The sequence below is a fragment of the Undibacterium sp. GW821-FHT07F11 genome, from assembly GCF_059418665.1.
This window is the reverse complement of the sequence record NZ_JBWKQH010000016.1, coordinates 1-42,784: the sequence shown is the minus strand read 5'-3', so window position 1 is coordinate 42,784 and position 42,784 is coordinate 1. Positions and strand designations below refer to the sequence as shown.

Here is a 42,784-nt window from a genome sequence, read left to right as displayed (position 1 = left end):
ACCTAAGTTAGTTGGTGCGCTTCACCAAGTGCCCACATTTATTGACTGTTAATTGTTAAAGAACTGAAATCTTTTCTACCCAACCGGACTACTTATTCATCCAGTCTTGCGTCGCAGCGTTGTGTGCATCAGCAGCAGAGAAACGAGATTATGAAGCACTTATTCGCTACTGTCAACACCCTGTTTTTATTTCGTTTAGATTAAATCTTTTAGAATCAATCTCTACTACTTCAGGATATTTTCAGACCTTGGCTTTCCGCGTCATTTCTTTCGCTCAAACCAAGAATTACTTCACTTTCTGCACCCGCTCTTCAGCGGGAGGCGAACTATAGCAAATCCACCACCTGTTTTGCAAGAGAAATTTTCTTTATGCGCCAAACTTTCAAAAAATGAATTACGCTTATGTATGTATATGACATGAGGACATGAGCAAACAGAAGCAGGCCTATGAACTATTCACTCTTTGATGACGCCAGCGATATGCAACCCTGGACAGAAAGTATCTGCGAAGGTGCGGTGATACTCAGGCATTTTTCAGTGAGTCACGAAATTGCATTGCTGGATGATATACAGCAAATATTGAGCAGGCACCCTTTCCGGCAAATGCGCACTCCCAATGGTCACCGTATGTCGGTCGCCATGACTTGTTGCGGCGAGGTGGGCTGGGTATCAGACAGTGATGGCTATCGCTACAGCGCATATGATCCTGAAAATGGTGAGCACTGGCCTACCATGCCAGACAATTTTTATTCACTAGCCGTGCAAGCGGCGCAAGAAGCTGGCTTTCCCGGCTTCAAGCCAGATAGCTGCCTGATCAATCAATATCAGCCGGGGTCACGCCTTAGCCTTCATCAGGATAAAGATGAAAAGAAATTTGGCGCACCCATCGTATCCTTCTCACTGGGCATACCAGCGACATTTCTTTTTGGTGGTATGCAACGCAGTGATGCTGTCCAGCGCTATCATCTGGCACATGGTGATGTCGTAATCTGGGGTGGCGCAGCCAGATTGCGTTACCATGGTGTAGCACCAATCAAGGAAGCAGCGCATCCACTACTGGGGGCACAAAGAATCAATCTGACGTTTCGTCAGGCTATGTGAACAGAAGACCGCTTAGCTTCTCATCACCAAATTCATCAGCAAATAACAAGACAAATAATCCCATATGCCATTTTCGCTAGATAATCTTTTAGTCATAGGAATCTCTTCCCGCGCCCTGTTTGACCTGGAAGCGGAAGAATCGATTTTTCAGGAGCAAGGCCTGGACGCCTATCGCCAGCACCAGATCAAGGAAGAAAGCAGCATATTGAAACCAGGAGCAGCTTTTGCCCTGGTCAAGGCCTTACTGAAACTCAATGAGCTGACACCTGGCCACAGGCTGGTTGAAGTTGTCATCATGTCGCGCAATTCGTCCGAAACTTCTTTGCGCATATTTAATTCCATCGCCCACTATGGCCTGGACATCACACGCGCCGCCCTATCGGGCGGATCACCACTGGCACCCTACTTGCTGGCTTTTAATGTCAGCCTGTTTTTATCCCTGCATGAAGATGATGTGCAAGCGGCCATCAATTCAGGCGTAGCGTCGGCCATGTTATATCGCCTGCCAGAAAATGCTGCAGACCCTGAGCAAATTCGCATTGCCTTTGACGGTGACGCCGTCATTTTCTCAGATGAATCTGAGCGCATCTATCAGGAACAGGGTGTGGAAGCCTTTGAACTGCATGAAAGAGAAAATGCCCTGAAGCCTTTGCCAGAAGGGCCCTTCGCCAGATTGCTGCTGGCCTTGTCGTATCTGCAGAATAATTTCAAGGCGCCTGATGGCCGTGCCTTCCCGCTACGCACTGCTCTGGTGACAGCGCGCGCCTCACCCGCACATGAAAGGGTGATACGCACATTGCGCGCCTGGAACATCGCTATTGATGAAACCTTCTTCATGGGCGGCGTCAACAAGTCTGCAGTATTAGCAGCCTTCAAGCCGCATATGTTTTTTGATGATCAACATGGCCATTGCCTGCATGCGTCGAATGTTGTGCCAACTGGCCGGGTGCCGGTTAAACAAGCCAAATAAGCAAGCTAAATAAGCAGGCCAAAATAAGAGCACTGAAAAACAAAAAGCCAGCCCCATACATCAAGGCTGGCTTTTTTACATCTTAAAGATGATTAGCGTTGTGCTACCGCATCTACCACACACAAGGCTGTCATATTGACGATACGGCGTACTGTTGCAGATGGCGTCAAAATATGCACGGGTTTGGCACAGCCCAGCAAGATAGGACCAATCGCGACATTATTGCCTGCAGTTGTCTTCAGCAGGTTATAGGCGATATTTGCTGCATCGATATTTGGCATGACGAGCAAATTCGCATCGCTCTTCAAGGTCGAATCCGGCATCATTTTCTTGCGATAGCTAGTATCAAGCGCAGTATCGCCATGCATTTCGCCGTCAACTTCCAGATCAGGTGCATCGCGCTGGATAATTGCCAGAGCAGCGCGCATTTTTTGCGCTGATTCACTATTGCTGGAACCAAAATTTGAATGCGACAGCAAGGCTGCTTTAGGCATCAGGCCAAAGCGGCGCATCTCTTCTGCTGCCAGAATCGTGATCTCGGCAATTTGTTCTGCCGTCGGATTTTCATTGACATGCGTATCGACCAGCACGACCTGGCGATCAGGTAAGACCAGGCCATTCATGGCAGCATAAACATTCACACCTTCGCGCTTGCCCAATACCTGATTGATGTAATTCAGATGCAGGCCTGTGGTACCAAAGGTGCCGCAGATCATGCCATCTGCATCGCCCTTATGGATCATCATGGCACCAATCAATGAATGGCGGCGGCGCATTTCCAGTTTGGCATACTGCTCAGTCACACCTTTACGGGCAGTCATCTGGTGATAGGTCTGCCAGTAATCGCGATAGCGGTCGTCTTGCTCCGGATTGATGACCTCGAAGTCTTCACCAGCTTTCAGACGCAAGCCAAATTTTTCTATGCGCTGATCAAGAATGTGCGGACGGCCCACCAGGATAGGCGTCGCCAGTTTCTCATCAACAATGACCTGCACTGCCCGCAAGACTTTTTCTTCTTCACCTTCGGCATAGACAATGCGCTTGCGGTCAGCGGGTGCTTTTTTGGCGATCTGGAACAGTGGCTTCATGAAAGTACCACTGTGGTAGACGAACTGCTGCAACTTCTCAACATAAGCCTGCATGTCCTGGATAGGACGCGCAGCCACGCCACATATTTCTGCTGCACGCGCTACTGCTGGCGCTATCTTGATCATCAGGCGAGGATCAAAAGGTTTGGGTATCAGGTATTCAGGGCCAAAGGACAAATTACTGATGCCATATGCAGATGCAACTACGTCTGATTGCTCCGCTTGCGCAAGTTCTGCAATCGCATGAACAACCGCGATTTCCATTTCACGTGTAATGGTAGTTGCACCACAATCCAGCGCACCACGGAAAATGTAAGGGAAGCACAAGACATTATTAACTTGATTCGGGAAGTCAGAACGTCCTGTCGCCATGATGGCATCATCACGCACAGCCTTGACTTCATCAGGCAGGATTTCTGGCGTAGGGTTGGCCAAAGCCAGGATCAGAGGATTTGGTGCCATCAGCCTGACCATATCCTGCTTCAACACGCCAGCAGCTGACAAACCCAGGAAAATATCTGCGTCAGGCATGACATCACGCAGGCTACGGGCAGAGGTCTCCTGGGCGAAGCGTTCTTTGTCCGGATCCATCAACTCAACGCGGCCTTTATAAACCACGCCAGCCAGATCAGTGACAAATATATTTTCCAGCGGGAAGCCGAGATCGACGATCAAGTCCAGGCAAGCCAAAGCAGCTGCACCAGCACCAGAGACAACCAGCTTGGTATTTTTAATCGTTTTACCAACCACTTTCAAACCATTCAGGATTGCTGCACCAACGATAATCGCTGTGCCATGCTGGTCATCGTGGAAGACCGGTATCTTCATGCGCTCGCGCAGTTTGCGTTCTATATAGAAGCATTCTGGCGCTTTGATATCCTCCAGATTGATGCCGCCAAATGTAGGCTCAAGTGAGGCAATGATATCTACCAGTTTGTCAGGGTCAGATTCACTAATTTCGATATCAAATACATCAATACCGGCAAATTTCTTGAACAGTACGCCCTTGCCTTCCATCACCGGCTTGGATGCCAGCGGGCCGATATTACCCAGGCCAAGTACTGCAGTACCGTTGGTGATGACACCTACCAGGTTGCCACGGGCCGTGTATTTGAAAGCTGCCGTTGGATCCGCGACGATTTCTTCACATGGCGCAGCAACACCAGGGGAATACGCTAGGGCCAGATCACGTTGATTCGTCAATTGCTTGGTAGCAGTGACACTGATTTTGCCAGGAGTTGGAAATTCATGATATTCCAGCGCTGCCTGACGCAATTGTTGACGTATTTGCTCTTTTTGATCTGACGAATCCATGTGCTTGACCTTCTTTCTATTTTTTTGCTTACGGAAATCTTACTGGTAGAGATTCTAGCAGAGGGAACCCTCTAACTTTATACGTATTTGTACGACTCTTATGCTTTTCAAGCATAACCAAATGCAATTTATTCTGTTAAACAAAAATGCATAGTCTTTAACTATTGAATTAATAAGATAAATTGCCTTTTCAAATCAATTATTAAAATCTATGATCTATCTCACGTTGATAGCAAATGCAAACAACATCCACAGATAACCAAGGAGAGCATCATGAGCACCCAGGCAAACCCATCCGTCACTATCCAGAACCTTGAATCCGCTTTTGCCGGCGAATCCATGGCCCATATCAAATACCGTTATTTCGCCAAACTGGCTCGTGAAGCGGGAGCAATCGACATTGCAGAAGCATTTGAAGCAACCGCTGATCAAGAAGTCATGCATGCCTTCGGCCATCTGGATTTGTTATACCCCAAAACCCAACTGACACCGCAACGTGCACTGGAAATTGCCATCGAAGGTGAGACTTATGAATACACAGAAATGTACCCAAAATTCCGCCACCTCGCTGTGGAAGAAGGCAACCATGCTGCTGTCGCTGAATACGATGAGCAAATCGCAGAATCTAAGGAACACGCTGAAAACTTTAGGCGGACTTTAGAAATCGCCGCCAAACGCTTTGCTGCGCTGGCCAAAGTAGAGGAACGCCACGCCAATCACTACCGTGCTGTGCTGGAAGCCAATCAGGCCTGAGCCCCGAAAAACATTCAATTAAAAAATACAGAGGACACCATGAAAACTTATCAATGCATCGTATGCGGCTTTATCTATGAAGAATCCAAAGGTTTGCCAGAAGAAGGCATCGCCGCTGGCACACGCTGGGATGATATTCCAGCCGACTGGGAATGCCCCGATTGCGGCGTCGCCAAAGCCGATTTTGACATGATAGAAATCTGAGGTAGCCATGAAACCCATCGCCATCATCGGTTCCGGCCTGGCTGGTTATACAGTCGCCAGAGAATTCCGCAAGCTCGATAAGACCACACCCTTGATGATCGTCACTGGCGATGATGGCGGCTTTTATTCCAAGCCCATGCTGTCAAATGCTTTTGCAATGGGCAAGCAGCCGCAACAATTGCAAAGCAAAACGGTAGATCAGATGGCAGCCGAACTGACTGCCACTATCCTGACCAAAACTCTGGTAAGCGGCATTAATACAGAGGCGCAGGCCATACAAACCAAAGTGGGTAGTTTTGATTATGCCCAGTTGGTGCTGGCGCTTGGTGCGCAAGCCATACGACTGCCTATCGCCGGCAATGCGGCAGACCAGGTTTTGTCTGTCAATAACCTGGCTGACTATACCGTCTTTCGCGAGAAGCTGGCGCAAGCTGGTGATAAAGCCAGGGTCACCATACTCGGTGCAGGTTTGATAGGTTGTGAATTCAGTGATGACCTGGCCAGTGCAGGGCATGAAGTCACCTTGATAGATCCAAACGCCCTGCCGCTGGCAGCCCTGGCGCCGACATCTATTTCGCAAGGCTTGCATACCGCACTGAATGCAAAAGGTGTACAACTCAAACTGGGCACCACAGCCAGCCAGATTGATATGCTGAATAATGCTCTACAGGTGACGCTGTCCAATGGAGAGAGTTTTAACACTGATGTCGTCTTGTCGGCGGTCGGCTTGCATGCCGATATACGCCTGGCACAGGCAGCACAATTGCAGACAGATCGCGGCATCATTATCAATGAGTATGGTCAGACCAGTGCGCCCGACATCTTCGCACTTGGTGATTGTGCACAGTACAAGCAAGCAGACGGCAGCCAAAGCCTGATGCCCTACGTTGCCCCAATCATGACTGCAGCGCGGGCGATTGCGCTGAGTCTGACGGGTCAGTTGACTACGATAGATATGAAACCGGCGGCCGTGCTGGTCAAGACACCAAGTTACCCAGTTGCACTGATCCCCCCCGCGCTTGCTGCCAGCAAATCAGGCACCTGGGAATCAGATCATGCGGATGGTGTCACAACTAGCCGCTACTTTGATGAGAACAAAAGATTGCATGGCTTTGCAGTTGCCCCGCAAGATGCCAAATCGAGAAATGCATTGATTGCAGAATTAACAGAAGCACAAGCAATGCGCCCGCGTTGATTTGCTTAAGCGCCTTGGAAGAAAGGCTCAGGGGATTATCTTGAATCCTGAGTCAGCTTAGGTACAATGCGCGCATGCTTTCCGAATTCGATCTCATCAAGCGCTACTTTGCGCAGCACAGTATTCAAGACAGCCGCGTCGCCCTCGGCATAGGGGATGATTGCGCCCTGCTCAACCCCAGCCCCGGCATGCAGATGGCCATTTCCAGCGACATGCTGGTGTCTGGCCGTCACTTTTTCCCGAATGCTGACCCGTACAAGCTGGGCCATAAATGCCTGGCCGTGAACTTGTCTGACCTGGCTGCCATGGGCGCTGAGCCACTGGGTTTTACCCTGGCACTGTCACTTCCTGAAGCAAACCAGGATTGGCTGGCAGAATTTTCACGCGGCTTATTGGCATTAGCAGATGAGCATCATTGCCACCTGATAGGCGGTGACACCACCAAAGGCCCACTGAACATCTGCATCACAATTTTTGGTGAACTGCCACCCGGTACCGCCCTGCGTCGCGATGCCGCCAAAGTTGGTGACGACATCTGGGTATCCGGCACCTTGGGCGATGCTCGTCTGGCCCTAGCGGGCTACTGGAAAGAAATCGCACTCAGTGAATCTGATCACCAATTGGCTGCAACACGCATGCACCAACCCAGCCCGCGTATTGCACTGGGCATGGCATTGCGTGGCATTGCCCATGCGGCGCTGGATATTTCTGATGGTCTCGCTGGTGATCTGGGTCATATCCTGGAAAAATCACAAGTTGGTGCCAGCCTGTTTATCGACCAGTTGCCTGCTGGCCCAGTACTGAAAATGCAGCCACAAGAATTGCGCAGACAATTTACCCTGAATGGTGGCGATGATTATGAACTGTGCTTTACGGCTCCCGCCAGCAACAGAGAACAAGTCATCGCAGTTGCGGAAAAATCGCACACTGCTGTTACACGCATAGGCCAGATAGAAGCACATGCCGGTTTGCGCCTGGTTGATAACGATGGCAAGCCAGTGCATCTGCAATATAAATCCTTCGATCACTTCGTTAATCCATGAGCACTTTAGAACACGGCCAGACAGCCATCGTCACCAATCCTGGCTGGCGTTTCATGATGCGGCATCCAGCCCATATTCTGGCCCAAGGGTTTGGCAGCGGCTTGTCACCCATTATGCCCGGTACATCGGGCACCCTGTTTGCATGGTTGAGTTTTTATGTATTCTCTAGCCGTTGGCCCGACGTATTTACCACGATTAACTGGCTCATCATCATCGTCATTGGTTTTGGTGTCGGTGTCTGGGCCTGCCATGTCACCGGCAAAAACATGGGTATTGCCGATCATGGCAGCATGGTCTGGGACGAGATCATTGCCTTCTGGCTGGTATTGCTATTCATCGTACCTGCGGATTGGCAAACCCAGCTCTGGGCTTTTATCGGCTTCCGTTTTTTTGACATGGTCAAACCGCCACCGATAGGCTATTTTGACCGCCGCTTCAAAGGTGGCTTTGGTGTCATGTGGGATGATATTGTGGCGGCTTTCTTCTGCCTGCTGAGCTTCGCACTCTGGCGCAATTTCTAACAATAATGGCTGCAAATTGCAGCCATTATTCTTTATTCATTTAAATCTAAAACTACTCGTCCTTCACCCCATCTATCCCCAACTCCTGAATCTTGCGGGTGATGGTATTCCTGCCTATGCCCAGGCGTATTGCCGCATCATTCTTGCGGCCATGGGTATGACGCAATGCAGCCTTGATGACGACAGATTCAAAGCAACGACCCAGCTTGTCAATGACTTCTGACTGCCCTTCTGCCAGCATGGCTGTTGCTTCGGCCTCCAGCAAAGAAACCCAGCTTTCACCGCTCCGGTACACCGGCTTTTCCGGGTACGCGCTGCCATTGACCTGTGCCGGCTGGCCTGGCAGATGCTCACTACTCCTGCCATATGCTTCATTAACACTACTGCTAACTGGCGTCTGAACTGCACTTGCCGCATTTGTTGCAATCGGCACCAGATCTTGTGGCAGATCAGGCACTTCCACCGTCTGGCCCGGTGCCATGACGGTGATCCAGTTGCACAGATTTTCCAGTTGCCGAACATTACCTGGAAAATCCAGGCTGGACAAAAATTGCAATGCTGGCTCGGACATGCGCTTGACATCCACCCCCAGTTGCTTGGCACTCTGATTCAGGAAGTATTTAGTCAGTAGCGGGATATCTTCACGGCGCTCGCGCAAGCTGGGCAGACGCAGACGGATGACGTTCAGGCGGTGATACAAGTCTTCGCGGAACAGGCCATCTTTGACGCGGGTTTCCAAGTTTTGGTGAGTCGCTGCTATCACCCGCACATTCGCCTTCATGGGCTGGTGTCCACCAACGCGATAAAAATGGCCGTCTGACAAAACCCGCAACAAGCGTGTTTGCAAATCAAAAGGCATGTCGCCAATTTCATCCAGGAACAGCGTGCCACCCTCGGCCTGCTCAAAGCGACCACGGCGCGTGGTTTGTGCGCCAGTAAAGGCACCGCGCTCGTGACCAAATAATTCTGACTCCAGCAAATCCTTAGGGATCGCTGCAGTATTCAAAGCGATAAAAGGCTGTGAAGAACGTGGGCTGTGCTTATGCAAGGCACGCGCCACCAATTCCTTACCACTACCTGACTCACCTGTAATCAGTACCGTCACATTCGATTGCGACAACCTGCCTATGGCGCGAAATACGTCTTGCATGGCAGGTGCCTGACCAAGTATCTCAGGTGTCTCTGAAATGTTTTGCTCTACACTGGATTCACGCAGGCTTTCATCCATGGCGCGACGTATCAGCTCAACTGCCTTGTCCAGATCAAAAGGCTTGGCCAGGTATTCAAAAGCCCCACCCTGAAAAGCCGCCACTGCCGATTCAAGATCAGAAAACGCCGTCATGATAATCACAGGCAAACCGGGATATTTGGCTTTGACGGTTTGCAAGAGTTCAAGGCCGGATGCGCCGTGCATCCGTATATCAGACACCAGCACTTGCGGCGTATCGCTTTGCAAGGCATTCATCGCATCTCTTGCGTTGGTGAAGCTGCGGGTTGCCAGATTCTCTCTCGCCAGCGCCTTTTCCAGCACCCAGCGAATTGAATCGTCGTCGTCCACTATCCAGATTGGTTTCATATTGTCGTTTTGCAGTCTGTGTTAAGCATGTCGATAGAAGGAGCACTTTTGGTGCCGCCACTTTGCCACACCCTTATTTAAGGTAGTGGTATCAGTATCCGGAAATCCGTACATCCTGGCCGGCTCTCACATTCGATGACACCCATATGTTGTTCAACGAAAGTCTGTGCCAGCGTCAACCCCAAACCGCTACCGCCTTCCTTGCCTGATACCAGGGGGTAGAAAATACGATTGCGAATCTCAGGTGGGATGCCCGGACCGTTATCTATGATATGCAAGTCTAATGCCAGCCTGTAACGAACCTTGGCCAAGGTGATCTGGCGCACCACGCGCGACTTGAAAGTCAGCACGGCGTCACCCTGTTTGATTCTGTCATTCAGGGCTTGCGCCGCATTGTGGGCGATGTTCAGGACGGTTTGTATCAGTTGTTCTTTGTCACCACGAAATTCAGGTATCGATAAGTCATAGTCGCGCCCTATCGTCAGCCCCTGCGGGAATTCTGCGACTATCAGGCTGCGCACCCGCTCACACACTTCATGGATATTCACGTCACCAACGATATGTGGCAAACGATGCGGTGCCAACAGGCGATCCACCAGGGTCTGCAACCTGTCCGCTTCCTTGATGATGACCTGGGTATATTCACGCAATTCACGCAGGTGGCGCTCGGGCAATTCCAGCTCCAGCAGTTGCGCTGCCCCGCGTATGCCACCGAGAGGATTCTTGATTTCGTGCGCCAGATTGCGGATCAATTCTTTGTTGGCCTTGCTCTGGTCGAGCATGCGCTCTTCCCTGTCGAGCTTGAGTTGCTGCACGTTTTCACGCAGCTCTATCAGTACCGGCGTCTCGGGATTATCGAGTGCAGTGACTATGCTGTGCACATGCAAAGCATCCCGCCCCGCCCGCTCCAGCGTCAAGTCCTGGCGCTTGTCAGCGAACTGATGGGCAACTGCCTGATGGAAGACTGCAGTCAATTCCTGGCCGTTCAGGAACAGGTCGGTCAGCTTCAAATGCGTCAGTGATTTGAAGGATGAGTCGAGCAGGTTTTCAGCAGCAGCATTGGCAAATAAAATGCATCCTTCGGCATCCAGCACAATCACGGCTGAAGTCAGCAAGTCCAGGCCAGCAAATGAGGTAAGTGGAGTTTTCACAACTTGTCCATAAAAAAAGGCCGCACAGAGCGACCTTTACGCAAGCATCATGCCCGAACAGCATATTTGCCGTTCACACTGGCAACTTATTTTGCATTAGCAATTTCACGTTTCAGTGCTTCTATGTTTTTTTCGGTGCGGCTGATGTCTTCTTTCATCAAATTGGTGCGTTCCTGATATTTGGCGAAATTTCTTTCATCACCACGGCGCTCCGGCTCACCATTATTGTATTCCTTCTTGATGTTCGCCAGTTTTTGTTCTTCTGTCTTCAATTCATCCTGCAAAATCTGTTTGCGGTCAGAATCCCTTGCTTTTTGCGTGCTGTCATCTACTTTGGGGAAATCGCTGGGGCTACTGGCTGGCTTGCCCTGGGGCTTTTTGCCAGCAGCGGGTGCTGTCGGAGTGGGAATAACTGTAATGCCTTGCAAATCGACTTTCTTGCAACCTTTGACGGCACCAGTGTTCTTGTATTCTTTTTTGCCATTATCGTCGACGCACAGATACACCTCAGCCTGTGCATGCGCATAGGCTTGCACGCCAATAAAGAGAAGTAATCCTGACAAGAGTCGGTTCATAAATAAGCAATATTCATTGATAGACTGTAAGTGTATGTCATGCAGCCGTGCAACACAATTACGAACAAATTAGCATTTGTAACAAAAAAAGCGGGGTTGCCCCCGCTTTTTCGTGTTTTACCCTGATTACAGAGAGTAATTACAGAGAATAATACATGTCGAATTCAACTGGATGAGTTGTCATGCGGAAGCGTTGTACTTCTTGCATTTTCAAATCAATGTAGGCATCGATCATGCTGTCGCTGAATACACCGCCACGTGTCAGGAACTCGCGGTCTTTGTTCAGCGCGTCCAGTGCTTCTTCCAAAGATGCGCACACTGTAGGGATCAATGCATCTTCTTCTGGTGGCAAATGGTACAGATCTTTGCTGGCAGCTTCACCAGGATGGATCTTGTTCTGTACGCCGTCCAGACCCGCCATCATCAGTGCAGAAAAGCACAGGTATGGGTTAGCCAGTGGATCAGGGAAACGTGTTTCAATACGGCGGCCTTTTGGATTGGCAACATAAGGAATACGGATGGAAGCAGAACGGTTACGTGCAGAGTAAGCCAGTTTTACTGGAGCTTCATAGCCTGGAACCAGACGCTTGTATGAGTTGGTACCTGGGTTAGTAATCGCATTCAATGCTTTAGCATGCTTGATGATACCGCCGATGTAGTACAGGGCGAAATCAGACAAACCAGCATAGCCGTCGCCAGCAAACAGGTTTTTGCCATCTTTCCAGATGGATTGATGCACGTGCATGCCAGAACCGTTGTCGCCAACGATAGGTTTAGGCATGAAAGTCGCTGTCTTGCCATATGTATGGGCAACGTTCCAAACCACGTACTTCAGGTTTTGTGTCCAGTCAGCGCGTTCGACCAGAGTAGAGAACTTGGTGCCGATCTCATTTTGACCAGCGCCAGCCACTTCATGGTGATGCACTTCAACCGGGATACCCAGGGATTCCAGGATCAGGCACATTTCAGAACGCATGTCCTGGAAGCTGTCGACCGGAGGAACCGGGAAGTAACCGCCTTTAACCGTTGGACGGTGACCGGTATTGCCACCTTCCAGTTTTTCGCCTGTAGTCCAGGAAGCTTCGTCAGAATCAATCTTGACGAAACAGCCAGACATATCCACTTTCCAGCGCACGCTGTCAAAAATGAAAAATTCTGGTTCCGGGCCAAAGTAAGCTGTATCACCAATGCCTGAGGATTTCAAATAAGCTTCAGCACGTTTCGCGATGGAACGTGGGTCACGGTCGTAACCTTTGCCATCAGATGGCTCGATCACGTCACATTGCATGAACAATGTGGTTTCTTCAAAAAATGGATCAATGTTGGCAGTAGATGGATCAGGCATCAACAACATGTCGGATGCTTCAATGCCTTTCCAGCCAGCGATGGACGAGCCGTCGAATGCGTGGCCAGATTCGAATTTATCGATGTCGAACTGGGAAATTGGAACAGTTACGTGCTGTTCTTTGCCTCGGGTATCAGCAAAGCGAAAATCAACGAATTTGACTTCGTTATCTTTCGCCATTTTCAAGACTTCTGCGGCTGTCATTGCCATGTGAAACTCCTCTGAGAGCTAAAAATAAATTCGGAAATTGCTGAGTGTTGCACCTGCCAGTTTTGTGCAATATTGACCAACAAACAAACCTTGCATTATTGATCTTATTAATGACCTTATTAACATCGACATTAAGCTGGCGGCTCAACTCACCGGGGATAATAGCAGAAACCATGCCATCGTCCAGATCAGTCACATATAAATTCGAATTTTGTTAAATGCTTGTTTTTGTGGCGTTTTCTCTGCCAAAAACACAGTACCTTGGCATTATATAAACTCCATGCGCGCACCAAAATAACGCAAAACAATTTTAAATTACTATTTTGGTGCGTTTTTTAATTTTTAGAATCAATTTGCATTATTTTGGTGCGCGCAAAGTGTCGATTGCATCGCGCCTATTGAGTACATGCAATTGAAGCAATTAAGCTAAATACTCAATTGGCAATATTGACCAAAATCAACATTCTTTGGTATTTCTCTATATGCGACTCACTCTCATTTAGACTGTGATGGTATTTCAGGTGGCGATGCCCCCGCCTGCATCTTAAACAGTTATGGACCAGTGCACGGGCGTTCGCTCCCATACCCAAATCTCATTATGTCGCCTCACCCTTACCTGCGCAAACCCATGCTGTTTGCCCTGCTCACCTTCGCGCTGACAATATTGGCAAGCGCCGCCATCATCGTCAAACTGGACGAAGGTGCAAAGCAGGAAGAACGCCAGCTTGCTTACGATCTGGCACGCTCACAAGCGGTCAACCTGCAAAACAATATGTATAGCGCGTTATCAGCAAGCTATGCACTGGCTGCCATGGTTGCTGACAGCAATGGCCGGGTACGGCACTTTGGACGTTTTGCAGACAATATTCTGCAGTATCATCCGCAAATTGCCGCTTTGTATCTTGCTCCAGACGGCATCACCAGTGAAGTCGCACCAATAGAATGGCGCAATGACGGTCTGGGAATAGACCTGCTGGCCGATCCCATACGCAAAGCTGAGGCGCAACTCGCCAAGGACAGCCACCATCTGACACTTGCGGGGCCACTCCCCCTTACTAATGGCAGCACTGGCATCATAGCCCGCCTGCCCGTCTATCTTGAAGACCCCATCGACGCAAACAAAGCGCCTCAATTCTGGGGCCTGATCTCGGCTGCCATTGATCTGAAAACCCTGCTTGCCGACACCGGGTTGTCAAAACTAAACGAACGGGGTTATGACTATGAATTGTCGCGCGTTCATCCGGGTACACGGCTCAGGCAAGTTATAGAAAAGTCAGATGGATTTACAACAACAAATTACCTCCGCTATGCAATCAAATTGCCAAATGCAGAATGGACACTAGAGCTATCACCAAAAAACTCTGTCATCCAGAACAAACCACTACTACTTTACAACAGCGTAGGGCTTTTGTTCAGTTTCATGCTGGCCTGCCTGGTAAAACTCTTGCTTGATGCACGTGAGCAAAGAAAGAACCTGAAAAAAATCGTCAGCAAAAGAACTGCAGAATTGGCACAGCGCGAAACAGACTTGCGCCATGCCCAGATCATTTCAAAAACAGGCAACTGGAGCATAGGCAATAATGCAGAAGAGTGGCGCTATTCAGACGAGGCGCGCCGCATACTTGGTTATGCCAATGGCAGCAATATCGATTGCGCCGGCCTCATGCAACGCACCCATCCTGACGACATCCAGGCAGTCAAGATTTTTTGGAGCCAGGTACAAGCAGGCAAAGATGCAAGCATAGAGCACCGTATTATTCTCGAAGGTGAAGTGCGCTGGCTACATTCACAGTATGACGCACAGAGCGCCAGGCACATGGGCACGGTGCAAGACATCACCGAACGCAAACACATAGAAGAAGACTTGCGCATCGCTGCCATTGCCTTTGAAGCGCAAGAAGGTATGGTCATCACTGACGAGCGCCGCACTATCGTGCGCATCAACCAGGCCTTTACGCGCATCACAGGCTATAGCCGTGAAGAAGCGCTTGGCAAACAGACCAGCCTGCTCAAGTCGGGCCTGCATGGGGCCAGCTATTATGAAGAAATGGGCAAGCAGCTTGACGCCAATGCCTATTGGCAAGGCGAAATCTGGAACCGCCGGAAAAATGGCGAAGTCTATCCAGAATGGCTGACCATCACTGCAGTCAAAAACGCCAGCGGCAAAGTGGTTAACTATGTCGCCACCATGCTAGACATCACCCAAAGAAAAGCCACCGAAGCCAAACTTGAACACCTGGCCTACCATGATCCTTTAACCGGTCTGGCCAACCGCCGCCTGCTGATAGACCGGCTACAACACAGCCTCCTCGCAAAAAGCCGCAGCAATCTGTATGGCGCAGTGCTATTCCTTGACCTTGATAATTTCAAGACCATCAATGACAGCAGTGGCCACGGCAAGGGCGACATGCTCTTGCAAGTTGCCGCAAAACGTCTGGCCCACAGCATACGCAAGGGCGATACCCTGGCACGCTATGGCGGTGATGAATTTGTCTTGCTGCTCGAAGAACTGAGCGACAACGTCAGGGAAACCGCCATAGAAGTACAAATGATCGTCACCAAAATCCTGGCGGACCTGCGCGCCCCTTATGATTTAGAGCACAGTGAATATCACAGCAGCGCCAGCATAGGCATCACCCTGTTTGATAAACAAAGCACCTCAGCCGAAGAACTGCTCAAACAAGTTGAAGTCGCCATGTATGAAGCAAAATCCAGTGGCGGCAATAACTTCCGCTTCTTTGACAAAGACATGCTGGATATCGTCAACACCCGCGCAATATTAGAAGCAGACATGCGCCAGGGTCTGCAACAAGAACAATTCGTTTTATATTATCAGCCACAAGTCAGCAGCACCGGGCAAGTCACAGGCGCAGAAGCCCTGGTGCGCTGGCAGCATCCGCAAAAAGGTCTGGTTCCACCATCTGACTTTATCCCCTTGGCAGAAGAATCAGGTCTCATCCTCAGCCTTGGCGCATGGATATTAAAAACTGCCTGCGCCAAACTGGCGGAATGGCAAAACAACGATGACACAACAAACCGCACTCTGGCCGTCAATGTCAGTGCACGTCAATTCAGGCAAAACGACTTTGTCACACTAGTGCTCGACAACATCAGGCACTACCAGATCGACGCCAGCAAACTCAAACTCGAGCTGACAGAAAGCCTGCTCGTCGATAATGTAGAAGAAACCATAGACAAGATGAATCAACTCAAAGCCAGAGGTGTAGGCTTCTCACTCGATGACTTTGGCACCGGTTACTCATCCCTCTCCTATCTCAAGCGCCTGCCGCTGGACCAGCTCAAGATAGACCAGTCCTTTGTGCGCGACATCCTCAGCAACAACAATGATGCAGTCATCACCAGGACCATTATCGCCCTAGGCCAGAGCCTGGGCCTGGCTGTGATTGCCGAAGGCGTAGAGACCGCAGCCCAGCGCGACTTCCTGCAGCAGCAAGGCTGCCTTTCCTATCAGGGTTATCTGTACGGCAAACCCAGTGCCGATTTAATATAGGACTTACGCAAAACCGCCCCAGCTACGTTGCAGCTCCTGTATTTAGCAAATTCGGTACTAAAGTACTGTCTTCGTCGCCGCGGTGTAGTCGGGGTTTCAGACAACATGTTGACTGCCGACGTAACGAGCCTCCCTTGTAAGGGAGGCTTCCTAAAGCGGCAGCCTTGCTGGGACAATTTTGCGCAAGTCCTGATATAAACTAGCGGACACATCAGAAGTACTTTTTTTGCAATCGCTATTTTCAATAAGGGAACCACCATGTCCACAGAACTAACCCTGCAAACAGCACGCCAGCGCGGCCAGGAACAAGCCTTGCCATACGCAGGTGCAGTCACGCCAAAAGAAGCCTTTGCGCTGCTGCAAAATGACAGCAAAATATTACTCGTCGATGTACGCACCAATGCAGAACGCGACTGGGTAGGCAGAGTCAACATCAGCGAAGCCCAACACCTGGCCGTGCAATGGAGCCTCTATCCGGGCGGCACACCCAACCCCGACTTTCTCGCACAACTGCAAGCCAGCGTGCCCGACAAGGACAGCGTCATCCTCTTCCTCTGCCGCTCAGGCGTACGCTCACGCCACGGCGCCAAGCTGGCAACAGAGAACGGCTACGCCAATTGCTTTGACATCCTGCAAGGCTTTGAAGGCGACAAGGACGAACAAGGCCACAGAAAAACCGTAGGCGGCTGGTGCCAAAACGGCCTGCCATGGCTGGGTGCCTGACTTAACATTGACTTAGCGCATAGCAAGATTTACAAAAAACAAGAAAAAAGCTTCCATAATGAAGTTTGCTTTGCTAGAATAGCGGACTTCGCTGTTACGGCAAGTTTTAGCGAATGCAGGAGAGGTGGATGAGTGGTTTAAGTCACACGCCTGGAAAGCGTGCGTAGGTTTATCCCTACCGGGGGTTCGAATCCCCCCTTCTCCGCCATGAATATGAAAAGCCCTTGATGAATAATCAAGGGCTTTTTCTTTTTGTACAAAATTAATCTTTATCGACAAATAATATCCAGCTCAATTTACCTTGGGCAAGATTGTTTAGCTGATCAAGTCCAATTACCTTACACCTGCTTATATCGCATCATTATTTTTTGCGATCCCATACCCTAGATTAAAAGAATCTCCATAATTTCTATCTTCTGCGATTGCACAGTAGCTTATTGTCAGAATACCGATGAAGCCACTAATTTTTTCATATTAAATTTAACGCAAAATTGAGCGGCACGCTTGCGCGTCTGGCGGAACGAAGTGGCGCAAACTCGAATGTCATGTTAGAGCCTAATTCCATTTCAAAGACGCCAATATTTTCGCAAACGATAGCTTTGCGACCGGTCTGGGCGAATCAGATGAAAGCGAAACATGAACTTGGCCTTTACTGTTGCACGACAACGCAACGAAAGTTGAAACCACGACGGGAGAAGCTAGTTCTGAGCTGTATTCAGTCACACCGTTCTTTTTTTCGTTTTTCTTCACAGGAGAAAACTGCACATCTTTCTGTGGAAAGCCAGATATCAAATTGTTTGCTTCTTCGGAGCACGGTAAATTGCAGCGAGGGTACGATGAATTTTCTTTTGGAACATCGTTTTGACAATACTGAACAGATAAAAATGGTAACGGTGCTCTATCCACTACATTGCTGCCGAAGGCAAGAAAAATACTTGTCCTGTTGTCCTCTATTTCCCACTCATCAGGTACATCAATGGAGAATAATTTTGTTTTGACTGTTGTAGCACTTGCTGAAAAGGCTGTGCTTATCAGAATGAATAATGCACAAATGATGAATTTCATCGTAATGGGCCCTAACTAGATATATCCGCCACCGCACCGTGATGGGCGAATCGAACGAGTGTCGCATAACATTTCAAGAGAAACTCTCAAAACCCGCTTGCACCTTTGCTTTCAAGAAAATGTCCTGCTTTTTTAAGGCATAAAATAAATCGTGAAAAGCGTAATTGCAATTTGATTTCATTTCGCCAACAAAATTAATTAGATTGAAATGAAATTCGAAGGCCAACTTCTCTATCTGTATTGCCCTTATTCACATTTTATCTGCCTCCAATTATTGGAAGCCGGGTCGATGATTTTATTTCGCGCATTGCCAGGCTGGAGTGGATCATGCTGATCCCGGGGATGACGCGCAGGACATTCTCTACAAAATCGCTGTAAGCATCGAGGTTCTCTGCTACTACCTGTAGCAGGTAATCTGCCTCACCCGTCACCTTATGGCAGGACAAGACTTGTGGGTGAGTCAGGATCAATTCCTCGAAATGCTTGATAGATACATCGGTGACGATCGCAAAACTCACTTGGACAAAAGCCAGAACATCGAGGCCCAATTTGCGGCGATCCAGATTGGCCTGATAGCTGGTGATAAAGCCTTCCTGCTCCAAGCGCTTCAGCCTGCGCCAGCAGGGTGTCACGCTTAGCGAGACATGTTCTGCCAGCTTGGGATTGGATAGGGTGCCGTCCTGCTGCAAAAGACTCAGGATGGTTCGGTCTGTATCGTCCAGTTCCAGATACTGTTTTTTTCCATTCATTTTAAATTTCCCTTAGTCCTTTCGCTCAAATCATACTTGCCGTTAGCGTGGCAGACAAAGGTAATTCACTTAAACAAAGATAAATTGAGTCTATTAATCCTTTATTTCATCGATTTTTAGTCTGTTATTCTAATTATATGTCGCTCCACATGCTAATAAAGCACAGCAATTCCATCTACCGAGCGCGATAATAATTTCTACTTCCAACGCTCAGGCAAACCAACATGCTCACTATTTACAGCGATAAGCACCGTCTCCACCATGGCACCGAACTGAAAGATGGGATTTTAAAACCTTGTGTGGAAATGCCTGACCGTGCCGACACCGTGCTGGCGCGCGTGCGTAGTGTCGGCCTGGGTGAGATCATGGCGCCGCACGACTATGCATCGTCCTCGTATAGCACTGTGCACAGCACCCGCTATGTCAGTTTTCTTGAAAGTGCGTGGGCCAAATGGGTAGCCGCCGGACGCTCGCACGACGCTTTGCCGCTGATCTGGCCGGTGCGTGATTTGCGTAGCGATATCGAGCCTGATCATATTGACGGCAAACTGGGCTTTTATGCGATGGATGCTGGCGTGCCTATCACTGCGGGCACATGGGAAGCGGTGCGCACCAGCGCCAACCTCGCCTTGACGGGCATTGAGGAGATCGCAGGCGGCGCGTCCAGCGCTTTTGCCTTGTGTCGTCCTCCTGGACACCACGCTGCAACGGAATATATGGGTGGCTATTGTTATCTGAATAATGCCGCCATCGCTGCACAGGGATTTATCGCCAAAGGCGCTAAACGGGTCGCTGTGCTTGATGTGGATTACCACCACGGCAATGGTACTCAAAGTATCTTTTATGACCGTGACGACGTACTGTTTATTTCGCTGCATGGTGATCCGAAAAATTCTTACCCTTATTTTCTGGGGCATCGTGACGAACAGGGCCGGGGCGCTGGCATGGGCTTTAATCACAACTATCCGCTACCGCACGGCACCGCCTGGAGCACCTATAGTATTGCGCTGGCTGATGCCTGCAGCAAGCTCGCTGCCTATGCGCCGGATGCAATCGTGGTTTCGCTTGGCGTCGATACTTTCAAAGATGATCCTATCAGCCAGTTCAAGCTGGAAAACCACGACTACCTGCGCATGGGCGAAGCCATTGCGGGTATAGGGAAGCCCACTTTGTTTGTGATGGAAGGTGGCTATATGGTGGATGACATCGGCGTCAATGTGGTCAACGTATTGCTGGGGTTTGAAGGGCATCGCTGATTCCTTAGCCACCCAAACATAGTACGAAGCCTTTATGACTCAGCTACAATCCCACTAGCACCTGACCGGAAAATTTACTTATGTTCTGACTATCGTGAATGGTCAATTTGAGTATACATGCCGAGGATGACCCTGTGAATGCAAGCAGCAAATAAGTTAATGCATGATCTGGTTCAAGCCCGCTGCTGGCGATTTTTCAGGCCCTAGCTGCTGACACATATTCTTGACCATCAGCAATATTAGCTCTAGTATTTTCCACTGCACCAACAAAGCCAAGTATGCTCTGCTTCAAATAGCTTGAAGTGTTTGATACCAGGCTACCTGAAATACAGCAATACCCGCCGCAAGCCACACACAAATGGTGGCGTCCGAATACTCAAATCACTTCAACTACTATCACATGCTATGAAGCGGGTGATTTAATTCAAGGAGCCGAATGGACCACAGCATTTCTTTAATCACCACTGTCGCTGCCGCTTTTGCGGGGGCGCTTGTTCTTGGTTTTATTGCTGAGAAGATCAAGGTACCGGCCTTGGTCGGCTATTTGCTCGCGGGTATCGTGATTGGCCCTACCACGCCTGGCTTTGTGGCAGATGTGCATATTGCGTCGCAGCTGTCAGAGATAGGTGTGATGTTGCTGATGTTTGGGGTGGGCTTGCATTTCTCACCTGCTGATCTGTTGGCGGTGCGGCGGATTGCTATTCCAGGTGCGGTATTGCAAATGGGGATCACCACGGCTGTGGGTATGGCAATTGCGTCGTGGTGGACCTGGAGTGTGGGTGGTTCATTGATTTTTGGTTTGTCGCTGGCCTGCGCCAGTACGGTGGTGCTGCTGAAGTCACTGGAAGCACGTAATCTGCTTAACACCATGAATGGCCGCATTGCAGTTGGCTGGCTGGTGGTGCAGGATTTGGTGACTGTGCTGGTACTGGTTTTGCTGCCACCACTGGCGGGTGTGTTGGGGAGTACGACTGCGGTGGTCGAGAATGCTGCGCCGCTATGGATCACGATAGGTAAAACACTGCTGCAGGTATCCGCATTTATTGCACTGATGCTGGTGGTTGGTCGTCGTGCTTTGCCGTGGTTGTTGTGGCAGGTGGCGCGTACGGGTTCGCGCGAATTATTCACGCTGTCGGTGGTGGCGTCTGCGATTGGTATTGCTTATGGCGCTTCACTTGTATTTAGCGTGTCATTTGCACTGGGTGCCTTCTTTGCTGGTACGGTGATGCGTGAATCAGAGTTTAGCCATCGTGCGGCGGAAGAATCACTGCCTTTGCGAGATGCGTTTTCAGTTTTGTTTTTTGTGTCAGTGGGTATGGTATTTGACCCTGCCATTTTAATGGCGCAACCATTGCGTGTGCTGTGCGTGGTGGCAATCGTCATACTGGGTAATTTCTTTACCTCATCAGCGCTGGTGATCTTGCTGCGTTATCCGCTCAATACTGCGCTGGCTATAGGGGCAAGCCTGGGGCAGATTGGTGAGTTCTCCATCATCCTGGCTGGTTTGGGATTATCGCTGGGTTTGTTACCGCAAGACGGCATGAGTTTGATACTGGCGGGTGTGCTGATTTCCATAGGATTAAATTCTTTCCTGTTCACCCTGATCGGGCCTCTCAGGAAATGGGCCTTGTCCCATTCTGACCTGGCGAGGGAACTCGATCAAAGGCAAGACCCTTACGCTGAATTGCCAATGACGACAGAACGCAAATTCCTCGAAGGCCAGGTGGTTCTGGTGGGCTATGGCAGGGTTGGCCGCCGCATTGCACAGGCAATGGATGAACGCGGTATCCCTTATGTGGTGGCAGAACAGAATCGTGAAATAGTGGAAGACTTGCGCAAGAAAGGCATTGCTGCCGTCTCTGGCAATGCCGCTGACCCGGCAGTGCTGATACAAGCGCACATCACCAATGCCGCGATGCTGGTGGTGGCTACACCGGATACGCTGCATGTACGGCAGATGGCAAAAACTGCCCGCACCCTGAACCCGGGCATAGAAGTTCTGTTGCGCACGCATAGTGAAGATGAATCAATCATGCTGCGCAAAGAAGAAATAGGCGACGTATTCTATGGCGAAGAAGAATTGGCCAAGGGTATGGCCCTGCACATATCAAATCGTTTTAAACCTGGCGATGCCGATCAGACAATTGCGCACGCATAAATAGCTGAGTGATGAGCTATAGACTACGCATGAATAATGCTATGCCCTGCCCAATTAAACTGGTCTTGCTTGTCCGCAGGCACGACCAGGGCACGCACCTCTTGCATGAGTTGCACGAGCCTGGCTCGTTTGCGAGGCGTCTTTAAAGTAGCGGGCAGGCGGCTCAACCAGTGCCCATTGGGCCCGACTGATGCATTGCGCAATGCAGATAGTTGCCTGGATGTAGGCAGGGGTTTGGTCGACAGCACGGAAATGAAATGATCCAGTTGTGCAGGTGAACTGAAGACCAGATCAAATTGCTCAAACTCGACGTGCAGGATGAGATAGCCACGGTGCGGTATGCAAGGCGGCGCGGCTGGCTGCCAGCTATCTGGCTGGTTTGCTACGGGTATGTGTACCCAATAAGCCAGAGGTGCACTATACCAGTGTGCCGCAAAGCTGAAATGGAATGCAGGGGTCATATGGTGAAATTCATTTTAACAGATTGTACGATGCCTGGCCTTTTGAAACCAGCTTGGCCAAGTATCTGCGATGAGCCCAGGTTCAAGAAATTAACGCAACTTATCCTCAAAAAATTTCCAGGCATCTGCAGCCACTTGCTGATGCACGGCTGCACGGTCTAACCCTGCGGGATCTACACAAACCTGGCGTGCAGCCATTTTACCGAGCATAGTGCACTCAGCCAAAAAAGCATAATGAGTTACCGCAGGTAGCGTCAGCAGACTGCTGCCAGCAATATTTGCTGCATAGACCTGGGCATTAAATGCGGGAATAGCCTGGTCATCAGCAGCCCCAACCACAATCCTTACAGGTACTTTAATGGCTGCCATACTATCTTTTGTCACGACCCTGCCCATGACAGGTGCCATGGCATAGGCAGCCTTGATCCTGCTGTCGCTGTAGTCTGCGCCAGACCTGGCGATCTCAGTCTTGACGCGCAGATTTTCTTTAAGCAGTGTCTGTAATTCTTCCTGACTGAATTTGGCTTCTGGTGGCAATGTGCAATTTGGGTTACTTGCAAATTTGCCGCAAAATTCTTCCCACTGTGCATAACTGATCCGGCCTCCGACGCTGGCCAATGCGGTATAACCACCAATCGAAAAACCTGCCACGGCAATGCGCTGGGTATCAATACATGGGCCAATAGCGGGGTCTGCCAGCAACTTGTCTATGAGCACCGACACATCATGCGGCCTGTCCCACCAGACGACAAAGCCTTCCAGCCGGGTATTGTCTTCATAGCCGGTGTTGCCGTGGTGATTGACGGCGGCGACTATATAACCATGCGCGGCCAGGCTCTCGGCAAACCAGGCGATGGAAGCTGCCGAACCGCCAGTACCATGCGAGAGCAGGATCAACGGTAATTTTTTAGGCGCATTCAGCATGGGTGCATCGATCGAATTGCTGCCTGCCTTGAAGATGGCAACGTCCCAGTTTTTTTCTACCGTACCTGCCTGGGCCGGATACCAGATTGCTGTTGCCAGTGGGCGTGCTTTGTTGCCAGTCCAGGCCAGGCGGCTGACATCTTCATATTGCACCAGCTTCAGGCCTACAGGATAGGGTTTGTGCCCGGCCCCGGTGGCCATGACAGAGAGGCTGCTTGCAGCAAGTAAAATCAAGGATGTTATGCTGTAGGGAAGAAGTGACTTCATATACGTGAACTCCAAAAAATGGATGCAGAAATGCAGCGGCAACAATGTGCCGTTGAGCATACAAAGAATTGTCGCGACCTGACTCAGGTCATAAGGCTGCCTCAGAGAGGCATGTCAAAGGGGAATAACCGGAATGCAGATATCACAGTCAAAGATACCGGTTTCCGGGTCAAAACAGGCATCGGGTGAATAATATTCAAAGCAGGGTCTGGCGTCGATCTGATAGCCACTGGCGGGTAACCAGTCACGCAGGATGGCAGCCCAAGTTTCACCGATTTCAGTGCTTCTGCCTTCAAAGTGCAGTGAGGCATATTCTCCACCGGGTATGCTGGTCAGCAAGGCATTTCCGGGTACGGGGGCATTTTCTGGCAGCTCAACTGCTGCGTCATAACGGCAAAGTGCCGGATCAGTAATGCTGGGGTCATCATGGCTGATGCCATAGCGCGCCCGTGTGAACAGATTATGTGTTGCCATCCACGGTGACACAACCTCTGCCCAGAACCGGCCTACCTCTGCACCGTAAGGCCCTATGTGGCGCAGGTAAGCGATGTTAACTGGTTCTCTGTGTATTAATTTGACGTCCATGCTGGCCACCTGTTTTAAACTGGAAGAGACTCCATTATGAAAGGACGCATAAGACTGGACCTGATCATTATTGCTTACCGCTTGATTATTCTTGCTATTTGCGCGCTGCAAGTCAATTTGATATTGACGCCACGCGGCTGGCGTATAAGCAAAACGATCTTTAAAGGCACGAGTAAATGCTTCGGCTGAACCAAAGCCTACCGACAAGGCAATCTCCAGCACTGGTGTACCAGCTTGTGCAAACAGGCGAAATGCCGCGACTTCCAGGCGTCGGCGACGCACGTAATCACCCAGACGCTCCCCCATCCAGGCGGCAAACAATCGATGAAAGTGATAGGGTGAAAAATACGCAACCCCGGCCAGCACCTCGAGATCAAGTGGCTGATCGAGATGGCGGTCTATATGTTCCAGCACCCTGTGCATGCGCGCCTGGTAATGTGACTGATGCTGGGATGCCTGTGCATTTTTCCCCGACGGAAGCTGGCTCAAGTTTATACTCCCGCCCCGACTTCCCATTCCATATATTTGGCCGATGGTTCAAAACCTTCAGAAGCATATAAAGCCTGGCCATCTTCAGTGGCGTGCAGCCAGATTGTTGCAAAGCCCTGTTCACGGGCATACTGCATGGCCTGCTGCAAAATCTTTCTGGCCAGGCCCTGCTTGCGATACTCAGCCATGGTGTACATATTGAGCAGATAGGCATCCTTGCCTGCCGCGTTACCCGGATAAGGTGGGCGGATGAAGATGGCGAGTGAGCCGCAGGCGACGAGATGCCCATCTGCCTCGGCTACCCAGGTTTTGCAAGCCCCGCTTTGCAAAGCATCGCTGAAGTAGGTGCGCGTTGACTGCAGCAGATCCTCATCAACACCTTTGCCATTATTGAAATCAACCAGTTTGTCAAACAGACGCATGCGCAGTTGCAAGACTCCGTCAAGATCATCAGGCCCTGCTTCACGAATTACGATAGTCATCAATACTGCTCCCTAATAATGCAGAGTTATGGAATGCAGGCTTTTACCATGCCTGCTCAAATGACTATTTTAAAACATCTGTGTGGGGCTCACTTAAGTATGTACCTACCACTAGGTTGAACGCCGCAAAGTGATTGCCTTTTCAGGGCAAGCCGTCACGCATAAACCGCAGGCGCGGCAGGCATCGGCATTTGGTGTATAAGCTACCTTCATGCCATGCACCTTTTGCTTGAGTTGTGCCAGAAAACCCAGCTGTTTATAGTCTTCGCTGGCAATGCGGCGAATTTCAAAAACGTTTTCCGGACAAACTGGCACGCAATCAGCCTTGCCTTCACATTTGCTGAAATTGACAATGGGGATGATTACGCCGGGCTCCTGTTTGCAGGCAGCTTCATTCACCGCCCGCATTTCAGACTTGCTCCGGCTTGTTGTCGTGTGCATTTTCTGGTCTATGGTATTCGTTGTGGTCTTGCTTATTGTCTTGCTTGTGGTCTTGCTTATTCCTGCAAGCCTGAGCATAGGCTTCATCCCTGTGCCTTCTGCGGCCAAACATGCCATGCTGGAATTTTTCCCTTTCTTCAGGCGTCAGTTTTTCCCAGCGACGATGCCAGTGGTGTTCGCCATGTTTATGCCAGCCACCATGTCCACGCATGCCGCCAAACAGGATTTTACTGAGCACCAGCAAACCCAGTGCCTGTAAAAAATCTATGCTGCGTGCGCCTGCAAACAAAACTGGCATGAGCCAGTTCCACAGCATCATGACTACCCAGCTCAGGGCGCTGATACCAGCCACCACCACAATCATGATTTTCAATACTCTAAATCTCATTAACATATCAAACTCCTGTCTTAATTAAATTCTTCCAATACGTCTTGCAAGCGCATGCGCAGGTGCAAGACAGCGTAGCGCTTGCGCGCCAGCAAAGTGTTTACGCCCAAACCAGTAGCGGCGGACATTTCTTTAAAACTCAGGCCTTCGATTTCATGGCCTATGAAGGCATCGCGCTGCTCTTCCGGCAATTCATCCAGTGCTTCATATAACTCTGCCAGCATGACATTGCGTGCATAGGCGGCTTCTGGCCCCTCATCGCCGGACGGCAAAACTTGATCCAGCCATGCTTCGTCTTCACTGCCCTCCTCCAGATCAGGCAGGGCAACTTCCTTTTTCTTGCGGAAGCGGTCAATGATACGGTTACGCGCCACTCTGAACAGCCATGCGCCAACCTGCTCTATAGGTTCAGGCAGACGATAGGCTTCGACCAGTTCATAGAACACATCTTGCAAGATGTCCTCAGCCTCGCTGGCATCTGCGACGCGCTTGCGTATGAAACTACCCAGCCGCCCGCGTTCGCGCCTGACCGTTTCAGTGATGTCATTGTTCTGATCAGCCATCAGCTCAGGTGGGTTATGTGTCGTCTCCATACCTGTGTAGACGCACAATAATGGCGAATATTGCAGATACCGGAAAAATAATTGGCAGACGTTACCATATCAGTTCGTCAAATAAAGAACCAATATTGCCATAAAATCATCTTTTATCAGGCTTAACTTATAGAAAAGACATTCAAGCTGACAATTTGGTGCATGCTATTGGAAACTGAAGTAATGGCCAAACCAGGCGGCAATCTGGTCACAGCACCTTTTTTGCGTTCTCAGCACTCAATTGCGGGGCAACCAGAGGGATGATCAAAATGAAACGCGTCCCTTCATTTGGCTTGCTCTCCAGTTGTATTTCACCACCCAACACACCGGTCACCAGGTTATAGGCGATATTCATACCCAGGCCTGATCCGCCCTGCCCCAATTTGGTCGTAAAAAAGGGATCAAATACGCGTTTTTGTATTTGCTCTGTCATGCCTATGCCATTGTCGGCAAAAATGATTTTCACCTGTTGACCGGGCAGCAGTTGGGTAGTTAGGTGCATATTGCCGGTGTCACGATGTTCAAATGCATGCGTCAGCGCATTGGTCATGAAATTGGTGATAATTTGCCCAAGAGGTCCAGGGTAACTGTCCATGACAATACCTGATTCCAGCATGGTCGCCAGGTGGTAAGGCGTGTTCTTATACATGGGCGCCAAAGTGACGATGAGTTCATCCAGTGCCACCTGCAAATCAAATTGCCGCCTTTGGCTGCTGGACTGATCGACAGCAACTTGCTTGAAGCTGCGTATCAGTTCACGCGCCATGCCCAGTGTACGCATGAGCAAGGCGGTTCCCGTCGTCGCATTGTCCAGATATTGATCAAGTACTGAACGCCTTAGCCGCCCTTCACTGATATCGCGCACCAGGTCTCTGGTCTTGTCCTGCAATGTACTGGCAACGGTCACGCTATTGCCTATGGGGGTATTCAGCTCATGTGCCACGCCTGCCACCAGCGAACCCAGGGCAGCCATTTTTTCTGAACGCACCAATTCATCCTGAGTGTGTCGCAATGACTCCATTGCAGCAGCAAGCTCGGCATTGGCCTGCTGCAAATTAAGCGTACGCAATCTCACACGTTCTTCAAGCTGCGTCGTCATTTCACGAATTTCCTGCTCTATCTGCACCTGCCTGGTCACGTTAAGCAAAGAGAAAATACACATGGACTTGCCATGCATCTTGATCAACCTGGCCGACAACAGGAAAATCATCTCCTGCCCAGCCTGATCCTTGATGCGGACATCGAGCTGATCTACTTTCTTGTCGCGTCCCAGGTCTTCATTAAATTTTGACCGTACTTCAGCTTGCTGGATAAAGCCCATTTCCAAAGTAGTCCGGCCCACGATGTCCTGCCTTTGGTAGCCTAACTCCTTGAGCCAGACATCATTGACTTCGACTATACAATCGGTTTGCACATCCACCAAACCCAGGGGAATCGGCGATAACTGAAAGAGCGTAGAATATTTTTGCTCATTCTCGCGCAGCAGAGATTCAACCTGGAGGCGTGCAGCCTCTGCGCTCAGCTCCTGATCGATATTGCGCGATGAGAGTAGCAGATAAGTCTCATTCCCAGCCTCAAATTTCGAGCCTGAAACGCGGCAATTGCTGATGAAACCCCGCTTGTGGCGAAATGCGATCTGCATATTCCTGACTTCGCCATGCAAGCGTATTTGATTGATCAGTTCATCTCTTTGCCCCGGTTGGTCCCACAGATGTATTTCATTCGATGTATGCCCAAGAACTTCTTCGCGGGTGTAACCAGACATGGGTTCCCAGTTGCGATTGACATCAACATATTCACCTGTCGCCATCCGGGTGATCGTCAGAGTATCGGGCACCAGTTGAAACACTGTTGACAGCAATTTCTCTCGCTCCTGCAATTCGCGCTCTGCCTGCTCCTGCAATTGTTCCACCTTGCGCAGGGCTGAAATATCTTGCAAGGCATAGGCAATATAAGGTTCACCACCAACATCAAAACGCGTACCCGAGATCAGTACATGGTAAGGATGCCCCAGTTTATGTCGGTACATACCTTCAAAATTGTTGATTTCGCCGTCACGCCTTAAAGCGGCCAACATCTCAGCTCGGCGGCTGACATCCATCCATAGATTTAATTCCAGTGAATAGCGTCCTAAAGTTTCATCTCTGGAGTACCCAGTGATTGTTTCCCAATGACGATTCACGTCCAGGTAACGACCATCTTTTTCGCGGCAGATAGCCAGCACATCAGGCACCATCTGGAAAACTTTTTCAAACAGGGTCTCTCGGTCTTTGGAAAGACGCTCTATGTTTTTGCGCTCCTCCATCTCTTGCTTCAAATTGTCATTGATGCGTTCGACATCGTCTTGCTGACGCAATAAGGCAGCCACCAAAAAAAACATGCCGATAGCCAGATCCAGCAAGGCGGCTGCTTCCAGTCCAAGCGCTGCATACTCAGGGTGCTGATGCAAAATTGATGAGACAATCAGGTACAGGCCTTTGATGAAAATCAGTACGCCCAGCAGAATAAAACCAAATATATGTTTTTCGCTGCGTGCGCGCCAAAAAGTCATGGCGGCTGCCAGCATGACCAGGCCAGAGGCCAGGTAAACCGGCAGCATGCGCCAAAGAGGAATAACTGCTGTCAGGAAGGCCATCAGTAACCACAGAACGGCAACTGCAAAGCTCAGCATGACAGGCATGACGAAAACCGTGACGCCGTGGAAAATGCGCGTTCCCGCCCACAAGTAACAGATATAGCCAGACAAAAATACATCAGCAACCAGATTGAAAACCGGCATCTGCGCATTGCCCAGGAAATAGCACAACTGCTGCACGACCAGGCATGCATAGGCCAGAGCCCAACATCTGGTTGCCCTGGCATGCACATGTAAATGCTGGACATAAAACAGTATCAGCATGGTCAGAAATGAAGTGACCAGTGACGTTAAGATGGCTACGGGGAGATAAATGGAAGGCATAAGTAGACTATCCAGACAGCCTTTGCAAAAACACTTCGAACCCCATAGCCATTCTCGATTCAGGTGTGCTGCTTTTTGACGATTTGAATAATGAATTAAATCTATACAATCAAGCTGAATTTGCCTGATGTTGCGCTATATTTGACTCTGATATCAGCGAATTTAATTTTATGAATTAAATAGTAGCACTGAAAATCAGCACAGTTGGCGACGAATATCAATTTATGTTACAGGCTAGTGTTGTAATAATCATTATTTAACATTTTCCATTTCTTTGGTCTTGATTATGCAGTCTGCTTCACATAAGATTGAATTGGAACTTATTCAAGCAACAGGGAGCAAACTGATGAAGAATCAACACAGTAGAACACCCGGCTTGTTACAAAATGATCTTTTTCTGGCACAAATGAATTGTGACATTTTGGCAAAGAATGAAAGATCGCCGGCTCTTGGCATGTATTCATATCTGGGTAGTGATTTAGTCTCTGATGGCGTACTGGGTGCGAACCAGGATGATGATGTCATTGATTTTATTGAAGAAGACGAAGAGTCTTTACAACCCAAACTGGAACTTCATCCCTGGAAAATCCTGATCGCAGACGATGACAGCAATGTGCATGACACGACATTACTGGCATTAAGTGGCGTAAAAATTCATGGCAAACCATTAGAATTCATACATGCCTATTCTGCCAAAGAAGCATATGGCATTATCAGCGCTAATCCTGATATCGCTTTGGTATTGCTGGACGTGGTGATGGAAACTGTCGATGCAGGTTTAAAATTGGTCAATATCATACGCAATGAAATGTCATTGCCCAATCTGCGGATTGTATTGAGGACAGGGCAGCCAGGTTATGCCCCGGAACAACAAGTCAGTGAAGCCTTTGCCATCGATGGTTACACGACCAAATCGAAATTGACACGCTCACTGCTGATTTCAGTACTCAACGATACGCTGGCAAACAGCCACGATAATCCAGAAATACCCAATTAGAGTTTTATCAATTTTGCTTATTAAGATTGCTTATCAAAACAGCTTAAGCAGCGGAAATGACTAGGGCCAGTTTTCTGGCCCTTTTTATTTTAAAAAGTAAATTCAAGCTATGGAGCTGCCCGTGGAAATGAGCTGACTCCGTTATTCTGCATCTGGCTGATTTGCTGGAGCTGCCTTGATAAATGCAGGGTGTTCATTGCAAGCCTGGTGTATACGCATGATTGTAGGCATGCTGCTCAAATCGCAGTTAAAACGCTGGGCATTGGCAATCTGCGGTATCAGGAAGCAGTCTGCAAATCCCGGCACGTCACCAAAACAAAAACGTCCGGTACGCTTATCGGCAGCCAGTTTTTGTTCCAGCACAGCCAGGCCCGTTTCACACCAATGCCGGTACCAGGCATTTTTTTGCTCATCACTGACTTGCAGGGTACCTGACAGGTATTTGAGCACTCGCAAATTATTGACCGGATGAATTTCACAGGCAATGGACAGAGCCAAAGACCTTACGTAAGCACGGTCCAGAGGTTTGGACGGCAGCATGGCAATGTCTGGATAAACTTCATCAAGGTATTCTATGATTGCCATTGACTGTGTCAGCGTGGCAGTTTCACCATCCAGCTCATCCTGCAAGGCAGGTACAAGTCCATCTGGATTCAGTGCCTTGTAAGCAGGCGCTAATTGCTCTCCACCGTTTTTGACAAGATGAATGGCAACCTGCTCATAATCGAGCCCTTTGAGATTCAGAGCGATCCTGACGCGGTAGGAGGCCGAACTACGAAAATAACCGTATAGTTTCATGACTGTGCTTACACCAATTTGATTTTCAAATCACTCAAACCCGTGATCGAGGCTTCCAGCAAATCACCACGCTGCACCGCGGCTACGCCTTCTGGCGTTCCAGTAAAAATCAGGTCACCAGGTTGCAGGGTGTAGAGTTCAGATAAACAGGCGATGATTTCAGCCAGGTTCCAGATCAATTTACCAGTATCGCTATTTTGCCGGGCCTGTCCGTTCACATCCAGGTGTATGCTGGCTTGCTCTATGCCTTGCACCGTATCTGCCCTGTGGATCTGTCCTATCGGTGCCGAAAAATCAAAGCCTTTGGAAGTACACCAGGGTCTGCCCTGATCTTTGGCCTCAGCCTGCAAATCACGGCGCGTCATGTCCAGCCCGACCGCATATCCCCAGATGTGGCTAAGTGCATCTTCGGTGCGGATACTCTTTCCACCCTTGCCTATTGCTACCACCAGCTCGACTTCATGATGCAAATTGACTGTCATCGGTGGATAGGGCATTTCACCAACCGTACCCTGCTTTACGGGTAGGACAGCATCAGCTGGCTTCATGAAGAAAAATGGTGGCTCACGGCCTGTCCAACCCATTTCTTTTGCATGCTCTACATAATTACGCCCTACGCAGTAAATCCTGTGTACGGGGAAATAGGCAGTACCACCAGCTATGGGTACGGCTGCTTGCTGTATTGGGGGGAATAGGTAATCCATATCTGCTCCTGATTTCTGATGCCAGACCCTATTATGGCATTTTCAATTAAGGTCTGTCACATGGCTCACTCATTTGCACTTACTTCGCACTTATGTGATCAGGCTCATCAAAATCAAGATTTAATGACACTGGTTATAATGCATGATCAATTGTGGAGCCAAATAAAATGAAAATCTGCTTACACCCAAAATACCTGATCCCTATAGAGCCACGTGCCACTGTCCTTCATGGACATGCATTGGTCATGCAAGGCGAAAAAATCCTGGACATACTCAGCAGTACCGACGCTCGCCTGCAGCACCCTGATGCGCAGCATGTAGAACTGCCGGAGCATGCGGTCATGCCCGGCATGGTCAATCTGCACGGGCATTCTGCCATGACACTTTTGCGTGGACTGGCAGATGATCTGAGCCTGATGGACTGGTTGCACAATCATATCTGGCCAGCCGAGAAAAAACATGTATCAGAAGAATTCGTCTTCGATGGCAGCGTGTATGCCATGGCAGAAATGCTGCGCGGTGGCACAACCACCATCAATGACATGTATTTCTACAATGACGATGTAGCGCGCGCAGGCCTGCATACCGGCATGCGCACTGTGGTCGGTTGCAGTGTGCTGGAATTCCCTACTGGCTACGCGGCGGACGCCGACGGCTATCTGGAAAAAGCACTGGCATCGCATCAGGCATTCAAGGGGCAAAGCGGGGTGTCTTTCCGCCTCGCCCCGCATGCGCCTTATACAGTGTCAGACGCAACTTTCAAAAAAATAGTCGCGCTGGCGGACAAGCATGACATGGGCATACACTGCCACATCCATGAAACCATGGATGAGGTCAATGACAGTATCAGGGATCATGGCATACGCCCTTTGCAGCGCCTGCATAATCTGGGACTGCTGTCACCACGCCTGATTGCCGCCCACATGGTGCATGCGAATGAAGATGAAATCAAACTGCTGGCACAGCAAGGCGTACATATCGCTCATAATCCGGCCAGCAATTTGAAACTGGCTTCCGGCTTTGCACCTGTCCATGCAATGCAAACTGCCGGTGTCAATGTGGGTATAGGCACGGATGGAGCTGCCAGCAATAACAAGCTGGATTTACTCGGTGATCTTCGCATGGCAGCATTGCTGGCGAAAGCAGTATCCAGTAACCCGACTGCATTAAACGCTGGCAATGCGCTGGAAATGGCGACACTGGCCGGTGCCAAAGCATTGGGCATAGACCAACAAATTGGTAGCCTGGTAGCAGGCAAACTCGCTGACGTGATTGCGATTGACCTGTCTGCCATTGAAACCCTGCCGCTGTTTGATCCTGCCTCACAAATTGTCTATGCCGCCGGACGCGAACAGGTCAGCCATGTCTGGGTTAACGGACGCTGTCTGATGGCTGATCGCAAACTGCAGACTGTAGATGAAGACCAGCTCAAGGACAAGGCAAGATGGTGGCAACATAAAGTTGCCACAGCTTAGGTTTTCAATTTCAACATATAAATATTGATCTCCATATGAAACCAGCATATTCAATTTTTAAACTGAGCATTATCAGCGGCTTGATTGCAGGCTCTGGCCTGCCTCTGGCAGTGGCTCAGGCGGCGACGCCTTTGACAACGATCGCCGAACAAAGCGGCTTCAAAAAAACCGGGCGTTATGAAGAAGTGGAAAAGCTGTGTCAGGTTTTCCAGAAAACCTACCCCAAAGAAGTGCGCTGTCTGGAATTTGGCAGGACACCAGAAAATCGCCCCATGCTGGCTCTGCTGATCACGCGCAGTGGTGCATTCACACCCGCCCAGGTGGCAAAGAAAGCTTTACCGGTAACGCTGATACAGGGTGGCATACATGCTGGTGAGATAGACGGTAAGGATGCCGGTTTTCTGGCGCTGCGCGAGATTTTGGGCAACAAGACAGGCAACAAGACGGCAGTACATCTGCTGGACAAGCAAGTCTTGTTATTTGTCCCGGTCTTCAATATAGACGGACATGAACGCTTTGGTGCCTGGAACCGGCCAAATCAGCGTGGCCCGGAAGAAATGGGCTGGCGTACTACGGCGCAAAACTTCAATCTGAACCGGGATTATGTGAAAGCAGATGCGCCTGAAATGCAGGCCATGCTAAAGCTGATTAATACCTGGGATCCGCTGGCAGTGATTGATTTGCATGTGACCGACGGTGCCAAATTTGAACATGATATTTCAATACAGGTAGAGCCAGTTAATTCCGGCGATATGGCATTACGTGAGGCTGGCAAAGCCTTGCGTGACAATGTTATCGCAGACCTGACCAGGCAGGGCTCTCTGCCCCAGTCATTTTATATGTCATTCGTGCGTGAAGATGACCCCATGTCTGGCTTTATCGACAGTGTTCCTCCGCCACGTTTTTCCAGTGGTTACCCAGTATTGCGCAATCGCTTTGGCATGCTGGTAGAAACCCATTCATGGAAAGACTACGCTACCCGTGTACGCATCACCCGCAACACTGTAGTTTCAGTGCTGGAGCAAGTTGCAGCTAATGGAGCGCAATGGTTGACAGCTACCAGGGCAGCAGACCAGCGTGCCGTGCAATTGGCAGGCCAGAGTTTGTCTGTCACTTACAAGACCACGGAAAAGGCCAGGGACATAGATTTCCGTGGTTATGCCTATACGCGCACCATGTCCGATATTTCTGGGGCCTTGATGACGCGCTATGATGAAAGCAAGCCACAAATCTGGAAAGTAAAACTGCGCGATGAGATTGTGCCAGATGCACAAATCACCTTACCCAAGGGGGGCTACATCGTCCCTGTCGCTTATAGCAAAGCTGTCGCAGAAAAACTGCAACAGCACGGTATAGAATTCCGCACGATCAATACCGATTTGAATGTCATTTCTGCTGATCAGTTCGCTACCAGCAAGGCCAGCTTGCAGCCACAGTCATTTGAAGGACGGCAAACCATGAAGCTGCAAGGTTTATGGAGAAACCAGACACAAAGCGTGCGCAAAGGTGCTTTATTCATTCCCATTGCGCAGGCAAAAGCACGTCTCGTTGCAGGCCTGTTTGAGCCGCAAGCACCGGATGCGCTGGTCAACTGGGGCTGGTTCAATGGTGCGTTTGAACGCAAAGAATATATGGAAGCCTATGTGGCCGAAGATGTAGCTCGCGAACAACTCGCGAGCGATACGCAATTGAAAGCAGCGTTCGACAAGCGAATTGCAGAAGATCCTGAATTTGCCAAGAGCGCCACTGCCCGCCTGGAGTTCTTTGCACAGCGCCATTCGTCATGGGACAAGCGCTATCAGGTTTATCCTGTGCTGCGACTGGATTTTGTGCCCCAATAAAACAGCGTGGTCTGCCACATGCAAGCTCAGTTGCATGTGGCGAAATTTTAATGAAAGAACAGGTAAGCGACAAAAATCGCTGCGACCACGCCGGCAAAGTCAGCCAGCAAGCCCATGGAAATCGCATACCGGGTTTTGCGTATGCCCACCGAACCGAAATACAGGGCGACGATATAAAAGGTAGTATCAGCCGAACCCTGGAAGATGCAGGCGAGGCGGCCAACAAAAGAATCCACGCCATACGTCTTCATGGCATCCACCATCATTGCCCGTGAGCCTGAGCCGCTAAGCGGCTTCATCAAGGCTGTCGGCAAGGCTGAAGTAAAGTCAGTATTCAAACCCATTTGCGTAAACAACCAGGTAAAACCAGAAACAACAAAACCCAACACGCCAGAATTGCGCAAAACACCTATTGCGACGAGCATGCCAACCAGGTAAGGAATAATCGTCAGCGAAGTCTGTATGCCGCCTTTGGCACCTTCAATGAAGGCTTCATACACATTCACTTTCTTGCGCATCGCCCCAAGCATAAAGCTGATGATAATGCTGAACAGCAAGAGATTGGCACTGACTTTGGAAAATACTTCAATATCGGTACGACTCATGTGCTGACTCATATACCAGACCAGGGCAACGATAAAACTCGTCAGACCACCCAGCCAGGCAATCACCACGCGGTCAAATAAATTAATGCGCTGCCGGATGGCAACAGCAATCAGGCCAACCACGGTAGCCACGTAAGTAGCAATCATGCAGGGTATAAAAATGTCAGAGGGATCTTTCGCCCCCAGCACTGCACGCTGTGCCATGATAGCCAGAGGGATCAGTGTAAGGCCCGAAGTATGCAGCACCAGGAACATGATTTGCGCATCACTGGCTTCGTCCTTGCTGGGGTTCAGGCTTTGCAGGCTCTCCATGGCCTTCAGACCAAAGGGAGTGGCTGCATTATCCAGTCCCAGTAGATTCGCTGAAAAATTCATGACCATGTGGCCATTGGCAGGATGATTTTTCGGCACACCAGGAAATATCCTGGCAAAAAAGGGCGCGATTATTTTAGCGATAAAATCAATTGCCCCGGCTTTTTCACCTATATTCATGATACCCAGCCAGAGTGTCATGACACCGGCCAGTGGCAAGGCAATATCCATGACACCTATGCGTGCAGATTCAAAAGTCCCATCCATGATGCGCTTGAATACTTCCACATCACCCAGTATCAGCCATTGCGCCAGGGCAGCAATAAAGCCGATCAGAAAAAAACCTGTCCAGATGTAGGTAAGCAGCATAGTGTTCAATATGGGATAAGTGTGCAGGCTTTTTATCATGAAAAGCTTGCGCTGTAGTATGAAAATTTCACCGCGCGCCATAAGCGCCTGGTATGGATGCACTCCATGGCTGTAACATCTGCTTGCAGTTTTACATGGCTATATACAAATTCCTGTCAGCCCCATTGTTCTGGGCAGCGTTATATGAACATCCAAACGAAGGAAGATATGCCATGAAAACCAGTCAACTCATCAAAGGCCTGTTATCGACCCTGCTGATTTGTGCTGCAAGCGCAAATACAGTGTTTGCCCATGATGCATATGTCAGGGATCATCGCTGGCACCCGGCGCCACCAGTACATCAGGTAGTGCGCAGCTACAATTACGTCTATTACCCGTCGCATCAGGTGTACTACGCGCCAGCGCAAGGTAACTGGTACTGGACGAATGGCGGCGTCTGGCAAAGCGGTAGTCGCCTGCCCTACGGTGTCAACCTGAATGTCAATCTTGGTGGCGTCCCCATCGTTTTAAGCTCTCCCAGACCTTATGTAGAACACGTTTATGTAGAGCAAAACTATGGTCGTCCATGGCGTGACCGTCATGGCTGGCGCCACGACAGGCATTACGGACGTGAATGGCGTGAATGGCGCGAAGAAAGACGTGAACGCCACCATGATCACCACTGGCGCTAGGGTATATTAAGAGTGAGGGCAGTTGCGACTACGACGGCTGCTCCTTACTTTGCCTAGTTCCCCACCAGGCCAGCAGCAATATTGACGGAAAAACCGACGACTGCCACGTTAAAGAAAAAACTAAGCACGGATTGCGCAAGCACAGTCTTGCGTGTCTGCTGGTTCATCACCATCACATCTGAAGTTTGTGCTGCAACGGCAATGGTGAAAGAAAAATACAAAAAGTCCCAGAAATCAGGCATGTCCTCATCTTCAGGAAAGTGCAAGGCTGGCTTGTCTTGCGGTGCACTATAAAACAGCAAGGCGTAGTGAAAACAAAAAATTACGCCCAACAGCAACCATGAGCCCAGCACCGTGCTGATGGCAAACAAGTATTTGATGACTCTGGCTTCACTACTGGCACCTGCCATGCCAGACAACTCATGGATGATGGCCAGCAAACTGATGGCTGCTGCCAGGGACAGCAACACCAGTACCGCCACTGCACTTTCATCTTCTTGCTGAGCCATCTTGCGTACCGCATGTTTATCTGCGCACATCATTAGCCAGGCCATCAGGAAAAGATATGTCCACACAGCGACATTCCAGCCACAAAGCGCGCGGGTAATCCAGGAAACCGACCCAGGTAGCAAAATCGCCGCCAGGCTGCCCAAGCCCAAAGTGAGCAAAAGACGTGGGCGACGTTGGATGATTTGTTTAATGATGGATCCTGTTTGAGAATAAAGATGAGTATTGATATACGTTCTAATATGACGATATCACATAGTTAATTGAAGTAAATTACAGAATCAAACTAGACTCTGCGACAGGTGTAGTATATTCAATATCAATTGATATTTTGTCATATTCATCACCAAGCATATCTGATTTGTGCGTCTTAATAAAAATCAACTTTCCTTTAGGTAATTTTTAATTACACTGAGGCTATAGATAAGGCACATCTCACCCTATTGATGAAATGAGTTCTGATTATTGACCAGCACGCTGATTCTGCGAGGCCAGCACCATGAACAGACATTACCACTACTTGCCACTTTCCAAGGTCACTCCGGGAACAGTGTTGGCAGATGATTTGCTTGATAAGGTTGGCCATGTATTACTGCCAGCCGGTACCACCTTGACTGAGCGCATGCTACTAGCAATTGCCCAACATGATATACATCAGTTGTCGGTTGAAGGTGAAACTGGCACTGAACAAGAACAAATTGAGGATCTTGCAACAAAATTAAGCCGTATGGAGAAAATTTTCCGCCACGTAGCTGATGCTGAACCTGCGAGCACCTTGAAATCCTATGTCATTCATTACCGTCAGGGTGAAGCAAAATGACTGATACCAACGAATTCAAAGTGCAGTTGGAAGACATGGTTAAAAGAATCAAGGACCTGCCTACCTTGCCAGAAGTCGCCATGGAAATGCTGCAGAATCTTGACGATGAGGAAAGCAGTCTGGATATGGTGACTGAAAAAATCGCCCTGGATCATTCCGTCACCGCGAAACTGTTAAGGCTCGCCAACTCCTCCTACTACGGCAATAATTCCAAGGTAGTCACCTTGCAGCAGGCAACTGCCATGTTGGGCGTCAAGAATGTGAAAAACCTCATACGCATGACGGCCTTGTCGAACAAATTCCCAACAGCGAGTTGTCCTGCATTTGATTTCAAGGCATTCTGGCGTCACAGCGTCGCAACGGCAATCTGTGCCGAGCTGATTTCACGTGCACTGCACATGAAGCATGATTTTGCATTCACTGCGGGTTTATTGCATGACATAGGCAAGCTGGTGCTGGTTACTGCTTATCCCGCAAATTATGATCAGGTTTTGCGCCATCAAAAGAATGCCGACTGTCTTTTAATTGAGGCTGAACGCAGCATCCTGCACATTGACCATGTAGACGCTGGTGTGGCGCTGGCAACGCACTGGAATTTTTCTGAAGCTGTCTGTGACGCCATACGCGGACATCATCATCCTGAGCAAGAAAATCTGAACGTCCTTGCCTCAGTCGTACATGTAGCAAATGCAATTGTGCACGCACTTGACCTCGCACATGATGAAAACAATATGCTGCCCTTGCTGTCGCAAGCGGCTTGGGATACGCTAGGGCTTGGTGAAGCTGACTACCTGAGCATTTTCCGTGAAACTGAAATGCGTTTCGATGCCATGGATCAGATCGTACTTTGACATTCTTAATTTTGCCTCATGTATCTGGATAAAACGATTTTGGAACGACTCATGCTTTTCAGGGAAACGGATTATCGTATCGAAGATATCCATCTTTTCCGCGATATTACTGAGGACAATAGAAAACTCATTGCCGATATCATCAAGGATTGCCTGGTAGTCAAGGCATACACAGGACAGATTGTTCTGGATGCCAATAGTTCGGGTGCGAAACTGTACATCGTCTTGAAAGGTGCTCTGGGTGTCAGCCGCCTGACCGAAGAAAGCAATCAGCTGGAAAATACCATCACGCAGTATCTGCCCGGTGAGTGCGTGGGAGAAATCTCGGTTCTTGATGAAGAAATTCATTCTGCGACCATCTCCGCCATCAGCGAAAGCGAATTATTGTTGATAGAAGCAGAAACCTTGTGGCGTCTGATCGACGAATCAAATGGCGTAGCCCGCAACCTCTTGCAGCTTTTATCCTTCCGCATACGCGCTGCTAATGCAAAAATCCGTAGCCGCCAAAAAGTAGGTGAATTTTATCGCCAGCTATCAATGGTAGATGGTCTGACAGGCTTGCATAACCGCGCCTGGCTGAACGCACAACTACCTGGCATGGTTCAGCATGCCCATGCTACCGGCGCAGCCCTGAGCATCATTATGGTAGATCTGGACCACTTCAAGCGCTTTAATGACGAACATGGTCATTTGCTGGGAGACGACGCCTTGCAGACTGCCGCAAAAGTATTAAATGCAGGTTTGCGTCCCAGCGACTTTGCAGCGCGCTATGGCGGTGAAGAGATGATGGTCATACTGCCTGGTGCCAATCATAAATCTGCTATGGGGGTAGCGCAAAGGCTGTGCAGCAGGCTGGGCAAAACCAAGGTATTTGTTGACCGCCAAAAACCTCTCCCCCATATTACGGGCTCATTTGGAGTCGCCACTTTATTGACAGGCCAGGATAGCAATGAGCTCATTAGCTGCGCAGACCTCGCCTTGTATCGCGCCAAAGATAACGGGCGCAATCAAGTCGCAAGTTAAATCAGGCAAGACAGACAAAACAAAGGCGCCATATGTGTAGTATGGCGCCTTTGTTGTTTACATCAAATTACTTCTTTACTTGCCAGACTGATTTGCGTAAATGACCCAGTAACGTGCCAGATCAGCTGAGCCATCTGTGCCGCGCACTGTTTTCAAGGTCTTGATCGCATTGGCTTTCTTGCCTGCCTGCAGTTGAGCAATACCAAGGTGCAATTTGGCATCATCTTCTTGCTTGAGGCCACCTTTGGCGATGCCCTCTTCTATCATGGCGATGCCTTTGTCGAAGTTGCCAGCAGTCACATAACCATAGCCGATATTGACCAGACCGTTACCATCCTTGGCAGCCTTGGCTTCCGCCTCACTTGCAGCCAGACCTTTGGTAGTTTCAGCTTGGGTTTTATTTGCCATGTCGCGCAAGCGCTTGTGACGGTCAGCGTCTTTACCCTCGCCTAATGCGCCAGCCTTGTAGCCAGCGTCAATGATCTTGGTTGCTTCAGCCGGATAGCCAGCCTGAATCGCAAACAAAGACATGTCCATGTAATCAGCACTCTTGGTGATTTGACCCAAGGCCAGCTTCAAGCGCATCAAGTCCAGTTTCAAACGGTCAGAATAACCTGGTTTTCTTTCGATGTTATTCAACAGATTAACCCAGTATTCTTTCTTACCGTGGTAAGCCACCATCTTTTCCAGAGCACTGGAGTAAGTAGCCAGATCCTTGCGCTTCAGAGCGTCATTGGACTGATATTCGAGATTGGTCAGGCTTGGTGTACGACCAGCTTTTTCATCGGCGGCCAATTCTGCATTGATTTCCTTCATTGCCTTTGCACTGTCACCACTCTGCAACATGGCTTGTGTGAGGTAAGGGCGCAGCGAAGGATCTGTACCACCGTCAGCATAGTAGCGGTTATACCATTGTGCAGCTTTGCCGTAGTTACCTGCCTTGAAATAGGCATTCGCCAGGACCTGTATCATTTGCAACTGCTCTTTACCACCCAGTTTATTCGCAGAAACAATGGTTTCAGCTGAACGGATCACAGTATCATTGTCGCCAGCGGCAGAAGCGATGGACAAGCGCATGCGCTCAATGGTGAAGTTTTCATTGACTGTCTTGCCGCCAACACTGTCGGCTTCATGAATCTTTGACAGCGCCTCTCTGAATTTCTTCGCTTTGTACAACTCACCAGCAGCTTGTACGATGCGGCCAATCTCAGGGCGCATGGACTCTTGGGCATAAGCTTGATTTGCTGCAATATTTGTTAATTCCGGAGCGGCTGCAAAGCCAATAGCTGCAAACAATACAGCAATACGAGACAAGCGAAGTTGCTTCATATGTTGATCTCTCAATCAATAAATTTAATAAACTTTGGGATTGCAGCTTAGAAATACGCAAAGCCCAACCCGCGAATATGAAAAATGGCAGGGGTAACCCTGCCAATTTTCTATCATACCTTAATAACTCAGCATTGATACGCCGAAAACGTCATGAAATGCGTATTTATCATTTCAAGAACTGCTCATTCCCGACCATACCGATCTTGGTGACACCAAGACGCTGTGCCGCCGCCATGACCGCAGCCACAGACTTGTAAGGCACAACAGCAACCGGACGCAGATGGATCTCTGGCTGGTCACCTGCAGGCATCGCTGCCGATTCAGACAACTTGGCTTCCAATTGCGTATGATCTACTGCCGTACCATTCCAGGACACCGTACC

39 protein-coding genes and 1 tRNA gene are annotated in these 42,784 nt (G+C 49.5%); 19 read left to right on the top strand and 21 right to left on the bottom strand.

Annotation, left to right across the window (positions count from 1 at the left end):
- Positions 1 to 447: 447 nt before the first annotated feature.
- Both alkB and AC07OI_RS29100 read left to right on the top strand, forming a co-directional pair.
- The gene (gene alkB, locus AC07OI_RS29105) at positions 448 to 1,101 is read left to right on the top strand and encodes a DNA oxidative demethylase AlkB (protein ID WP_495259573.1); all 654 of its coding nucleotides are present in this window, start codon (positions 448 to 450) and stop codon (positions 1,099 to 1,101) included.
- Between the two features lie 64 nt (positions 1,102 to 1,165).
- Positions 1,166 to 2,071, top strand: coding sequence for a 5'-nucleotidase (locus AC07OI_RS29100; protein ID WP_492709412.1), 906 nt, complete (start codon positions 1,166 to 1,168; stop codon positions 2,069 to 2,071).
- A 92-nt stretch (positions 2,072 to 2,163) separates the two neighbouring features.
- On the opposite strand, the gene AC07OI_RS29095 is transcribed toward AC07OI_RS29100, so the two are convergent.
- A complete protein-coding gene (locus tag AC07OI_RS29095) occupies positions 2,164 to 4,473 on the bottom strand; it encodes an NADP-dependent malic enzyme (protein WP_492709410.1) in 2,310 nt (769 codons plus the stop codon).
- A 273-nt stretch (positions 4,474 to 4,746) separates the two neighbouring features.
- Between AC07OI_RS29095 and AC07OI_RS29090 the strand changes: the two genes are divergently transcribed.
- From AC07OI_RS29090 to AC07OI_RS29070, 5 genes are all read left to right on the top strand, one after another.
- Complete coding sequence (locus tag AC07OI_RS29090; RefSeq protein WP_495259572.1) at positions 4,747 to 5,226, top strand: rubrerythrin family protein; 480 nt, start codon at positions 4,747 to 4,749, stop codon at positions 5,224 to 5,226.
- Between the two features lie 39 nt (positions 5,227 to 5,265).
- Complete coding sequence (locus AC07OI_RS29085; RefSeq protein ID WP_110258335.1) at positions 5,266 to 5,430, top strand: rubredoxin; 165 nt, start codon at positions 5,266 to 5,268, stop codon at positions 5,428 to 5,430.
- 7 nt (positions 5,431 to 5,437) lie between these two features.
- On the top strand, positions 5,438 to 6,625 hold the full coding sequence (locus AC07OI_RS29080; RefSeq protein WP_495259571.1) for an FAD-dependent oxidoreductase: 1,188 nt from the start codon (positions 5,438 to 5,440) through the stop codon (positions 6,623 to 6,625).
- A gap of 74 nt (positions 6,626 to 6,699) precedes the next feature.
- Positions 6,700 to 7,668 (top strand): thiamine-phosphate kinase, encoded by a 969-nt coding sequence (gene thiL, locus AC07OI_RS29075; RefSeq protein WP_495259570.1) that lies wholly within the window; start codon positions 6,700 to 6,702, stop codon positions 7,666 to 7,668.
- On the top strand, positions 7,665 to 8,189 hold the full coding sequence (locus tag AC07OI_RS29070) for a phosphatidylglycerophosphatase A family protein (protein ID WP_495259569.1): 525 nt from the start codon (positions 7,665 to 7,667) through the stop codon (positions 8,187 to 8,189). Before thiL ends, AC07OI_RS29070 begins: the two co-directional genes overlap by 4 nt.
- 52 nt (positions 8,190 to 8,241) lie before the next feature.
- Here the strand turns inward: AC07OI_RS29070 and ntrC are convergent, their stop codons facing one another.
- From ntrC to glnA, 4 genes are all read right to left on the bottom strand, one after another.
- Positions 8,242 to 9,765 carry a nitrogen regulation protein NR(I) gene (ntrC, locus tag AC07OI_RS29065; protein WP_495259568.1) on the bottom strand — a complete coding sequence of 508 codons (1,524 nt, stop codon included), beginning with the start codon at positions 9,763 to 9,765 and terminating at the stop codon, positions 8,242 to 8,244.
- Between the two features lie 77 nt (positions 9,766 to 9,842).
- The gene (gene glnL / locus AC07OI_RS29060) at positions 9,843 to 10,916 is read right to left on the bottom strand and encodes a nitrogen regulation protein NR(II) (RefSeq protein ID WP_492709400.1); all 1,074 of its coding nucleotides are present in this window, start codon (positions 10,914 to 10,916) and stop codon (positions 9,843 to 9,845) included.
- A gap of 86 nt (positions 10,917 to 11,002) precedes the next feature.
- Positions 11,003 to 11,479, bottom strand: a complete 477-nt coding sequence (locus AC07OI_RS29055) for a DUF4124 domain-containing protein (RefSeq protein WP_492709399.1) — start codon at positions 11,477 to 11,479, stop codon at positions 11,003 to 11,005.
- A gap of 151 nt (positions 11,480 to 11,630) precedes the next feature.
- Positions 11,631 to 13,046 carry a type I glutamate--ammonia ligase gene (glnA, locus tag AC07OI_RS29050; protein ID WP_422952306.1) on the bottom strand — a complete coding sequence of 472 codons (1,416 nt, stop codon included), beginning with the start codon at positions 13,044 to 13,046 and terminating at the stop codon, positions 11,631 to 11,633.
- 598 nt (positions 13,047 to 13,644) lie between these two features.
- On the opposite strand from glnA, the gene AC07OI_RS29045 reads away from it, so the two are divergent.
- The 3 genes from AC07OI_RS29045 to AC07OI_RS29035 all read left to right on the top strand — a co-directional run bounded on the left by AC07OI_RS29045 (position 13,645) and on the right by AC07OI_RS29035 (position 17,488).
- Positions 13,645 to 16,557 (top strand): EAL domain-containing protein, encoded by a 2,913-nt coding sequence (locus tag AC07OI_RS29045; RefSeq protein ID WP_495259567.1) that lies wholly within the window; start codon positions 13,645 to 13,647, stop codon positions 16,555 to 16,557.
- Between the two features lie 258 nt (positions 16,558 to 16,815).
- Positions 16,816 to 17,280, top strand: a complete 465-nt coding sequence (locus AC07OI_RS29040; protein WP_495259566.1) for a rhodanese-like domain-containing protein — start codon at positions 16,816 to 16,818, stop codon at positions 17,278 to 17,280.
- A 118-nt stretch (positions 17,281 to 17,398) separates the two neighbouring features.
- Positions 17,399 to 17,488 (top strand) — tRNA-Ser (locus AC07OI_RS29035).
- Positions 17,489 to 17,835: 347 nt separating this feature from the next.
- Here AC07OI_RS29035 and AC07OI_RS29030 read toward each other — a convergent pair.
- Positions 17,836 to 18,345: a hypothetical protein gene (locus AC07OI_RS29030; RefSeq protein WP_495259565.1), complete on the bottom strand. Its 510-nt coding sequence runs from the start codon at positions 18,343 to 18,345 to the stop codon at positions 17,836 to 17,838.
- A 257-nt stretch (positions 18,346 to 18,602) separates the two neighbouring features.
- Complete coding sequence (locus AC07OI_RS29025) at positions 18,603 to 19,094, bottom strand: Lrp/AsnC family transcriptional regulator (RefSeq protein ID WP_495259564.1); 492 nt, start codon at positions 19,092 to 19,094, stop codon at positions 18,603 to 18,605.
- Positions 19,095 to 19,318: 224 nt separating this feature from the next.
- Here AC07OI_RS29025 and AC07OI_RS29020 point away from each other — a divergent pair, with 224 nt between their 5' ends.
- Positions 19,319 to 20,350 carry a histone deacetylase family protein gene (locus tag AC07OI_RS29020; protein ID WP_495259563.1) on the top strand — a complete coding sequence of 344 codons (1,032 nt, stop codon included), beginning with the start codon at positions 19,319 to 19,321 and terminating at the stop codon, positions 20,348 to 20,350.
- 436 nt (positions 20,351 to 20,786) lie between these two features.
- Positions 20,787 to 22,508, top strand: coding sequence for a cation:proton antiporter (locus AC07OI_RS29015; RefSeq protein ID WP_495259562.1), 1,722 nt, complete (start codon positions 20,787 to 20,789; stop codon positions 22,506 to 22,508).
- Positions 22,509 to 22,531: 23 nt separating this feature from the next.
- On the opposite strand, the gene AC07OI_RS29010 is transcribed toward AC07OI_RS29015, so the two are convergent.
- The 8 genes from AC07OI_RS29010 to AC07OI_RS28975 all read right to left on the bottom strand — a co-directional run bounded on the left by AC07OI_RS29010 (position 22,532) and on the right by AC07OI_RS28975 (position 30,097).
- Positions 22,532 to 22,969: a hypothetical protein gene (locus tag AC07OI_RS29010; RefSeq protein WP_495259561.1), complete on the bottom strand. Its 438-nt coding sequence runs from the start codon at positions 22,967 to 22,969 to the stop codon at positions 22,532 to 22,534.
- A gap of 90 nt (positions 22,970 to 23,059) precedes the next feature.
- Positions 23,060 to 24,160: an alpha/beta hydrolase family protein gene (locus AC07OI_RS29005; protein WP_495259560.1), complete on the bottom strand. Its 1,101-nt coding sequence runs from the start codon at positions 24,158 to 24,160 to the stop codon at positions 23,060 to 23,062.
- A 114-nt stretch (positions 24,161 to 24,274) separates the two neighbouring features.
- Positions 24,275 to 25,234, bottom strand: a complete 960-nt coding sequence (locus AC07OI_RS29000; RefSeq protein ID WP_495259559.1) for an AraC family transcriptional regulator — start codon at positions 25,232 to 25,234, stop codon at positions 24,275 to 24,277.
- Between the two features lie 2 nt (positions 25,235 to 25,236).
- A complete protein-coding gene (locus AC07OI_RS28995; RefSeq protein WP_492709372.1) occupies positions 25,237 to 25,716 on the bottom strand; it encodes a GNAT family N-acetyltransferase in 480 nt (159 codons plus the stop codon).
- Between the two features lie 111 nt (positions 25,717 to 25,827).
- The gene (locus AC07OI_RS28990) at positions 25,828 to 26,124 is read right to left on the bottom strand and encodes a 4Fe-4S dicluster domain-containing protein (RefSeq protein ID WP_492709422.1); all 297 of its coding nucleotides are present in this window, start codon (positions 26,122 to 26,124) and stop codon (positions 25,828 to 25,830) included.
- Position 26,125: 1 nt separating this feature from the next.
- The gene (locus AC07OI_RS28985; protein WP_495259558.1) at positions 26,126 to 26,551 is read right to left on the bottom strand and encodes a hypothetical protein; all 426 of its coding nucleotides are present in this window, start codon (positions 26,549 to 26,551) and stop codon (positions 26,126 to 26,128) included.
- A gap of 14 nt (positions 26,552 to 26,565) precedes the next feature.
- Positions 26,566 to 27,108 (bottom strand): RNA polymerase sigma factor, encoded by a 543-nt coding sequence (locus AC07OI_RS28980; protein ID WP_495259557.1) that lies wholly within the window; start codon positions 27,106 to 27,108, stop codon positions 26,566 to 26,568.
- Positions 27,109 to 27,346: 238 nt separating this feature from the next.
- Complete coding sequence (locus tag AC07OI_RS28975) at positions 27,347 to 30,097, bottom strand: PAS domain S-box protein (protein ID WP_495259556.1); 2,751 nt, start codon at positions 30,095 to 30,097, stop codon at positions 27,347 to 27,349.
- Between the two features lie 346 nt (positions 30,098 to 30,443).
- Between AC07OI_RS28975 and AC07OI_RS28970 the strand changes: the two genes are divergently transcribed.
- Positions 30,444 to 31,094 carry a response regulator gene (locus tag AC07OI_RS28970; RefSeq protein WP_492709367.1) on the top strand — a complete coding sequence of 217 codons (651 nt, stop codon included), beginning with the start codon at positions 30,444 to 30,446 and terminating at the stop codon, positions 31,092 to 31,094.
- Between the two features lie 141 nt (positions 31,095 to 31,235).
- Here AC07OI_RS28970 and maiA read toward each other — a convergent pair whose 3' ends face one another.
- Positions 31,236 to 31,892, bottom strand: a complete 657-nt coding sequence (gene maiA, locus AC07OI_RS28965; protein WP_492709365.1) for a maleylacetoacetate isomerase — start codon at positions 31,890 to 31,892, stop codon at positions 31,236 to 31,238.
- A gap of 8 nt (positions 31,893 to 31,900) precedes the next feature.
- Positions 31,901 to 32,596, bottom strand: a complete 696-nt coding sequence (locus tag AC07OI_RS28960; protein ID WP_492709363.1) for a fumarylacetoacetate hydrolase family protein — start codon at positions 32,594 to 32,596, stop codon at positions 31,901 to 31,903.
- A gap of 167 nt (positions 32,597 to 32,763) precedes the next feature.
- Between AC07OI_RS28960 and AC07OI_RS28955 the strand changes: the two genes are divergently transcribed.
- Together AC07OI_RS28955 and AC07OI_RS28950 are read left to right on the top strand one after the other, a co-directional pair.
- Positions 32,764 to 34,071 (top strand): TRZ/ATZ family hydrolase, encoded by a 1,308-nt coding sequence (locus tag AC07OI_RS28955; protein WP_495259555.1) that lies wholly within the window; start codon positions 32,764 to 32,766, stop codon positions 34,069 to 34,071.
- 35 nt (positions 34,072 to 34,106) lie between these two features.
- Entirely contained in the window at positions 34,107 to 35,912 is a 1,806-nt protein-coding gene (locus AC07OI_RS28950; protein WP_495259554.1) for a M14 family metallopeptidase, read from the top strand.
- A gap of 47 nt (positions 35,913 to 35,959) precedes the next feature.
- Here the strand turns inward: AC07OI_RS28950 and AC07OI_RS28945 are convergent, their stop codons facing one another.
- Entirely contained in the window at positions 35,960 to 37,198 is a 1,239-nt protein-coding gene (locus AC07OI_RS28945) for a nucleoside recognition domain-containing protein (protein WP_492709420.1), read from the bottom strand.
- A gap of 212 nt (positions 37,199 to 37,410) precedes the next feature.
- Here AC07OI_RS28945 and AC07OI_RS28940 point away from each other — a divergent pair, with 212 nt between their 5' ends.
- The gene (locus AC07OI_RS28940; RefSeq protein ID WP_495259553.1) at positions 37,411 to 37,869 is read left to right on the top strand and encodes a hypothetical protein; all 459 of its coding nucleotides are present in this window, start codon (positions 37,411 to 37,413) and stop codon (positions 37,867 to 37,869) included.
- A gap of 53 nt (positions 37,870 to 37,922) precedes the next feature.
- Here the strand turns inward: AC07OI_RS28940 and AC07OI_RS28935 are convergent, their stop codons facing one another.
- Complete coding sequence (locus AC07OI_RS28935) at positions 37,923 to 38,501, bottom strand: DUF1345 domain-containing protein (protein WP_492709418.1); 579 nt, start codon at positions 38,499 to 38,501, stop codon at positions 37,923 to 37,925.
- 374 nt (positions 38,502 to 38,875) lie between these two features.
- On the opposite strand from AC07OI_RS28935, the gene AC07OI_RS28930 reads away from it, so the two are divergent.
- From AC07OI_RS28930 to AC07OI_RS28920, 3 genes are read left to right on the top strand one after another with little or no spacing between them, the layout of a single operon-like run.
- Positions 38,876 to 39,196 (top strand): hypothetical protein, encoded by a 321-nt coding sequence (locus AC07OI_RS28930; protein WP_492709355.1) that lies wholly within the window; start codon positions 38,876 to 38,878, stop codon positions 39,194 to 39,196.
- A complete protein-coding gene (locus AC07OI_RS28925; RefSeq protein ID WP_492709353.1) occupies positions 39,193 to 40,047 on the top strand; it encodes an HDOD domain-containing protein in 855 nt (284 codons plus the stop codon). The genes AC07OI_RS28930 and AC07OI_RS28925 overlap by 4 nt, the downstream gene beginning before the upstream one ends.
- Positions 40,048 to 40,098: 51 nt before the next feature.
- Positions 40,099 to 41,070 carry a diguanylate cyclase gene (locus AC07OI_RS28920; RefSeq protein WP_495259552.1) on the top strand — a complete coding sequence of 324 codons (972 nt, stop codon included), beginning with the start codon at positions 40,099 to 40,101 and terminating at the stop codon, positions 41,068 to 41,070.
- Between the two features lie 75 nt (positions 41,071 to 41,145).
- On the opposite strand, the gene AC07OI_RS28915 is transcribed toward AC07OI_RS28920, so the two are convergent.
- Positions 41,146 to 42,399 (bottom strand): tetratricopeptide repeat protein, encoded by a 1,254-nt coding sequence (locus AC07OI_RS28915; protein WP_495259551.1) that lies wholly within the window; start codon positions 42,397 to 42,399, stop codon positions 41,146 to 41,148.
- 169 nt (positions 42,400 to 42,568) lie between these two features.
- Positions 42,569 to 42,784 (bottom strand): ExbD/TolR family protein (locus AC07OI_RS28910; RefSeq protein WP_495259550.1); only part of this gene is annotated, 216 nt, incomplete at its 5' end.

Coding starts and splice junctions, on each gene's coding strand:
- alkB (WP_495259573.1), top strand. CDS start 448: ATGAACTATTCACTCTTTGATGACGCCAGCGATATGCAACCCTGGACA.
- AC07OI_RS29100 (WP_492709412.1), top strand. CDS start 1,166: ATGCCATTTTCGCTAGATAATCTTTTAGTCATAGGAATCTCTTCCCGC.
- AC07OI_RS29095 (WP_492709410.1), bottom strand. CDS start 4,473: ATGGATTCGTCAGATCAAAAAGAGCAAATACGTCAACAATTGCGTCAG.
- AC07OI_RS29090 (WP_495259572.1), top strand. CDS start 4,747: ATGAGCACCCAGGCAAACCCATCCGTCACTATCCAGAACCTTGAATCC.
- AC07OI_RS29085 (WP_110258335.1), top strand. CDS start 5,266: ATGAAAACTTATCAATGCATCGTATGCGGCTTTATCTATGAAGAATCC.
- AC07OI_RS29080 (WP_495259571.1), top strand. CDS start 5,438: ATGAAACCCATCGCCATCATCGGTTCCGGCCTGGCTGGTTATACAGTC.
- thiL (WP_495259570.1), top strand. CDS start 6,700: ATGCTTTCCGAATTCGATCTCATCAAGCGCTACTTTGCGCAGCACAGT.
- AC07OI_RS29070 (WP_495259569.1), top strand. CDS start 7,665: ATGAGCACTTTAGAACACGGCCAGACAGCCATCGTCACCAATCCTGGC.
- ntrC (WP_495259568.1), bottom strand. CDS start 9,765: ATGAAACCAATCTGGATAGTGGACGACGACGATTCAATTCGCTGGGTG.
- glnA (WP_422952306.1), bottom strand. CDS start 13,046: ATGGCAATGACAGCCGCAGAAGTCTTGAAAATGGCGAAAGATAACGAA.
- AC07OI_RS29045 (WP_495259567.1), top strand. CDS start 13,645: ATGTCGCCTCACCCTTACCTGCGCAAACCCATGCTGTTTGCCCTGCTC.
- AC07OI_RS29040 (WP_495259566.1), top strand. CDS start 16,816: ATGTCCACAGAACTAACCCTGCAAACAGCACGCCAGCGCGGCCAGGAA.
- AC07OI_RS29030 (WP_495259565.1), bottom strand. CDS start 18,345: ATGAAATTCATCATTTGTGCATTATTCATTCTGATAAGCACAGCCTTT.
- AC07OI_RS29025 (WP_495259564.1), bottom strand. CDS start 19,094: ATGAATGGAAAAAAACAGTATCTGGAACTGGACGATACAGACCGAACC.
- AC07OI_RS29020 (WP_495259563.1), top strand. CDS start 19,319: ATGCTCACTATTTACAGCGATAAGCACCGTCTCCACCATGGCACCGAA.
- AC07OI_RS29015 (WP_495259562.1), top strand. CDS start 20,787: ATGGACCACAGCATTTCTTTAATCACCACTGTCGCTGCCGCTTTTGCG.
- AC07OI_RS29010 (WP_495259561.1), bottom strand. CDS start 22,969: ATGACCCCTGCATTCCATTTCAGCTTTGCGGCACACTGGTATAGTGCA.
- AC07OI_RS29005 (WP_495259560.1), bottom strand. CDS start 24,160: ATGAAGTCACTTCTTCCCTACAGCATAACATCCTTGATTTTACTTGCT.
- AC07OI_RS28995 (WP_492709372.1), bottom strand. CDS start 25,716: ATGACTATCGTAATTCGTGAAGCAGGGCCTGATGATCTTGACGGAGTC.
- AC07OI_RS28990 (WP_492709422.1), bottom strand. CDS start 26,124: ATGCGGGCGGTGAATGAAGCTGCCTGCAAACAGGAGCCCGGCGTAATC.
- AC07OI_RS28985 (WP_495259558.1), bottom strand. CDS start 26,551: ATGTTAATGAGATTTAGAGTATTGAAAATCATGATTGTGGTGGTGGCT.
- AC07OI_RS28980 (WP_495259557.1), bottom strand. CDS start 27,108: ATGGCTGATCAGAACAATGACATCACTGAAACGGTCAGGCGCGAACGC.
- AC07OI_RS28975 (WP_495259556.1), bottom strand. CDS start 30,097: ATGCCTTCCATTTATCTCCCCGTAGCCATCTTAACGTCACTGGTCACT.
- AC07OI_RS28970 (WP_492709367.1), top strand. CDS start 30,444: ATGAAGAATCAACACAGTAGAACACCCGGCTTGTTACAAAATGATCTT.
- maiA (WP_492709365.1), bottom strand. CDS start 31,892: ATGAAACTATACGGTTATTTTCGTAGTTCGGCCTCCTACCGCGTCAGG.
- AC07OI_RS28960 (WP_492709363.1), bottom strand. CDS start 32,596: ATGGATTACCTATTCCCCCCAATACAGCAAGCAGCCGTACCCATAGCT.
- AC07OI_RS28955 (WP_495259555.1), top strand. CDS start 32,764: ATGAAAATCTGCTTACACCCAAAATACCTGATCCCTATAGAGCCACGT.
- AC07OI_RS28950 (WP_495259554.1), top strand. CDS start 34,107: ATGAAACCAGCATATTCAATTTTTAAACTGAGCATTATCAGCGGCTTG.
- AC07OI_RS28945 (WP_492709420.1), bottom strand. CDS start 37,198: ATGCTGCTTACCTACATCTGGACAGGTTTTTTTCTGATCGGCTTTATT.
- AC07OI_RS28940 (WP_495259553.1), top strand. CDS start 37,411: ATGAAAACCAGTCAACTCATCAAAGGCCTGTTATCGACCCTGCTGATT.
- AC07OI_RS28930 (WP_492709355.1), top strand. CDS start 38,876: ATGAACAGACATTACCACTACTTGCCACTTTCCAAGGTCACTCCGGGA.
- AC07OI_RS28925 (WP_492709353.1), top strand. CDS start 39,193: ATGACTGATACCAACGAATTCAAAGTGCAGTTGGAAGACATGGTTAAA.
- AC07OI_RS28920 (WP_495259552.1), top strand. CDS start 40,099: ATGCTTTTCAGGGAAACGGATTATCGTATCGAAGATATCCATCTTTTC.
- AC07OI_RS28915 (WP_495259551.1), bottom strand. CDS start 42,399: ATGAAGCAACTTCGCTTGTCTCGTATTGCTGTATTGTTTGCAGCTATT.